General features: G+C 54.2%; 51 protein-coding genes (1 of these 51 cut by a window edge). 23 read left to right on the forward strand and 28 right to left on the reverse strand.

Features of this window, described 5'->3' with window-relative positions:
* Window positions 1–741 precede the first annotated feature (741 nt).
* Together F454_RS14670 and alaS are read left to right on the forward strand one after the other, a co-directional pair.
* Window positions 742–1,287, forward strand: a complete 546-nt coding sequence (locus tag F454_RS14670) for a hypothetical protein (RefSeq protein WP_205619007.1) — start codon at window positions 742–744, stop codon at window positions 1,285–1,287.
* A gap of 155 nt (window positions 1,288–1,442) precedes the next feature.
* Window positions 1,443–4,448, forward strand: coding sequence for an alanine--tRNA ligase (gene alaS / locus F454_RS0108220; RefSeq protein ID WP_018970168.1), 3,006 nt, complete (start codon window positions 1,443–1,445; stop codon window positions 4,446–4,448).
* 115 nt (window positions 4,449–4,563) lie between these two features.
* Here alaS and F454_RS0108225 read toward each other — a convergent pair whose 3' ends face one another.
* Window positions 4,564–5,631, reverse strand: coding sequence for a DUF21 domain-containing protein (locus tag F454_RS0108225; RefSeq protein ID WP_018970169.1), 1,068 nt, complete (start codon window positions 5,629–5,631; stop codon window positions 4,564–4,566).
* Window positions 5,632–5,965: 334 nt separating this feature from the next.
* Here F454_RS0108225 and fbaA point away from each other — a divergent pair, with 334 nt between their 5' ends.
* The 5 genes from fbaA to F454_RS0108250 all read left to right on the forward strand — a co-directional run bounded on the left by fbaA (window position 5,966) and on the right by F454_RS0108250 (window position 11,398).
* Entirely contained in the window at window positions 5,966–6,994 is a 1,029-nt protein-coding gene (gene fbaA, locus F454_RS0108230; protein ID WP_018970170.1) for a class II fructose-bisphosphate aldolase, read from the forward strand.
* Between the two features lie 337 nt (window positions 6,995–7,331).
* On the forward strand, window positions 7,332–9,722 hold the full coding sequence (locus F454_RS0108235; protein ID WP_018970171.1) for a type IV pili methyl-accepting chemotaxis transducer N-terminal domain-containing protein: 2,391 nt from the start codon (window positions 7,332–7,334) through the stop codon (window positions 9,720–9,722).
* A 4-nt stretch (window positions 9,723–9,726) separates the two neighbouring features.
* Window positions 9,727–10,326, forward strand: a complete 600-nt coding sequence (locus F454_RS16110) for a response regulator transcription factor (protein ID WP_018970172.1) — start codon at window positions 9,727–9,729, stop codon at window positions 10,324–10,326.
* Between the two features lie 5 nt (window positions 10,327–10,331).
* Window positions 10,332–10,874, forward strand: a complete 543-nt coding sequence (locus tag F454_RS14680; protein WP_018970173.1) for a chemotaxis protein CheX — start codon at window positions 10,332–10,334, stop codon at window positions 10,872–10,874.
* An 11-nt stretch (window positions 10,875–10,885) separates the two neighbouring features.
* Entirely contained in the window at window positions 10,886–11,398 is a 513-nt protein-coding gene (locus F454_RS0108250; protein WP_156817207.1) for a hypothetical protein, read from the forward strand.
* Window positions 11,399–11,465: 67 nt separating this feature from the next.
* Here the strand turns inward: F454_RS0108250 and folP are convergent, their stop codons facing one another.
* Window positions 11,466–12,308 (reverse strand): dihydropteroate synthase, encoded by an 843-nt coding sequence (folP, locus tag F454_RS0108255; protein WP_018970175.1) that lies wholly within the window; start codon window positions 12,306–12,308, stop codon window positions 11,466–11,468.
* 123 nt (window positions 12,309–12,431) lie between these two features.
* Here folP and F454_RS0108260 point away from each other — a divergent pair, with 123 nt between their 5' ends.
* From F454_RS0108260 to F454_RS0108280, 5 genes are all read left to right on the forward strand, one after another.
* Window positions 12,432–12,989, forward strand: a complete 558-nt coding sequence (locus F454_RS0108260) for a hypothetical protein (protein ID WP_018970176.1) — start codon at window positions 12,432–12,434, stop codon at window positions 12,987–12,989.
* 15 nt (window positions 12,990–13,004) lie between these two features.
* Window positions 13,005–14,168, forward strand: coding sequence for a hypothetical protein (locus F454_RS0108265; RefSeq protein ID WP_018970177.1), 1,164 nt, complete (start codon window positions 13,005–13,007; stop codon window positions 14,166–14,168).
* 66 nt (window positions 14,169–14,234) lie between these two features.
* A complete protein-coding gene (locus F454_RS0108270) occupies window positions 14,235–15,197 on the forward strand; it encodes a glycosyltransferase (RefSeq protein WP_169334349.1) in 963 nt (320 codons plus the stop codon).
* A gap of 51 nt (window positions 15,198–15,248) precedes the next feature.
* The gene (locus F454_RS0108275) at window positions 15,249–15,632 is read left to right on the forward strand and encodes a DUF3127 domain-containing protein (protein ID WP_018970179.1); all 384 of its coding nucleotides are present in this window, start codon (window positions 15,249–15,251) and stop codon (window positions 15,630–15,632) included.
* Between the two features lie 42 nt (window positions 15,633–15,674).
* Entirely contained in the window at window positions 15,675–16,883 is a 1,209-nt protein-coding gene (locus F454_RS0108280) for a BaiN/RdsA family NAD(P)/FAD-dependent oxidoreductase (RefSeq protein WP_018970180.1), read from the forward strand.
* A gap of 193 nt (window positions 16,884–17,076) precedes the next feature.
* On the opposite strand, the gene F454_RS0108285 is transcribed toward F454_RS0108280, so the two are convergent.
* Both F454_RS0108285 and F454_RS0108290 read right to left on the reverse strand, forming a co-directional pair.
* The gene (locus F454_RS0108285; RefSeq protein ID WP_018970181.1) at window positions 17,077–17,979 is read right to left on the reverse strand and encodes a YybH family protein; all 903 of its coding nucleotides are present in this window, start codon (window positions 17,977–17,979) and stop codon (window positions 17,077–17,079) included.
* A 20-nt stretch (window positions 17,980–17,999) separates the two neighbouring features.
* Window positions 18,000–18,587 (reverse strand): DUF4202 domain-containing protein, encoded by a 588-nt coding sequence (locus F454_RS0108290; protein WP_018970182.1) that lies wholly within the window; start codon window positions 18,585–18,587, stop codon window positions 18,000–18,002.
* Window positions 18,588–18,673: 86 nt separating this feature from the next.
* On the opposite strand from F454_RS0108290, the gene F454_RS0108295 reads away from it, so the two are divergent.
* The gene (locus F454_RS0108295) at window positions 18,674–19,351 is read left to right on the forward strand and encodes an RluA family pseudouridine synthase (RefSeq protein ID WP_018970183.1); all 678 of its coding nucleotides are present in this window, start codon (window positions 18,674–18,676) and stop codon (window positions 19,349–19,351) included.
* Between the two features lie 9 nt (window positions 19,352–19,360).
* On the opposite strand, the gene F454_RS0108300 is transcribed toward F454_RS0108295, so the two are convergent.
* The 3 genes from F454_RS0108300 to F454_RS0108310 all read right to left on the reverse strand — a co-directional run bounded on the left by F454_RS0108300 (window position 19,361) and on the right by F454_RS0108310 (window position 22,498).
* The gene (locus F454_RS0108300) at window positions 19,361–20,923 is read right to left on the reverse strand and encodes an MGH1-like glycoside hydrolase domain-containing protein (RefSeq protein WP_018970184.1); all 1,563 of its coding nucleotides are present in this window, start codon (window positions 20,921–20,923) and stop codon (window positions 19,361–19,363) included.
* Window positions 20,924–21,005: 82 nt separating this feature from the next.
* Window positions 21,006–21,398: a hypothetical protein gene (locus F454_RS0108305; protein WP_018970185.1), complete on the reverse strand. Its 393-nt coding sequence runs from the start codon at window positions 21,396–21,398 to the stop codon at window positions 21,006–21,008.
* A gap of 20 nt (window positions 21,399–21,418) precedes the next feature.
* A complete protein-coding gene (locus tag F454_RS0108310) occupies window positions 21,419–22,498 on the reverse strand; it encodes a M42 family metallopeptidase (RefSeq protein WP_018970186.1) in 1,080 nt (359 codons plus the stop codon).
* 67 nt (window positions 22,499–22,565) lie between these two features.
* Here F454_RS0108310 and F454_RS0108315 point away from each other — a divergent pair, with 67 nt between their 5' ends.
* Window positions 22,566–23,606, forward strand: a complete 1,041-nt coding sequence (locus tag F454_RS0108315; RefSeq protein WP_018970187.1) for a 3-deoxy-7-phosphoheptulonate synthase — start codon at window positions 22,566–22,568, stop codon at window positions 23,604–23,606.
* Window positions 23,607–23,897: 291 nt separating this feature from the next.
* Here F454_RS0108315 and F454_RS0108320 read toward each other — a convergent pair whose 3' ends face one another.
* The gene (locus tag F454_RS0108320) at window positions 23,898–24,311 is read right to left on the reverse strand and encodes a hypothetical protein (RefSeq protein WP_156817209.1); all 414 of its coding nucleotides are present in this window, start codon (window positions 24,309–24,311) and stop codon (window positions 23,898–23,900) included.
* A 441-nt stretch (window positions 24,312–24,752) separates the two neighbouring features.
* Here F454_RS0108320 and F454_RS16115 point away from each other — a divergent pair, with 441 nt between their 5' ends.
* Window positions 24,753–24,902, forward strand: coding sequence for a hypothetical protein (locus F454_RS16115; protein WP_018970189.1), 150 nt, complete (start codon window positions 24,753–24,755; stop codon window positions 24,900–24,902).
* Between the two features lie 10 nt (window positions 24,903–24,912).
* Here F454_RS16115 and F454_RS0108330 read toward each other — a convergent pair whose 3' ends face one another.
* Window positions 24,913–26,433, reverse strand: coding sequence for an arylsulfatase (locus F454_RS0108330; protein WP_018970190.1), 1,521 nt, complete (start codon window positions 26,431–26,433; stop codon window positions 24,913–24,915).
* 115 nt (window positions 26,434–26,548) lie between these two features.
* On the reverse strand, window positions 26,549–29,770 hold the full coding sequence (locus F454_RS14685; protein ID WP_018970191.1) for a DUF7133 domain-containing protein: 3,222 nt from the start codon (window positions 29,768–29,770) through the stop codon (window positions 26,549–26,551).
* A 186-nt stretch (window positions 29,771–29,956) separates the two neighbouring features.
* Between F454_RS14685 and F454_RS0108340 the strand changes: the two genes are divergently transcribed.
* Entirely contained in the window at window positions 29,957–31,570 is a 1,614-nt protein-coding gene (locus tag F454_RS0108340; RefSeq protein ID WP_156817210.1) for an FtsX-like permease family protein, read from the forward strand.
* Between the two features lie 3 nt (window positions 31,571–31,573).
* Window positions 31,574–32,401: an RDD family protein gene (locus F454_RS0108345; protein WP_018970193.1), complete on the forward strand. Its 828-nt coding sequence runs from the start codon at window positions 31,574–31,576 to the stop codon at window positions 32,399–32,401.
* A gap of 13 nt (window positions 32,402–32,414) precedes the next feature.
* Here F454_RS0108345 and F454_RS0108350 read toward each other — a convergent pair whose 3' ends face one another.
* Window positions 32,415–33,026, reverse strand: coding sequence for a DOMON domain-containing protein (locus tag F454_RS0108350; protein ID WP_156817211.1), 612 nt, complete (start codon window positions 33,024–33,026; stop codon window positions 32,415–32,417).
* A gap of 57 nt (window positions 33,027–33,083) precedes the next feature.
* On the opposite strand from F454_RS0108350, the gene F454_RS0108355 reads away from it, so the two are divergent.
* Entirely contained in the window at window positions 33,084–34,253 is a 1,170-nt protein-coding gene (locus F454_RS0108355; RefSeq protein WP_018970195.1) for an SHD1 domain-containing protein, read from the forward strand.
* A 21-nt stretch (window positions 34,254–34,274) separates the two neighbouring features.
* Here the strand turns inward: F454_RS0108355 and F454_RS0108360 are convergent, their stop codons facing one another.
* From F454_RS0108360 to F454_RS0108385, 6 genes are all read right to left on the reverse strand, one after another.
* The gene (locus F454_RS0108360; protein ID WP_018970196.1) at window positions 34,275–35,261 is read right to left on the reverse strand and encodes an MDR family NADPH-dependent oxidoreductase; all 987 of its coding nucleotides are present in this window, start codon (window positions 35,259–35,261) and stop codon (window positions 34,275–34,277) included.
* Entirely contained in the window at window positions 35,258–36,520 is a 1,263-nt protein-coding gene (locus F454_RS0108365; RefSeq protein WP_033367714.1) for a Glu/Leu/Phe/Val family dehydrogenase, read from the reverse strand. Before F454_RS0108365 ends, F454_RS0108360 begins: the two co-directional genes overlap by 4 nt.
* Window positions 36,521–36,635: 115 nt before the next feature.
* Complete coding sequence (locus F454_RS0108370; RefSeq protein WP_018970198.1) at window positions 36,636–37,043, reverse strand: DUF4259 domain-containing protein; 408 nt, start codon at window positions 37,041–37,043, stop codon at window positions 36,636–36,638.
* Between the two features lie 178 nt (window positions 37,044–37,221).
* Window positions 37,222–38,244: a lipoprotein N-acyltransferase Lnb domain-containing protein gene (locus F454_RS14690; protein ID WP_018970199.1), complete on the reverse strand. Its 1,023-nt coding sequence runs from the start codon at window positions 38,242–38,244 to the stop codon at window positions 37,222–37,224.
* Complete coding sequence (locus F454_RS0108380) at window positions 38,241–39,950, reverse strand: esterase/lipase family protein (protein WP_018970200.1); 1,710 nt, start codon at window positions 39,948–39,950, stop codon at window positions 38,241–38,243. Before F454_RS0108380 ends, F454_RS14690 begins: the two co-directional genes overlap by 4 nt.
* 74 nt (window positions 39,951–40,024) lie before the next feature.
* Entirely contained in the window at window positions 40,025–41,302 is a 1,278-nt protein-coding gene (locus F454_RS0108385) for an O-acetylhomoserine aminocarboxypropyltransferase/cysteine synthase family protein (protein WP_018970201.1), read from the reverse strand.
* A gap of 56 nt (window positions 41,303–41,358) precedes the next feature.
* On the opposite strand from F454_RS0108385, the gene F454_RS0108390 reads away from it, so the two are divergent.
* On the forward strand, window positions 41,359–42,876 hold the full coding sequence (locus F454_RS0108390; RefSeq protein ID WP_018970202.1) for a cryptochrome/photolyase family protein: 1,518 nt from the start codon (window positions 41,359–41,361) through the stop codon (window positions 42,874–42,876).
* A gap of 34 nt (window positions 42,877–42,910) precedes the next feature.
* On the opposite strand, the gene F454_RS0108395 is transcribed toward F454_RS0108390, so the two are convergent.
* From F454_RS0108395 to clpS, 10 genes are all read right to left on the reverse strand, one after another.
* On the reverse strand, window positions 42,911–43,153 hold the full coding sequence (locus tag F454_RS0108395) for a lipopolysaccharide assembly protein LapA domain-containing protein (RefSeq protein WP_018970203.1): 243 nt from the start codon (window positions 43,151–43,153) through the stop codon (window positions 42,911–42,913).
* Window positions 43,154–43,156: 3 nt separating this feature from the next.
* Window positions 43,157–44,071, reverse strand: coding sequence for an oxygen-dependent coproporphyrinogen oxidase (gene hemF / locus F454_RS0108400; protein WP_026292798.1), 915 nt, complete (start codon window positions 44,069–44,071; stop codon window positions 43,157–43,159).
* Window positions 44,072–44,122: 51 nt separating this feature from the next.
* A complete protein-coding gene (locus F454_RS0108405; RefSeq protein ID WP_018970205.1) occupies window positions 44,123–45,250 on the reverse strand; it encodes a GYF domain-containing protein in 1,128 nt (375 codons plus the stop codon).
* A 128-nt stretch (window positions 45,251–45,378) separates the two neighbouring features.
* Window positions 45,379–46,758: a dihydrolipoyl dehydrogenase gene (gene lpdA / locus F454_RS0108410; RefSeq protein WP_018970206.1), complete on the reverse strand. Its 1,380-nt coding sequence runs from the start codon at window positions 46,756–46,758 to the stop codon at window positions 45,379–45,381.
* Window positions 46,759–46,971: 213 nt separating this feature from the next.
* On the reverse strand, window positions 46,972–48,411 hold the full coding sequence (locus F454_RS0108415; protein WP_343123145.1) for a sugar porter family MFS transporter: 1,440 nt from the start codon (window positions 48,409–48,411) through the stop codon (window positions 46,972–46,974).
* Window positions 48,412–48,560: 149 nt separating this feature from the next.
* The gene (locus F454_RS0108420) at window positions 48,561–50,054 is read right to left on the reverse strand and encodes a DUF1214 domain-containing protein (protein WP_018970208.1); all 1,494 of its coding nucleotides are present in this window, start codon (window positions 50,052–50,054) and stop codon (window positions 48,561–48,563) included.
* A 50-nt stretch (window positions 50,055–50,104) separates the two neighbouring features.
* Entirely contained in the window at window positions 50,105–50,902 is a 798-nt protein-coding gene (locus F454_RS0108425; RefSeq protein ID WP_018970209.1) for a hypothetical protein, read from the reverse strand.
* 140 nt (window positions 50,903–51,042) lie between these two features.
* Window positions 51,043–52,158, reverse strand: a complete 1,116-nt coding sequence (holA, locus tag F454_RS0108430; protein ID WP_018970210.1) for a DNA polymerase III subunit delta — start codon at window positions 52,156–52,158, stop codon at window positions 51,043–51,045.
* A gap of 1 nt (window position 52,159) precedes the next feature.
* A complete protein-coding gene (locus F454_RS0108435) occupies window positions 52,160–52,642 on the reverse strand; it encodes a DUF2017 family protein (protein ID WP_018970211.1) in 483 nt (160 codons plus the stop codon).
* Window positions 52,639–52,941, reverse strand: coding sequence for an ATP-dependent Clp protease adapter ClpS (gene clpS / locus F454_RS0108440; RefSeq protein WP_205619009.1), 303 nt, complete (start codon window positions 52,939–52,941; stop codon window positions 52,639–52,641). The genes F454_RS0108435 and clpS overlap by 4 nt, the downstream gene beginning before the upstream one ends.
* Window positions 52,942–53,088: 147 nt before the next feature.
* Between clpS and F454_RS0108445 the strand changes: the two genes are divergently transcribed.
* From F454_RS0108445 to F454_RS0108460, 4 genes are all read left to right on the forward strand, one after another.
* Entirely contained in the window at window positions 53,089–53,661 is a 573-nt protein-coding gene (locus tag F454_RS0108445) for a hypothetical protein (RefSeq protein WP_018970213.1), read from the forward strand.
* A 61-nt stretch (window positions 53,662–53,722) separates the two neighbouring features.
* Window positions 53,723–54,352, forward strand: a complete 630-nt coding sequence (locus F454_RS0108450; RefSeq protein ID WP_018970214.1) for a class I SAM-dependent methyltransferase — start codon at window positions 53,723–53,725, stop codon at window positions 54,350–54,352.
* Entirely contained in the window at window positions 54,349–55,368 is a 1,020-nt protein-coding gene (locus F454_RS0108455) for an NAD(P)/FAD-dependent oxidoreductase (protein ID WP_018970215.1), read from the forward strand. Before F454_RS0108450 ends, F454_RS0108455 begins: the two co-directional genes overlap by 4 nt.
* A complete protein-coding gene (locus F454_RS0108460; RefSeq protein WP_018970216.1) occupies window positions 55,365–56,387 on the forward strand; it encodes a type III polyketide synthase in 1,023 nt (340 codons plus the stop codon). The genes F454_RS0108455 and F454_RS0108460 overlap by 4 nt, the downstream gene beginning before the upstream one ends.
* 57 nt (window positions 56,388–56,444) lie before the next feature.
* On the opposite strand, the gene F454_RS0108465 is transcribed toward F454_RS0108460, so the two are convergent.
* On the reverse strand, window positions 56,445–56,953 hold the 3' portion of the coding sequence (locus tag F454_RS0108465; protein ID WP_018970217.1) for a DUF2071 domain-containing protein. Its footprint extends 208 nt past the window's final position; the window shows 509 of its 717 coding nt (coding positions 209–717); its start codon lies beyond the right edge, outside the window; it ends in the stop codon at window positions 56,445–56,447.

The following is a 56,953-nucleotide window of genomic DNA, read 5'->3' on the forward strand; positions in this document are numbered from 1 at the left end:
AGATGGCTTAAAATTCAATAATTTCCACACATCTGATATCACCCTTCACGATATCGGATTATCACTAATTGTGCATTATCGTCCCTTCTTAAGCTCACGGAATGATCTTGCTTGAGGTTACCAATGTCATGTGAGCCTAGCACCATGTATCATGGGGGCGCTTACGTAAATGGATCACTTTCCCTTCGACTTATGTGCTTCCCCTTCAGGGAAGGTGTATTTAATGAAGGGGCCTAGGGTTGCGGCTCATGCTTCGCCTTACCCTAGGCTGGTATGGGATTCGCCTTTGGCGAATGGGTAATTCCTAAGGGTCTTGTCTAGGTAGGGAGGTCAAAAACCTCTAAAGTCTAGGTAGAGTAATGAAAAGTCAGACAGACTAATTTAGAGGGATCCTAGGATTTATATACGTTGTAGCGTCATAGATCAGGCTATGGAGTTTAGGATATGTTGAGTAGTGAGTTTTTTGTGTAGTGTTGGGTGTTTGCTAGACGCTGTTTGGTTTATGTGAGGAATGCAGCCAAATGAACCTTGTCCGTCACGGTGGGGCCTTTTATGAACTAGGGCATGCTTGTTCTGCAATCGTATCGAGATCATCAAGTTCCAGCCTGGCTGGAGGCTTGTATGGGGTCGGTGCGGGACTGGGCGGCGTCGGCGGGCTATGCCTACCATTGCGCGGGGGACGACGAATTGTTGGGCTCCTTGCCGAGTGGGTTTCGGGCGAAGCTGGAGGGTCGCTGGCCGATGTTGGCAGATTTGGGGCGGCTGAAGCTGGCGCAGGCTGCGCTGGACTCTGGAGCGCAGCGGGTGCTGTGGCTGGATGCGGATGTTCTGATTCATGCGCCTGAGCGGATGTTGCTGCCGAGCCGGCTGGAGCATGGCTATGCCTTTGGGCGCGAGCTCTGGGTGGACGAGCGCGGCCGGTGCCATCACGGGGTGCACAATGCGCTTTGCTTGTTTGAGGCGGGCAATCCGATCTTGCCGTTTTACATTCACGCTTGTGAGCGCCTTGTGGAGCGCCATGTTGGTGGGCATTGGGCGCCACAGTTGTTGGGTCCAAAATTCTTGAAAATGCAGCACAACCTACTGGGTTTTGAGCTCTTGGAGCATGTGGCGATGCTGAGCCCCGAGGTGCTTGAGCAATGGGTAGCTGGTGGCGGTGTGTTGTGGGAGAAGCAACGAAGGGCGATGAGCCTGGGCGTGGCGGCGGTGAATTTATGTTCGTCGTTGGTGGAGGACCGTCTGGCTGAGCGTGCTGTGGAGCGCTTGCTGTGTGACGGCTTTTCGTGATTCGCAATGGGTGATTTGTGTGGCGGCTGTGCTTGGCCAAAAAACCCTTGTAAATCAGCGCCTGAGGACGTACCCACTGATGCACCAAATCGGGTTGCCGAGCATTCGTTGATCCGTATCCCAAGCTATCACTCACTACCAACGGCTACCGATCCATGACCGCCAACGAAATTCGCCAATCCTTCTTCGACTTCTTCAAGGAACAAAAGCACACGATCGTGCCCTCCGCTTCCTTGCTTCCTCAGTCACCTGGTCTGCTTTTCACCAATGCGGGGATGAACCAGTTTGTGCCATACTTCCTAGGTACTGAGAAGGCTCCGTACGATCCACCACGTGCGGCCGATACCCAGAAGTGTATCCGCGCTGGAGGGAAGCACAACGACCTCGACGATGTGGGTTATGACACCTACCACCACACGATGTTCGAGATGCTTGGGAACTGGTCCTTTGGTGATTATTTCAAGCCTGAGGCAATCCAATGGGGCTGGGATCTCATTGTCGAACGCTGGGGCTTCCCAGCTGAGCGACTGTACGCCACCGTCTATCGCCCAGATAAATCACTCGGCGATCCATCAGAATTTGACCAAGAAGCCTACGAGCTCTGGGCCAAGCTTTTCGAATCCAAGGGGCTCGACCCAAAGAAGCATGTGGTGGACGGCAACAAGGCTGACAACTTCTGGATGATGGGCGACACCGGCCCATGTGGACCGTGTTCTGAGCTGCACGTGGATCTCACCCCGAATGGTGATACTGATGGCAAGTTGGTGAACATGGACTCCGATCTCTGTATTGAGATCTGGAACTTGGTATTCATCCAGTACAATGCCGAGGCTGATGGCTCATTCCGCGACCTTCCATCCAAGCATGTTGACACGGGCATGGGCTTCGAGCGTGCTTGCTCGATCTACCAAGGCACCAATGGCTTTAAGGACTTTTCGAAGAAGCCAACAAACTACGCCACCGACATTTTCACCCCTATTTTTGCCAAGCTCGAAGCGATCTCAGGCAAGCAGTACAATGACATCTATCCTGAGTCGGTGGACGTGGACAAATCGACTCTCACCGCAGAGATGAAGGAGGCAGTGGCCTTCCGCGTGATTGCCGACCACATTCGTACGCTTTCCTTCTCGATTGCCGACGGCATCCTACCGGGCAACACGGGGCGCAACTACGTGCTCCGCCGCATCCTGCGCCGCGCGGTTCGCTACGGCCGCACTTTGGGCTTCACCGGTGCGCAGCCATTCTTACCTCAGCTGGTCGATGTCCTGGTAGACCAAATGCAGGCGGTCTTCCCAGAGATGGGCAGTCGCCGCGAGGCGATCAAAGAAACACTCACTCGCGAGGAGGAAAGCTTCAACCGCACACTCGATCGCGGACTTCAGCTCTTTGAAAACCGCGGCCAGTTCCTCGCCATCCAGGACGCTCTCAACCGTGTCGGTCGGAGCTTTGATAAAGCGGGTATTAGCGAGTCTGAAGAGGCCCTCGCTAGCTACATCCTAGGCAAGGATGGTGAAGAATCGGTGACATTGAGTCTCGAAGAGCTCAACGCAGGAGCTTGGCAGCGTTACACCAAGGAGCCAGCAGTGCTCTCTGGAGACTTTGCCTTCGAGCTCTATGACACCTATGGATTCCCGATCGATCTCACTGAGCTGCTCTGTCAGGAGCGCAAGTTAGAGATCGATATGGATTGCTTTGAGCGCCGCATGAACGAGGCGCGCACACTTTCTCAAGCATCACAAAAGAAGACCATTGTGCGTGCGCTCGACATCTCATCTGAGGTGCTCACGGCGTTCACTGGCTACGATGAAGATTCTAGCGAGGCCAAGGTGCTGGAGTTGCACGAGAGCGAAGACGCGCTTTTGCTCATCACCGACCGCTCACCATTCTACGTGGAGATGGGCGGACAGCTCGGAGATACCGGCTTTGTCACTGTCTACCAGGATGGTGAATTTGGTGATGCCATCGAAGTGACTACGGTGCAGAAGATTGGGCAGGCGGTGGCACATGAGGTGCCCGCTGGCTCGGCTATCGCCGTGGGTGACACGGTGGCACTCACTGTGGATGCCAAACGCCGCCGCCGCATCGAAACTCACCACACCGCCACGCATTTACTCCACTGGGCATTGCATGAAGTGGTCTCTCAGGATGCTACTCAGCAAGGTTCACTCGTCACTACCGACCGCCTTCGTTTTGACTTCACCTCCAGCGCGCTCAGCCCAGAGCAGATTGCAGAAATCGAATTGAAGGTGAACGAGAAGATCGTTGAGAATGCAGGCGTCTTTTACAATGAAGTGGCACACGCTTCGGTCAAAGACCGCAAGGATATCATGCAGTTCTTTGGTGACAAATATGGTGACACGGTGCGCGTGGTACAGATTGGTGGTAGTGAGCTGGGTCTCGATGGCTATGCGATGGAGCTCTGCGGCGGCACCCACCTCGACAATACCCGTGACATCGGCATCTTTAAGATCAAATCTGAAAGCGCGATTGCTTCTGGCGTGCGCCGGATTGAAGCTGCCTGTGGCGTTGCGGTGTACGATTGGGCGCGTGAGATCATGGAGAAGAATGGCCAGGAAGAGGAAGAACTCCGAGTCAAGCTTGAGAAAATCAATGCAGGCCTCAAAGCCGTTGCTGCTGAGGAGGTGCACTACCCGCTAGAGGCGCACATCATGTCAGGAATGCTCACCCAAGCTGGTGACTTCGAGTTACTCAACAAGACCTTCAATAGCTCGCTCAAGTACACTCAAGGACTCCGCGATGCGGTCACGGCCGCCGATAAAAAGTTGAAGAAAGCCCAAGCTGGTGCAGCAGCAGCAATGGCAGATGCCGCGCTTGTCGAGCTTCTCGAAAAGGGTGGGAACATCGTGGCCCAGTTCGACGGGCCAGCCAACATGCTCCAGGAACTCCTAAATGGACTCAAGAAGAAGCAGTTCAATGGAGCTGGCTTCTTTATCGTCAATGACGGCAATCGCTTGCATCTGGGTGCCTTCTGCGGTGCAGATGCCCTAGCGGCTGGCCTGCAGGCGGGCAAGCTCATCCAAGAGCTTGGCCCAATCGCTGGCGGCAAAGGAGGCGGTAAGCCAGACCAAGCACGCGGTGCTGCTCCAGAGTTAGAGAAATCTAACGAACTTCAAGCAGCGGCCCTTGCAAAGCTTGGTTAGTAAAGTGCAACATTTATAGATCAAAAGGGCTGATAGATTAATCTATCAGCCCTTTTCTATACTTTGGTGAATTGGCTCTTTACCGATCAGTACCGCTGCGCCACGCGAGTGGTGCTTATACTTGTGGGCGTAGGCCACTCTCTTCGGCGCGGTCCATGGGATCCATTGGTACCCTCTGAGCAATCCCGCGCAGTAGGTGGCCGAAGATATCGGCGCCAGTGATGATGCGGCGTTCTTCGTCAGTCCAATAGAGCACGACGTCTTGGTCGACCACGTGGTCATTGCGGTCGTCTGCTTCCACCACGAATTTGCCGAGTACCGAGTCGAGGGTGGATTGGTCATTGTCGATGAGGATCGGGCGGTGGCAAAAGCGATAAATGTCTACTGAGCCGTCGTAAGCGAGGTAGCGAGCGAGGAACTCTGGGGTGTCCAAGACGATGCGAGGCACGAAGCTTTCATCGGTAATCACGCGCCATTTGGCTGGGTTTATCTTGAGGTTGGCAAGGAATGCTTGGCCTTCATCGGTATTGAAGTCAGGAAATTCTGGGAGATCCATCTTCGTGGGAAGTTGGATGATGGTGCTGGGTTTGATGATGGAGCCTTCCCCGGAAATGCGTCGATCATCGAGTGCTAGAAAGTTGAGTGCCCCTCGGCCTTCGTTTTTACTGATCTCGCTTTCATCTTCGACAATGTGTCGTTCGAGGATGACCTCGATATCGCGTTCGCGGTAGAAGGACGGACCCTCAGGGCCGATCCAGCCATCAAGAATCATGGCGCAGGGCTTTGCCACCGGGTAGAGTAGCAACTTGTAAAAACGGATGACTGGGCTGAGCTTAGCACCCACGGAAAGTGCATTCCGTGAAAAGTAGGCTTGTGGCAAGATTTCACCAAAAAAGGTGATGCCAACGGTGGAGAAGATGAAGCCGGCAATGCCTGCGAGAGCAGATTCACTCAGGAGCGCGAGAAGGACGTTTACAGAAACATTGCCCCAGAGGATGGTGCAGAGCAAAAGGTTCGAATCGTTGCGTAGCTTGAGGATTTGTTTGGCCGCATTGCTGCCTCGGTCAGCCTCTGCTTCTAGGCCGATACGGCCCAAAGAAAATAAGGCTAAGTTTAAGCCTGAGAACATTGCTGATTGCGTCAAACAAAACGCAATTCCTACCCAAATCCAGATCTGATCCATTGATGTTTCTATGTGTATAGTGGCTGTTTGGGGAGACTGATCGATGCCACTGCGGATTCAAGATAGTGATAAGATCGTTACAGTGCGAGCAAAAGTATCTAAAACTTCATGTAACAGATTATGTTACATTTTGACCACAGAGCGTTAGAAATTGGTAGGTTGTGTGAAACTAACAATATCAAGCAGAATGATGGCATCTATCGGCAATTCAAGGATATATGACAATGCGTGAAATGGTTTTTGACAAGAATGTGTGGGTGTTGGGTCGGCGTCATGTCTAGAGAGCGGTTCCTAATCACTTGCACATTCATGTGGATTCAAGTAAAGCCTGAGTATGCCAGTTGCAACACCACAACAATACGCCGAGATGTTGGACGCTGCCCAGAAGGGTGGCTATGCGTATCCAGCAATCAATGTTACATCCCTTACTACTGCCAGTGGTGCGCTCAAAGCATTTGCTGAAGCCAAATCTGACGGGATCATCCAAGTCTCTACCGGCGGTGGCGCATTTGCCTCCGGTACAGCAGTAAAAGACGAAGCTTTTGGCGCGATTGTGCTTGCTGAAGCGATTCATCGCCTCGCTGAAAAGTACGACGTACTTATCGCGCTTCACACAGACCACTGTCACCCAGAGAAGGTAGATTCATTTCTCCGTCCACTCCTCGAAGCCTCACGCCAACGCATTGCTGAGGGTAAAGGACCATTGTACCAGTCTCACATGTTTGATGGTTCGGTTGTCGACCTTGCTGAGAACCTCGAGATCTCTAAAGGCCTTCTCAAGGAATGTGCCGAGCTCGACATCATCCTAGAAATTGAAGCTGGCTGTGTGGGTGGTGAAGAAGATGGTCACGACACATCTGGTCTTCCTGCTGAGAAACTTTACACTTCACCAGAAGAAATGCTTCAGGTTTACGAAGAGCTCAATGGCCTCGGCCGCTACATGTTTGCCGCTACATTCGGCAACGTGCATGGAGCATACAAGCCAGGTGCGGTTCAGCTCAAGCCAACCATCCTCCGTGATGGTCAGAAGGTGGTGACGGACAAGTACGGGGCAGAAGCCGAGATGGATCTTGTGTTCCACGGTGGCTCCGGTTCTTCACTTGAAGAAATCCGCGAAACTCTCGAATATGGTGTGGTCAAGATGAACATCGATACTGACACCCAGTACGCCTTCACACGTTCCATTGTGAAGCATGTCTGCGAGAATATCGAAGGAGTCCTGAAGATTGACGGAGAAGTCGGTAACAAGAAGACTTACGACCCGCGTTCGTACCTCAAGCTTGCTGAGCAAGGCCTTTGTGATCGCATGAAGGTGGCGTGTGACGACCTCCTCTCTACTGGGAAATCGATCTACAATAAGTAAGTTAGATACCTGATTTAGATCAGTTAATCTCACACACAACCCGCAAGGCTACATGGCTTTGTGGGTTTTTTATTGGGCATACCCAATGCCCTTACTTGGTCAGCGTGCGTGCTATCTCATGCAATGTCACAATCTTGTTACAAGTTGATAATGAGTGGATAGCAATGTTGTTCATCTTATCTTCTAGTATGAATTATGCTAGGTTAGTTGGTTGAATTTGGATCATCATCTGGATGAGTACGCTTGAGGGATGAGGGCATTGGACTTGCTTGATGAGTGGGTGTGTTGGCTTTAAAATTTAGCCAATTTCACTCCAAAACATAACTGATAGAGTAGAATGAAAAATACTAGTCCACAGACGGCGAAGGCGGCAGCAACGCAATCGCTAGATAATAAAAGCTACAAAGGGATTCAGCTTTCGGGTGTGCTCTTCGTTATTCTCATGGCGGGGATGTTGATCGCCAACATCATGGTGTCTGACTCCCTGAAAGATGACTCATCAGGGATCAACCTTGCAGGTCGTCAGCGGATGCTTTCGCAGCGTATGACCAAGTCCATGGCTGCTGTTCAGGCATCGATAGCAGCAGGGGATTTTGCATCTGCTAGTAAGTTTCAGAAGGAGCTGAAGCTCTCCTCAGGATTGTTTGATGAGACATTGAAAGCATTCCGTGACGGTGGGGTGACTACTGGTGCTACGGGTGATGATGTGAGGCTTGTGCAAGTGCTGGATCCAGAACTTGCAGGCTATGTGGCGAAGGCAGATACGATCTGGCAGGATCTTTCAAGCGGGGTCGAGTACATGGCTCACCAAGACATCACGAGTATTGATAAGGCGAAGTCTGAGGCGATCATGATTGCGCTTGTGGCCAATAACTTGGAGCTATTGAAGCTGATGAACCAGCTGACTGTTGGGCTGGAAGCAAAAGCGGAGTCGAAGTCCAGTACCCTGCAGTGGGTGCTTGCTGGCGCGCTTGCATTGGTGGTAGCGAACTTCGCCTACGTGATCATTTACTCTGTGGGCTTGTTGAAGAAGCGTGATGGGAAGTTGGAGGAATTCTCAAGCAACCTGATCGACAAGAACTCACAGCTCTCCGACACGAACTTGGCGCTTGAGAGTGCGCAGTCAGAGATTTCTGAAGCGAACAATTCCCTAGAGAGTGCACTAGATTCCTTGAGAGTGTCTAATAGTGAGGCGCAGAAGCGTGCGGGTGAGCTCGAGCAACTCACCGTTGACTTGAATCGCCTGAAGGAGGAATCCGACACCATCTTCAACTCGGTGGATCACGGGCTCTGTCTGATCGATAAGAACTTCAAGATTGGTCGCCGCGTGTCGATGGCAACCTACGATATTTTCGAAACCAAGCATCTGAGTAATTTATCCTTCCTGGACTTAATGCGTCCGCTCATTACAGAGAAGGATCTCAAGACATTGGAGAGTTTCCTTAAACTGCAATTCCAGAAGAAGACGATGTCTTCACAGTTAGAGAAGTACAACCCGTTAAAGAAAATTGAAATCACACTCAACTGGGATGGCTCACAGTTTGTGAACAAGCACCTTGGTTTCTCTTTCGAACGGATCATGGAAGGGGATGATATCGCAGCGGTGCTGATCACCATCACCGATGTGACTGAGACACTCGCACTCGAAAACGAATTGAAGCGTGCGAATGAAGATCAAGAGCGCAAGACAAACATTTTGCTCGAAGTGGTGCAGAGTGATTCGAAGGAACTCGACATCTTCTTAGCGCAAACTGAGAAGGCATTGGATTCGATCAATGACCTCTTGCGAGATCAAGGTGTTAGCTCGGATGCAGACCTTTCTGACCGCGTCGAAAACCTGGTAGAAAGCGTGTTCCGTATGGTGCACAACATCAAGGGTAACGCCTCCATGCTAGGGCTTGAGAGTATCACAGAGATCACCCATGCGGTGGAAGAGAAGCTTGCAGTCCTGCGCAAGCGCAAGGATGTGAAAGGGGATGAATTCCTCAGTGCCTTGGTGCAGTTGGCAAGTTTGCGCGAGCGCCTTACCGACTACCAAGAAATCACCGATACAATTCTTAAGGATTTTGCCATTGGTAAGAAGGCATCTGAAGAGAAGAAGCCAGCCACTGCTTCAGAGCGGTTTGCTACTGAGCTGTCTGGCTTTGCCACGAAGGTTGCTAGGGAGCTGAAGAAGGAAGTCTTCCTCAAGGCGAATCTTGAAATGGACGTGATGACTGAAACCGGGCAGCAAGCGATCAAAGATATCTGTGTGCAGCTCACGCGCAATTCGATTGTGCACGGTATCGAGGCTCCGCATGTGCGTAAGGCACAGAACAAGATGAGCGAGGGGATCATCCGCGTCAATTGCGCGAAAGATGAAACGAGTGACAACCGATTGGGCGTCCCGTGTTACGAGCTCAAATTCCGCGACGACGGAGCGGGTCTCGACCTGACAGCGATCAAGCAACGTGCGGTGAACATGGGCATGGTGACGGCAGAGCAGGCCGCAACACTCTCAAACTCCGCCGCTGTCGCACTCATCTTTGAACCAAAATTCTCCACACAAGAAACCGCAGATGAGCATGCCGGCCGCGGCACAGGCATGAGCATCGTCAAAGAAATCACCACCCAGCAGTTGGGCGGCAAGCTTTCCGTGAGCTACTCACTAGGGCAATACGCGCAGCTGAGCTTCCTGATCCCAGCAAGTAGCGTGGAACAATCATCAGAACTCACTGTAGATCTATAATCTCATGAAACTACTAATTGTAGACGATTCGGCGATGATTCGCCGTTCTATCAATACGGCTTACAAGGGTAGCCTATTCACTCAAATCGAGACTGCCGCGGATGGTTTGTTGGCGGTCACGATTTTCAAGCAACTCCTCCCGGATGTGGTGACGCTGGATATCACGATGCCACACATGGATGGGCTAGCAGCCATGTCGCAGATGTTGGAGATCAAGCCTGACACCGCGATCCTGGTGATCTCGGCGCTTGCGGACCATCACACGGCGATCGAGTCCCTAGCGCGTGGCGCCCACCAGTTCATCTGCAAGCCATTCACCGCTGAGGAGCTGCGTGAAGCACTCGATGATATCATCAAAAACCGCGTTCCTGCGACCGTGGAAAAGCAGGATACGGAGGTGGATGCTGAGTTAAAAAAGACCATGGCGCAGCTCACCACTGCGAGTACCCAAGTGACCCAGAAGGTGCCGAGTCCTGAAGAATATCCATCCGGCTATGTGCAACCACCAGCCGTTCCGGAGGCCGCGAAGGCAGCATTTGACGCCGTCAAATCACAGCGCCCGCTCACTGAACTCCACTCACTCAGCCCAAAACCAAAAGCGTAACGACTATGTCAGAAAACGAGAATAAATCCGCCACTGGAATCGATGAAGACACCATCCGATTCTTTGTTTGGTCGGTATGGAATTTTTTCCAATCAAGTACCGGGATCGAGCCGGAGGTAGGCACCCCCTACCTTTTTGATAGCTTTGATCACGACGACTATACTGGGATCATTGGAGTTTCTGGGAACCAACGCGGTGCCGTGTATTTTACCATGTGCCGTGAGTTGCTCGATTCGATCATTTCGAAGAACTTTCCAGAGTTGGAAAAGGAGGAATGCAGCGAGGAGCAATACGAAGAAATGCGCAACGACTATGCTGGTGAGATGACAAACATCGTTTCCGGAAATGTACGCAACTACCTCGGTGAGCAATTCTTGATTTCTGTGCCTGTGGTCGTCACTGCGAAGGATACCGCGATGCGCATGACGCAGTCGACACATGGGATCATCTTCCCAGTGACTTGGAATGGTTTCCGCTGCCACCTGATCCTCAGTTTGGAGAACAATGCTCAGACCAACGAGCATGACATCCTAGAAAGGGTGTTGTGATGGAGGGAGACATGATCCAACTGCCGACTTCACTGAAGAAGTACCAGGCACTCAGCACCGAGGAGCACTCGGAAGTGATGATCCCGCGGGTACTTTGTCCGCTGTTTCAGCGCTTGCAGGATGAACAGCTTACCTTGGCTGAAATTGCCTGTTTTCTAGATCTCCAGCATGAGGATGCTCAGGGATTGGTAGACCAATTGATTGGGTGTCGCTTGATTGCGGAGGCTCCGGATGTGGTCGACTTTGCCCAGTGGCTTGAGGAACTGAGGGCTGAGCCGGAACATGCTGCTGCGCTCATTGAGCCGCAGCAGGCACCTGAGGCTGAGCTCGAGATCGATGTGACTGACGAAAGTCACGAGGAGGCTAGCGATGTCACCGACATCAACATTGAGGCGCTCACGGTCGAGCTAGATGACTGTTCTGAGGGGTTCCTCGCGGAGGAACCAAGCCCAGCTGCTAGCGAGGAAGCGTTTTGCGAAGTGGACAACGCGGAATCAGAAATTTTTAGCTGCGATATCTGCTAGCTACATGAGTAAGAGACCCTGGGCTCGCAAGAGCTCAGGGTTTTTTGTTGTCTCAAGCGTCGAGCGATTACTCCCCGATGTTGAGTACCGCCTCAGCCATGCGCATGGCTTCATAGTTTGCGCGGATTTCGTGCACGCGGTGGATTTGAGCTCCCGCCATGCGGCCCGTGGCCGTGAGGGCGGCCGTGCCGGCATCGCGGCTCTGTGCGTCTTCTAGTCCAAGGATCGCACCGATCATGGATTTGCGTGAGACTCCCAGCATGATTGGGCGGTTGTTGACGATCAGGCCAGAGAGCCGGTGGAGTAGCTCGAGGTTGTGTTCTAGGGTCTTGCCAAAGCCGATCCCTGGATCAAAGCAAAGCGATTGTGGATTGACTCCAAGACGCGTGAGGGTGCGGTAGCGTTCTTCAAAAAACTTCCGGATCTCGCGCACGACATCTTGGTACTCAGGGTTGACTTGCATTGTGTCGGGCGTGCCTTGGCGGTGCATCACGATGACTCCGACACCCGTTTCGGCGCAGACTCGCGGCATGTTGACGTCTTGAGTGAGACCAGACACGTCATTGACGATGTCGGCACCTGCTTCGATCGCTTGGCGTGCGACTTCCGCCTTGCTGGTGTCGATCGAGATGAGGCAGTTGCTGGCTTCGCGTAGCGCTTGGATGACGGGTACGACGCGCTTGATTTCCTCGTCGGCGCTGACTGGTAGTGAGCCTGGTCGGGTGGATTCACCTCCGATGTCAATGATTTCGGCGCCGTCCTGAAGCATGCCGATCGCGTGCTGCACCGCTTGAGAGACATTGATGAACTTCCCTCCATCGGAAAAGGAATCTGGAGTGACGTTGAGAATTCCGGCAATCATGCCGGTCTCAGTGAGGTCAACCACTCGGCTTTTAAGTTTCCAGCGCATGATGTTAGTAATACAACGATTGGGGGTCTGGCAAACTGAAAACTTGTAAGGTGCCAAAATTGTCGCTTAGCTGTCCCCATGTTCATGTCTCCTCGAGTTATTCTATGCGTTTTGGGCCTAACGATGGGCGCAAGTGACTTATTGCCAGCGCAGTCGAAGTCGGTGAGTGAGTCCAAGCATTTGGCTCGCATCACTCGTAATCGTGATGGATCGACGACCGAGTTCAAGCGCGATCCCGGGAACACCACCTTGGTGAAACGCACCTACGTAGAGAAAGACAATGGGGAGCAAGTGACGCGCTCGAAGACGATCTACCGGCGCGATAAATACGGCAATCTACGTAGCGGTTTCGTCTACGATGGGCGCAATCAAAAACTCTTCCGCATCGTATACGGCTACCATGCCGACACTGGGCGATTGATCGCCGAAAATATGTACGATGCGCGAGTGAAGCGTACCTCACCGATTGATCCAAGTAAGGAGGAACCGGTGCGTGCGACGCGTTATTATTACAATGCTCAAGGCGAGCGCAGCGCCCCGATCACCTTCACGTCGCAGGCGGGCAAGACTTCTGAAGAATTGATGGATTGGTTGGATCGCAACAAGCCAGCGAGCGACGTCGATCGCGATCCATTCCGCAACACTCCGGTGAATCCCAATTCCAGACCGCTGTCGCGCTAAGCGATTTCTTTGGGTATGGCTCCTTCTTCGTTGCTGACGCTGTTGCTCTGTGGAGCTGCCGTCCTTGGAGGGGTGCTATACAGTCAGAAGCATGGCGAGGTGGGTGCTGGGTCGCGGCTCAGTGAGTTGAAGCGCGAGCTGGAGCTGGCTGAGGCGCAGATTGCAGAGCTCCGAGATCACAATGCCCGGCTCAAGGCTTTGGTGCTGGCGGATGCGCCGGTAGATTTGCCTGAGGGCGTGGTGCAATTTGTCGCGTCCAGACCGGGCGCTTCGGTGGCGCAACAAGCTCAGGCGTTCATTCGGAGCCGAGAGATCTTAGAAGAGGCCGCAAGCCAGTATTGGCTGTTAGGATTGAGCCTCGATGCCTTGTTGGCTAGAAATTATGCCATGGAGGCATTGGGCGTCCTTCCTGAGATGAGTGACTGGCAGGGGATTTTAACGGCACTGACTTACCGGGGGGCGATGGTGGTCTTTGACCCAAGTGCCGGTGAGCTATTACTAGATGAACGCTTTGATGATGGTAATGTGCACCACCTTGCGCAGCTGGTGCATGCGCTTGCTGTGGCCGCCTTGTGGGATACGGTGGAGCTCAGCGACCGAGACGACACGCGCATGGTGCAAGTGGGGATGGTATTCGCTAGAGCAAGCCAGCTTAGCCAACAATTTTACACGGAGAAGTCGCGAGCATTGGCGGTGCCGCTGCAGGCGGCTGGGGCCTCGCAGGTGGAGTTAGGGCAGCAGGGGGAAGGCGCTAAGCTCCCTGTGATGCTGGAGCGGTTTTTCCGAGACGACTGCGGGAAGTGGCTGCTGGCGAACCCTACGCTAGAGAGCTGGCCTTTGTCGACGCAGGCGGTGTTAGCTGGAACCTCGCATGAGGAGACTGGCGCAGAGATAGAGCCGCTGCCAGACGCTGAGCTGACCTGTGAGCTCGGTGTGATGGCCGCAATGGCATGTGTGCCTGAGGGGCAGGAAGCATGGGTCCTGGAAGCCTTCCAAGGGGATCAGCTGAGTATTGCGGTGGATGTCGATGAACAGCTTTTTATCCAATGGAGCACGCGTTGGCGTGACCCTTCCTCTGCTGCTCGCTTTGTTGAGCAGTTGGCAGTCCGTGAGCATGCCGTCCGTGAGGGTGGCATGGTGATCGTGCGGCTACAACACAGTGCCTCTGGCGAGAACTAAGGGGAGCTTGAATGCATGAGGGGAAGCGCCTGTTGACGCCAGATTGAAGAGATGTACTCTACTGATATGAAAGTGGCCGTATTTAGCCCATATGCCTTGGATAGCCCTAAAGGCAATAGTGTCACGGCCAAACGGCTGGAGCAGTTGCTGGCTACTGTAGGCCACAGCGCAAGGGCTGTGGATCGGATTGAGGCTATCGGCTTGCCAGATGCTTTGATCGCTTTGCACGCGATTCACAGTCTCGATGCAAGCCGGCACTACAAACAACAGAGGCCCGAGGGGCGGCTCTTGATCTATCTCACAGGAACGGACATCTACGAGGTAGATCGGGCTAGCTTGCTGGACGAGTCTTTGGAGATGGCAGATGCCTTGATTGTGTCTCAGGCGGCTTCGTTAGAAAGCATCCCCGAGAGGCACCGCCCTAAAGCAGTGTTGGTTCCGGCCAGTGTTGTGCGCCCCAAGCAGTCCGAGCTCCCAACCGAGTCAGATGCGGCAGGGATGGCTGGCACTCGCTTTTGCTTTGTGGGGCACCTGCGCGAGGTGAAAAACCCGTTTTTGGTGAACCGAGCGCTTGCGGGGCTAGAGGATCCGGTGGCTGTGCTGGCGATGGGGACGGAGCTGGAGTCTGGCTACACCCAGCGGGCCCGAGCTTATGAAGCGGCAGACCGGCGTTATCGCTACCTTGGCAATGTGCCTCATGCTGAGGCGATGGCTTGGATGCGCGCGGCTGACTTCACCCTGAATACTTCCTTCAGTGAGGGTGGGGCAAATGCGGTGGCGGAGTCGATCGTGCTGGGGACACCTGTGTTGGCTAGCCGCATTGAGGGTAATGTGGGGATGTTGGGCGCCGAGTATATGGGGTATTTTGAGCCGGGCTCAGCGCAGTCCTTGGAGGGTTTGATGCGGCGCGTGATTCGAGATCAGAGCTTTGCCGAGGCCTTGAGGCAGCAAGCGAGAGAGCTAGCTCAGTGCTTCAGGCCAGAAGCCGAGATTGCGGCCTTGGATGCTTTGCTTTCGTCTGGCGAATAATTTAGGGTCTGAGGTTTGACATTCCTGCGTATATCGAGGATGACTTGTGGCATGTTCGAGCTAAGCGGAAAAATCAAACTCATCGACCAGACACAGACCTTCAATAGCGGTTTTACCAAACGTGAATTTGTGATCACTACGAGTGATTCAAAGTACCCACAAGACATCAAGTTTGAAGTGGTGAAAGATCGTTGTGAGCAGCTCGATCAGTACGCACTAGGCCAGGAAGTACTGGTCAACTTTGATGTCCGCGGTAATGAATACAATGGCCGCCACTACGTGAATTTAAATTGTTGGAAAATCCAGGCGGCGGGCAATGCTGGTGCAGCGCCTGCGCAGGAACCAAGTGCTGGCTTCCCCGCGAATGAGCCTGAGCCAAGTCCATCAGACTTGCGTAGCCCAAACTACGAAGACTCTGACGATATTCCATTTTAAGTGATTACTTTTGCAAGCGTTAGAGCTTGCTAGAGATAAGTGATGGAAAGCGTTAGGCGTAAAGTCGCAGTCGTAGGAGGAGGGCCTGCTGGCCTTCGTGCGGCTGAAGTTGCCGCGCTTTCTGGAGCTGAGGTGGTGCTCTATGATGCCATGCGATCGACTGGTCGCAAGTTTTTGGTGGCGGGCAAGAGCGGGCTCAATCTGAGCAATGCGACGCCATTTCCAGAGTTTATGGAGGTGTATGCGGGGTCGGCCCAGGTGCCGCTTCCCGCCTTTTTTTATGAGGCCTTGAGCGCCTTTGACAATGTGGCGTTGCGCGAGTGGGCTGGCGGCCTTGGTATCGAGACCTACGCGGCGAGCTCGAACAAAGTTTTCCCTGTGGGGATGAAGGCGGCGCCATTACTGAGGCGCTGGGTCGAGCGTTTACGCCAGTTGGGAGTGACGATTCGGGTGCGACATCGACTGTTAGATTTTCGAGTGGACGAGCAAGTCTTGGTGTTTGAGCACGATGGGGAGAGCTGCGAGTATCCATGTGATGCTGCGGTGCTGGCGCTTGGAGGGGGATCATGGCCCAGCACGGGCTCTGACGGTACTTGGCAGGCATTGATGAAGGCTAAAGGGATCTCTGTGACTCCCTTGAGCTCTGCCAATTCAGGCTGGGAGTGTGCCTGGCCTCGTGTGGTGCTCGAAGCGGCAGAAGGCCTGCCTCTGAAGAATTTGGTGGTGCATGCTGGGGCGGCATCGCAGCATGGCGAATTGGTGATCACGCGCTATGGGCTTGAAGGTGGTCCGGTGTATCGGTTAGGGCCAGCGATCCGCGCTCAGGACAGCCCGCATGTTTTGATCGATTTCAAACCGACCTTCACGGAGCAGGCATTGGCTCGGAAAATGGAGTCCGTGAAGCGCGACTTTCTAGCAGCCGCTAAAGAACGTTGGAAGTTGAGCGATGCTGCTATTGCGGTGATTCGAGGGCTCTATGGGGAAGTGGATGATGCTCTCTCGCTTGCCGCCTGCGTGAAGCGATGCAAGGTGCCGCTGACTCAGCCGCGCCCGATGGATGAAGCGATTTCATCGGCTGGCGGGGTGCGATGGTCTGAGCTAGCCGCAGATTTCAGCGTGAAGCAGGTACCGTGGATGCATCTAGCGGGTGAGATGCTCGACTGGGAAGCTCCTACTGGGGGCTACTTGTTGCAGGCGGCTTTTGCCACCGGCACTGTGGCTGGGAATGCCGCCGCTGTGCTGGGCGAATAGAGCGTTCGTCTAGAAACATTCAGAGGCTCGCACTGTGTGGTAGCACGAGCCTCTGTGGGGTTTATGATTGGGGGGACTTGAGCTGATGAAGCAAGGGGGGACTAATCAACTGCAATAAAAAAACTAGCTTTCGTGAATAATCAGGTCAACAGAAATGATTAAGATTCATCCTATCTGACGAAATCGTCACTATTTAAAATGGTTTTGGCTCGGTTTTTATAAGTTTCACGGCTTCATCGTCTTTCATGGATTTACCGATGAGTCTCTCGGTGAAGCCCCAGAGGATGGAGCTTTGATCGATGGCTTCGACGCGTTGGGTCGAAGAGATGGGTTTACCCAGAGCATTGATGCCGGTTGAAGAGATTTCCCAATGGTGGTCGATGTGTTTCCAGCTAGCCTGTGAGTGGCTACCATTGGAATCGAAGCTCCATGAGATGATGCGTTCCTTGATGGGGTCCCAGCCGATGCGCATGGTGAGCAAGGTGGGATCGTCATCGCCCATGCTGTATTGGCCGCGGCCCATGAGCCATGAGCCAGAGGGGTCCCAGCGGAAGTTGATGGTGAGCTTGCCGTGTTCGGAGAGCGGGGCAACCCAGTCGCCGACGAGGCCTTCGATTTGCTGGAGCGCTTCGAAGGCGGGTTTTGCGGAGACGTCGTGGTTGCGCGATTGGACGATTTTCCATTCACCGTCTGCTTGTTGCTGTGAGATTAACTGGTAGAGGTAGGCGCTGTTATTTTCTTCGTGAGAATTGAAGCGGATGGAACCTTCTTCGAGCACCAGCTGGGGGGTGATGAAGCGGATCGAGGCTCGCGTCAGGTTGACCACGGCGTTTGGTTCGCTATCGAAGATCATCATGTAATGTTGTTCGATGGCGTCGTGGCCGGCGAGTTTGACATTTTCTTGTAAGAGAATCTCGCCTTGATCGGCATAGAGTGCGGTGAGGGCGCTGGAGTTTTTTTGGTTGAACGCCTCGACGTAGCGTTCTGCAATGGTCTGATACTTGGCCCAGTTGGCATCGTGTCCGTGGTCGTCTGCCTGTGCTAGTGTGCTGGTGGCCAGAACTGCTGCGAAGCTGAGGGTTTTAGGAAGTCGCATCGTGTGTGTGGTGTGAGTGCTTAGCTAAGTGCTTTGGTGACGATGCTCTTGGCGGCGTCTGAGAGGTCGAGATTGAATGCCGCTGTGTGACCTGCTTCGCTCATTTTCCCCCAGGTTTTCTGGACGATTTTGATCATTTTGTCTTCTTCGGTGTCGGCAATGAGGTCATCGAACTGCGCCTCCATGAAGGTGAGGCAAAGTGCGTCTTCGAGGCATTGGCATTCTGCGTCTTTGCGGAGGTTTTTTTTGAGGTTGAGTTCGCCGACGCGATCGATGGTGGCTTGGTCGTAGCCGACTTCAGCGAGGATTTCGGCGGCGCGCTTGGCGTGGAAGAATTTCAGGTCGCTACGCCACTTGAGGTAGCCTGGTCGGTCCATCGGGTAGTCGCTACGTGGGCTTTCCCAGCGGCAGATGTGTTGGCTGCGGGCTGCGAGTAAGAGAGCGGATGAGGCGTTTGGCTGGAGCTTGAGCACCCAATCGTAGTGGCGCTTGGAGAACCAAAGTTCGCGTGGATGCGATTCGCCGGCGTGTTCCCACTGACGTGGGTCGGCAGCATTGGCGTCGTCGATAGCGTCGATGGCTTGGTCAAAAAGTGCGTCCTCAGTCATAGATTTGGACTATAGAGCTTCATCGTATTTGCTCAATAGCAATTGCCATAGAATCCTAGAGTGGCTATGGGTAGGCGGAAATTGGCATGATTGATGAGCTGGAAATTGTCTATGAAGACGCGCATTTGCTGGTAGTGAATAAACCGAGTGGGTTGACTTCGGTGCCGGGTAAGGGGGTGCATGCTAAGGACTCGTTGACGACGCGGGTGCTGCAGCGCTACCCGATGGCGCCGATGTATCCTGCGGTGCATCGTTTGGATATGGATACCTCAGGTCTGATGTTATTTGCGCTGCATGCCGAGGCGCTCAAAGGGGCTTCTAAGTTGTTTGAACAACGTCGCGTGCACAAGCGTTACATTGCGGTGCTGGATGGTCGACTGGTGGCCGATGGGGGGACGATTGAGCTGCCCTTTAGGCTCGATCCAGATGATCGCCCTAGGCAGATCTATGACACCGAGCATGGCAAGATGGGGACGAGCCACTGGCGGGTCTTGGAGCGAGATGTGGTGGTGGATGCTGCCTTGCTCGGCAAGGATGAGGATGGGATTGGCACTCGCGTGGAGTTTGAGCCTGTGACCGGGAGGACCCATCAGCTGCGCTTGCACGCTTCGCATGCGCTCGGCTTGGGCGCGCCGATTGTGGGTGATTGCCTTTATGGCACTGGTCAGCGGCATGGCGAGTTGCGTCTGCATGCGAGCCATTTGAGCTTCGAGCATCCGATTCACGGCGAGCCCATGGAGTGGCATTCCGCGCCTAGCTGGTAGAACTTGCTGTTATTCGAGCTCGGCTGTGAGCTTTTGCAGGCTGGGTGCCTGGGCGGCGAGTGTGCCATCGACGTAGAGGAAGAGTCCTTTGCCTTTGCCATACGTTTCGCCGCTGGCATCCCAGGTGATGGTGAGAAGTTTCCCCTTGTACGGCAGCTTGTTGATGCTGAAGTACGACCATTGAGTCTCGGGTAGGAGTGGCTGGATTGTGAAGCTGTTGTCGAGACTCGGGCGGAGTCCAATGAGCCCAGTGATGAGGAGGTCATTGTAGGTGGAATGGTTGTAGTCTTTGCCGCGCTCTTTGCCACCTTTTTGAGCGCTCCATGTGCCATTTTTCCATTGTTTGAGGCGTGTGCGGGAGATCCAATCACCATTGAATGGATGGAGGTTTTCATCGATCCAGGGCACGACTTTGCCATCCTCGCGGGTGCGCGTGTGTGACTTGGTGTAGATGTCGAGCAGGGTGTAGTAATCGGCCCGGTTGACGGCGTTCTGTTGGTAGTTGTTGAGCAGGTTCGCCATGCCGGTGAGGGTGATGGAGGTGGCGAAGGGCCAGGAGGGGCCATTCCACTGGCATTCGTGGCCATGGTAGGAGAGTGAGAATTGTGGGTGGCGTTGCTCGGCGGAGGTCGGGCCAAAGGGGGCGAAGAAGCCCTCGGGGTCCATCACTTGTTTCCACGCTGCGGAGAACTCGGGTTTGTCTTCTGGGATGTTGAAGTACCATGGTGTGAGGCCGTGAAGCTCGCGCACATTCACGAGCTGTTGCTCGCCCTGGCGCAGGACTTTAAAGAACTGAGCCTCGGGGTCCCAGAGCTGTTCTAACATCGATTGTTTGATGGTCTTTGCTTTGCCGCGGAATCCCTTGGCGAGCTCCACCTCACCGGCCATGTCGGCGATCTCTGCGATCGCCATCGCATCACCGATCATGTAGGAATTGATGGTGGGGCGGTAGCCATCGCCGCCGATCGCGCATTCCATGCCGTCGCGGTCGGCACGTTGGAAGAACAAGGGGCCATGCTTGCGGTGGCTGCGCTCCCAGGCGGCGTAGTTTTGCTGCAGATCGGGCAGTAGCTCCTTGAGTAGAGCGGGGTTCGGGTGCACCATGTGCTGCTGCAGGATTGAGTCGGCGATCCAGAAGCTATAGCTGCGCGGCGAGCCGCCCTTGCGTAGCCAGAAAATCGAATAGTCGTCTAGGTACTGGGGATTGCGCAGCCAGCGGCCTTCGCGGTACAGGTGGGCGCCGGGGCAGCTGATGGTGTTGTGCTTTCCAGCCCAGCTGACATCGGGCAAGAACTCGGTGATGACATAGCCATCGGGCGTCTGCCGCACATGCTTGCGGTAGGTCCACCAGCGGAAGTAGTAGGTCTTTTCAAAGGCTTTATCGGAGCACTCGAAAAGCGGGATATTCTTTTCCAGAAAGTCGTAGGCCTGCGCATTGGGGATGTGCGCGTAGAGTTCTTCGTCGTCGGCATTGAAGCCCTCCACGTAGCTCTTGAGCAATGCGGGATCGGGGCTGGCACTTAGGTAGTTTGTGAGCGCGGCGGCGAGGAAAAAGCGATAGATACATTTCATCTAGATGTCGTTCTACGCAAGCGTTCGAGATGAACTTTCTGTATCCTCAATTTTATAAGTAGCGGGTCAGTCCATCGACGGTTTATGGCTCAGCGACGAACTCCAAGTCTGGGCTGTCTGGGTGGTGCCTTAAGGTGATGGTTTGGAAAGTCTCTCCAGAGTCGCGGTAGATGAAGTCAACGCTCACGGTTTTTTCATCCACCCACTCGGCTTTGGCATTGAATTGCTTTTCCTCGAATGCTTGCTGGTATGACGCTTCATGGCCATCGACTTTGAGCGTGATGTAGCATTGGTTTTTCCCTAGATGCCTTGGTTCCCATACGTCAATTAGACATGTTCTGTTCGATTCTTGGATCTCAGCTTGAGTATCATAGGGAAAGATCCAGAATCTTGTGATTCCAGATGAAAATCTCGAGCAAGTCCACACCCCGAGAATCGCGATACCGAGGATGTACCATTTTAGGTGTTTCTTCATGTGACTGGACATCAGAAAGCTTACAAATACTTCGTCAGCCCATCCACAGTCTCTTGATCTAGAGCCTTCACTAATGCGGTGCTGAGCTGGACCATGGCGAGGTAGTCGTTGAGGTTGATCATGGCATTGTGGGAGTGGATGTAGCGGGCGGGGGTGCCGAGCACGACACTGGGAATGCCTAGGTTTTCTTTGTGGATGTTGCCGGCGTCGGTGCCGCCGCTGTCGCGCACGGTGATCTGGTAAGGGATTTGGTTTTCCTGGGCCACGCGTTCGACGAGGGCGACGAGGCGCGGGTTCATCAGGGCGGTCGGGTCCTGGATGCGGATCTGCACGCCTGCACCGAGGGCGCCTTGGCTTTCGGCGGGGTTGAACCCGGGTGAGTCGTCTGCGGGTGGGCCTTCGAGGATGATGGCGACATCTGGCTGCACCTTGCGCGCGGCGACGCTGGCGCCACGGAGACCCACTTCTTCTTGCACGGTGCCCACTCCGGTGAGTTGGTTGGGAAGTGCCGTCTGAGCGAGTTCTTGAAGGCTTTGGATGACGCAGGCCATGCCGACGCGGTTGTCGAAGGCCTTGGCGAGGTAGTGGTCGGGCTTGCCAAGGGCGCTGAAGGGGACGGCAGGGGCGATCGGGTCGCCGAGGCTGATGCCGAAGTTCTGGATCGTATCGGCTTGGCTGCTGGCGCCGATGTCGATGAAGAGGTGCGCGATGTCGAGCACCTTGCTGCGTTCGGCTGGGCTTAGGTGGTGTGGTGAGACGCTAGAGATGACACCGAGCACCTTGTTGCCACTCTGGGTTTTCACCTCGACCCGTTGGCTGAGTAGGGTGTGCGTCCACCAGCCTCCTACAGCTACGATCTTGAGAAAGCCGCCAGGGGTGATGTGTTTGACGCGGAAGCCGACTTCATCCATGTGGCCCGCGAGCATGATGCTTGGTCCATCACTACCGGTTTCGCAGTAGACGCCTCCCATCTTATCGGCACTGAGTTCGCCTATGCCTGTGAGTTCATTTACGAAGATTTCACGCACTTCTTCTTCGTAGCCAGAAACGGCGTGTGCTTCGGTCAATTCTTGCAACAGACTTTGTGCCTTTTTTTTCATAGAAAAAAGCTTACCTCGGAGCGCCGATCAGTGTAAACCCCCGAAGCAACGAAGCGATCAATTCATCATGCAACAGACTAAGGACATCCACATCACTAAAAACACGCCTTTGCCATCACCTCAAAGCCTGATCGAGGAGATCAAGCCCAGCGAGGAGCAAAGCAATTTTATCGCGGAATCGCGTCAGGTGATTCAGGACATCCTCCAAGGCAAGGACTCACGCTTTCTCTTGATCGTCGGACCATGTTCGATCCACGACACGAAGGCGGGCCTCGAGTACGCGCAGAAGCTGGCGAAGCTTGCTGAAGAAGTGAAAGACAAGGTCTACATTGTGATGCGTGTGTACTTTGAAAAGCCACGTACGACGGTCGGCTGGAAGGGCCTGATCATGGATCCACACCTCGATGGTTCCGATGACATCGTTGCGGGACTGAGCCTTGCGCGTCAGTTCCTCCGTGAAGTGGTCGACTTGCAATTGCCTACAGCGACTGAGCTTCTCGATCCAATCACCCCGCAATACATTGCTGATCTCATTTCTTGGTCCGCCATTGGTGCGCGCACGACTGAGTCACAGACTCACCGCCAGATGGCTTCAGGTCTCTCCATGCCACTTGGTTTCAAGAACAGCACGGCGGGCGATCTCGTGGCGGCGGTCAATGCCATCAAGGCAGCAGTCCAGCCTCAGACATTTCTCGGCGTCTCACCAGAAGGCGTGGCCTCCGTGGTCACCACTTCCGGCAATCCAGACTGCCATATCATCCTCCGCGGCGGCGAAAGCGGCCCGAACCACACCGCGCCATTCGTGGCGGAGGCGATGGAAAAGCTGGAGAAATCGGGTGTTAGCAATGCCATCATGATCGATGCCTCACACGCCAACTGTGGCAAGAAGCAGGAGCGTATGCCAGGCGTTTACCGTGAGATTCTCGCTCAGCGAGCTGCGGGTAATGCACGCGTCGTTGGTGCGATGCTAGAGTCTCACCTTGTTGAAGGGAACCAATCGTTCCCCCAGCCGCTGGAGAATCTCACCTATGGCAAGTCGATCACCGATCAGTGCATCAATTGGGCCACCACTGAAGAATTGGTGAGAGAGACAGTCGCGGCGCTGTAGTCGCCTAGCTTCTATTCAACCTCGCCACAGCATGGCAGGCTGAGGCGGCTACGTGTTTTTCTTAGCGTTCCGAAACATCCTGTAACTTGGCGTATTCTAGTTCTCACACGCAACGCTTAGCTCTATCCCTGAACCGCTGGCCGGCCCCAACCTTCGCTAGAGCTACGACGGACACGGTCGGAGAACCAGCCCTGCCTAGTACAGATATCTAGACAGACTAAAATAGATTTACGAAGTGCCGTTGCGGCGGGGCATCGAAATTCGAAGCACCATCAATTTGCTTGCTGCTGACTAGCTGCGTGTGAGCTTCTGTGACCAGGCTCGAGCACTTAGAATGCTGACAACGCCACAGCCGAAGGAAAGTGTGGGCAGAATGAGCATGTCCTTAGTGTAGTGACTCTGTTGGAATACGCGTGCAGTGGTCGCCTCCATCCCTGCGCCTGCGAGGTGTTCTTCGATAGTGATTAATAGATAGAAACCATGGATCATGTCAGGCAGTGCACTTAAGGCGAAATAGATGCCGAGAGCGATAAAGGCTGTGGAGTAGAGCTGTGTATCGGTTACTCCTGAAAGGTTAATTTCTTGATCGTTGCCCTTACTGGTAAATTTGGCGATTTTGGGTGCTAAACACCACAAGAGCACACCAAAGAAGACGCGCAGTAAGGCGGTGTAGAGTACCATGCCATTCCCTAAATCCGCGCTCATTGCGAAAAATTGACTGACGAGTGATAAGGAGCCGAATACCGCCCAAAAGAGAGCGAAGATTCGGATTAGAATTTGAGCAATGCTAGAAATTGGCATGCACACAACCTAACAATCAAATGTTAGGAAGGAAGCTAAATCGGATAGTACAGATATCTAGACAGACTAAAATAGAGAGAGTCTAGTATCCATAGGAGTTAGAGCGCATGGGCTTGGGATAGCGTGGTTTTACTATCAGATTCAGCTAAAATAGTTTATGGCTATAGTCTAGCTACTGTTTCTAACATTTTCCAAGTTCGACTACCTAGTGGTAGTGGAGTTCTTAGTGTTAGAAACGAAGCAACACGACGATTGATCGATGACTAAACTATTTTCTCTTACTGCCGCAGCAGCCTGTATGGCCTCGCCATTGTTGATGTCTACTACGCGCCGAGCCTAGATCAGTTGCCAGAGGGCTACGAAGCAAACTGGGTCACCACCGAGAGCGCGACAAATGCCAGCGATTGGTTCTTCCTTTTCCGCCTCTACCGTCCAGCCAGCAAAGATTGGTTCAAGTCGTGGATGCTGAATGACGTCGAGAATATCTCGAAGTGAGCACGCTGGGCTACTCAAGCGCCTTTGGAGCCCATTCAGGGAAGCCCTTGGCGGTTTTTTGCTCTTTGGCTAGTTCCTGGAATGGATGAGGGATCGGGTCCGGGAGTGGGATGTTGTCATTCACAAGGTAGGGATCGAGGCTATCCCACCAGGTGTTGTATTGTTCGTGGAGTGAGGCGACGACCTCTGGGAATTGGCTAGCGAGATTGATAGATTCGCCTGGATCTTGGCTGATGTCGGTGAGGTGTTGGTGTACCTTGCCTTTGTGTTCGTACATGACGAGTCTCCATTTGTCAGAGCGTACGGAAGCGTGGCTGTATTTGTGGTCTTCGCGTGGTTGTGGGTGCCATTTGTCGTTCCAGCGGCCACGGTGGGTGAAGAGGGTGCGGGTGGGCCACTCGGCATCGGCGGATTCTAGCAATGGCACGAGGGATCGGCCTGCGGGAGCGAGCTTTGACTCAGGCACCTCGGTGCCAGCGAGGTCACAGAATGTTTTGTAGAGGTCGATGTGGGCCGTGAGTGCGTGGATATCTTTGCCGGCAGGGAGGGTGCCTTTCCAGTACCAGAACGCGGGCACGTGGGTGCCGCCTTCCCAGGCGCTATTCTTGCGGCCGCGCATTCCGGCATTGAAGGGGGTGATGTCATTCTCTTGGCCCGCTACTTTGATTGGCGCCATGCTCATGCCATTGTCAGTCATGAAGATGACGATGGTGTCCTCGAGTGCCTTCCATTGCTCAAGTTTCTGCATCAGGGTGCCGACATTGTCATCGATGTTTTCGATCATGCCATACCTGGCAGCGGACTTGTCGTCCCAGCCCATGTCGAGAAAGCGTTGCTTGTCTTCTTCGCGGGCGATGTAGGGGCCGTGTGGCGCATTGAGTGAGATGTAGGCGAAGTAGGGGGCATCTGTTTGTTCCTGCTCATGGATCCAGGAGAGTGCTGCATCGAAGAAGAGGTCAGTGCAAAAGCCTTTGGTCTGCACCACCGTGTCATTGTGCAGCAGGACATTATCGAAGTATTCGTTCTCTTCATTTTCGAGGAAATCACCGTATTGTCCCTGCCCGATGCCGCCGGATCCGTGCATCAATACTTCGTGGAATCCACGATTTTGAGGAAGGTATGCGGGCTCGTCACCGAGGTGCCATTTGCCAAAAAGGCCAGTTTGGTAGCCGGCTTGTTGGAGCGCTTGCGGGAAGGTGACGACTTCTGGGGAGAGGCGCTCGCGCAGCAGGATGGTGTGGGAGACGCCTACTTCTAGGGCGTGTCTTCCGGACATCATGGCAGCACGGGTGGGGGCGCAGGTGGGGCTCACTTGGTAGTCGGTGAAGCGGGTGGATTGCGCATAGAGATTGTCGATGTGTGGGGTCTTGAGGTGGGGGTTACCCATGCACGCGAGGTCTCCCATTCCTTGGTCATCGGTGAGGATGAAGATGATGTTGGGCTTGCTCCCTTTTAGAGGGGCGGCAGTGGTGAGTGGGGCGGCGAGGGCGCAGGCGGCGAGGGCTTGAGCGAGAGCGATCTTAAGTTTCATGCTAGTTGGTGGCGGTGTGCTTGTCACAGGTACGCAACGCGGTGTGCATTTCAATCAACAAGGCGAGTGAAATCACACTCGCCTTGTGGATGATGCTATGGGCTGAAGCGATTCCTCAGTGGGATAGCGCGATTTTTTCTAGGTAGTCGAGCAAGCTGGCGAACTCGTGGACTGATGAGGCATTCATGAGGCCTGGGGGCATGAGTGAGTTTGGCAGAGTGCTGCGCTCTTTGATCTGATCTTTGGCGAAGGTGTGCTCTTTGCTAGTGATGTCTCTGAGGCTGACGGAATCGCTGGATTCATCAGTGACAAAGCCCATGAGTGAGCTGCCATCGTTGAGGGTGATGTAGTTGGTCTTGAACCCCTGAGCGATGGTTTTATTGGGCTGGATGATGGCTTCTGCCAGTTGCTCGCGGGTGAGGATGCTGGCGATGGACCCTAAGTACGGGCCTTTGGGAGCTTCATCTGCACGTGAGGTGTGGCAGGAATTGCAGCTTGCTCGGTTGAACACCGCCTCACCCAATGCGATGTTACCTTGTTTGTAGGCTATCGCCTGAGCGATGGCTTCCTCGGCGCTGATGCTGCCAATTTTGGGTGTTTTATCAGCACCAAGCGGCTGGATGCGGAGGCGGCGCATGGCTCCCTTTGCGGCTCCAGCGATCTGTTGATCTGGGTCTTGAGCTGCAAGACGGACACGTTCATTGATGTAGGGAACACGCGCCCAGAAGGCTGCATTGAGGAGGGTGATTTTGTGTGCTTTATTTGGCCAATATTTGTCGATGAGGTTGCGGCTTTGCACCACGGCCTCGGGGCCGACACCTTTGCCTTCAGCCATTTTCAGCAAGGCTTTAGCAGCCCAGATGCCTTCATTGGTGTTGGGTTTGTTGATGAATGTGTTTTCAAAGTCTTGGACGAAGTTTTCGAGTTGGTTCCAATTGACGAATGCGTCGCGTATTTTGCTCGTTTCGATGCTGTTGGGTGCTTGCTGCATGTTGGAGAGTGCGGCGAGCAAGTTCGGGTACACTTCTGGGTCTTTGGTTTTGAAGAGTATTTCGACCGTTGGTTTGAGGTCGTAGCGCGTGGTTTTAGGGTTTTGCGCAGCCTTGTAGATCATGGGGATTGCCTTTTCGGGGATGTCTTTGGCTTCAGCAAGCTGGTTGATCACTGTGGGGATGAGTGCTTGGTTTTGCTCTGCGAGCACAAGGATACGATCGAGTGCGGCATCGTTTTTGATGCGATTTTTCCCGATCAGCGCAATCACGTGTGCGCTCTCGCTGGCGGGGGTGGCATCGTTGTGAATGATTGCGTTGAGGGTCTTGAGGATTGGATCTGATTGCTCCCAAGTTGTGGGCTCGTAGTAGGGGCCACGCGTGTCCGGCCGGGTGCCCCAGGAGTCGCCTTTCCAAGTGGCATCTTGGTGGTAAAGGCGCGCTAGCGAGGAGAGGATGCTCTGGCGGATGTTGAGGTCTTTTTGTTGAGTGAGCATGGCGCTGAGAGCTTCCACATTTTCTTTGGTGTGGATGCGCATGAGTGCCCAGCTGGCGTGGGTGCGGGTGCTGAGGTCTGTGGAGTTGAGGTGCGCGAGCGCGGCTTCGGAAGCCTGCATTTGTGCGAGTGCACGGTAGGCGGTGTGTGCGATGATGGGGTCGCTGTGGCCGAGCTGCTTGGCGATCTCTGGGCTCAGGGAGCGTTGCTGCTGGCGGGTGGCAGCGATGATGGCTTCGAGCACATTGCGCGATTGAGCAGAGGAAAACTGCGCCTTGAGGAAGTCTACAGGTGCGCTACCTGGGAGGCCGGAGGTGATGCGGTCGAGTCCCATGTCGCCCATGGCGCGGGTGATGAAGGGGGTGAGTGGGTCCTCGGGGGAGGCTAGACCGATGACGGTATCGATGACGGATTGGCTGTTCTTGCTATCAATCCCGTGTTGGGTGATGGCGTAGAGTGCGAGGACGCGGTGGCCGAGCTCGAGGCTCTGGTCTTGGCACAGTTGTGTCAGCGCGGCGGTGGTTGCAGGCTGCATCTTGCGGCTGACGAGGTGACGCTGAGCGGTCAAGCGGCGGGTGTGGCTGGGAGAAGATTTGATCAGTTCTACCAAGGCGAGGTCATCGAGCTCGGCGAAATTAGGTAGTGGTTCGGGAGTGAATCCAGTCGGAACGACCTTGGCGATGTAGCCATGGTTGACACCTTTGTAGCCGTAGGAGGCAGGGCCTTTCCACGAGGCTTGATAAATGCCGCTGAGGCCATCGATAGTCGCCTCGGTGGGGCGGGTCATTTTGATGAAGATCTCAGGATCTTTTGCTTCTTTGAATGTGGCACCTTGCGCTTCGACGGTGTGTTTGAACGAGCCTTGGCGTCCCCAGTCGAGTGTGTATGGGAATTTGTTCCAAGCTGCTGGCACTCCGGGTTCATCGAGATAAAACGCACCGACGCCGGAACCGCCACCGTAGTCAGCGAGTGGGGCGACGATTTCGTCGGGGAAGTTGATGTAGTGGCGTGGGTAGCCGTGGTCTTCCAATCCTGTGTGGTGGTGGAAGCGCACGTTCCAGCCGCCGCCGTCGTTGGTGTTGTCGCGTGAGAAGAGGTCGAGCGTTGGAGTGATGGCCACACCGTAGATGTTGCGTGTGTTGTAGGAGAAGACCTCGATACCGGATCCATCTGGGCGAAAGCGTACCACGCCGCCGCCACGCAGTTGGATCTTTCTGCCATCGGTGCCGCTAGCTTCCATGAAGCCGAAGTCGCCGACGGAGATGTAAATCCAGCCATCGGCACCGATGTCTAGGCCATTGGTCGTGTGATCTGCCGATCGGTCTTTGAAGCCGAAGGCAATGTTGGAAATGAGTCGTTTGGATTCGTCTGCCACGCCATCGCCAGTGGTGTCCTTGTAGGCAGTGATGTGTGGCGGGTGGAGGACATAGAGGGTGTCGAGGTCCCAGAGAACGCCGCGGGGTGAGTCGATGTTGTCGACAAATTTGGTGACTTTGTCGGCGCGGCCGTCCTGATCTTCGTCGACGAGTTTGATGATTCTGCCGCGTTCTGCGTCTCGGCCGATTGAGGCGTTGCCGTCTGAAGAGACGTAGAGGTCACCCTCTGGGCTCGCAGAAATGTAGGCTGGGTAGTTGGCCATTTGCCAGGGTGAGAATAAGGTGGGGGTGAATCCTTCCGGGACGCTGATGTCTTTGAGTAGTTCGGTCTCATCCGCTGGACTTAGGCGGTGTGGCTCTGGGTCGATGTTGCCACTTTTTTTGTAGGGATCTTCATCTGCAAATAGAGAAGATACAGCCAGTCCGGTAAAGAAGAGGCTAGCGAGCGGTGTGTACTTGTGGTGATTTGTAGCCATAGAGTCTTATTGATACGTGAAATTAGTGTAAGCTTTTCAGATTTATCCTAATTTTTGAGGATGAGGGGCTGAATAAAGTTGGACAAGGCAATAAAAAATGTGAATTTTCACCCTAACCACTAACCCACTCGCCGTATTTACAAGAAGAGCTTCAGTTTATTGTTGGCATTGCGCTATCTCAACCCTTTGCGCACGCATGTCTCAGTCATTACCCTCATCTCTTTGGTGGGGGTGGCACTGGGGGTGATGGTGTTGGTGGTGGTGATGTCGGTGATGGCCGGCTTTGAGTCGATGGTGAAGGAGCGGGTGCTGGGCGAATCGCCGCACATCACGATGCTGCGCACCGATGTGTGGAATCTGCCTGAAGAGGATGGTGAGGTGCTCTCAGCTGAGTCGCAGTGGCGCGCGTTAAAGGATGAGGTGGAGGAACTCCCCAGCGTGGTGAGTGCCTACCCTTTGGTTAGAGATTTTGTGATCGTCGATATGTATGGTCGCGTGGTTCCGGTATTGATGCGCGGCATTGATACCGAGGATCCAGCGACCATGGAGGGTCTGAAAGAACTGGAGGTGGCTGGTGATGTGGGGATCGGGATGAGCTACGTGGCTGACCAAGGTGCCGCGTCGAGCACGAGTGAGGTGGCGGTGATTTCTTCGATTTTTGCCGAGGAGAACCAGCTGCGCGTGGGCGATGTGCTTGAAGTGGTTTCCAACCGCAACATCAAGCAATTGAAGCCGTTGCTCGACCGCAAAGGCACCCCAACGGTGTATGAGGCGAACCGCGAAAGTTTTGAACAGGTGCTGCAGCATGCCCCTGGGGTTTGGACGGCTGAGGGTGAGCGTGAAAAGATGCTCTACAATGAGGTGCTGGCCGTGCGCAATTTCCTCGAGTCCTTGATGGTGGGGAATATCCGTGCCGGTGAGCGCCGGGCGCTTGAGGCGCTGGTGGAGTCGACGATGACAGAAGAATTTGATGAGGATTATAACTATTATGCTCAGGGATCTTTGCAGGAATTTTTAGATGGTATTGCGGCGATGAAGGCGCTGGATGCAGCAGCCTTGGATCGCGAAGAGGAATTGCAGCTCAACGAGCTAGCGCTGCCCAAGGCTGTGTTGATTCAGGGGATTTACCGCGCGGATCGTTTTGCGCCAGGGTCACCACTTCTGGTGCCCTTGCACCTTGCGCAGGAATTGGCTGGTGTCGGTACGACGGGAGCGGTGAATGGTGTGGCTTTACGTCTCAAAGATCCCTATCAAGCTGCAGAAGTGATGATCGATGAAGTGCTGGAGATGGAAGCTCCGGGGTGGACTCCGGTGACTTGGATGGAGCAATATGAACAACAATTTGCGCTGATCAGCATGCAGAAGTTGATGATGACCTTGGCTTTATCCTTCATTGTCTTGATTGCGGTGTTTTCGATTGGTGCGGTGATGTTCACCGTGACGATCCAGAAGAAGCGTGAGATTGGTGTGATGAAGGCGCTCGGGGCTACGCCACAGCAAGTGACCAATGTGTTTGCGCTGCAGGGGGTGATTGTCGGGCTCTTGGGCGCGCTTATCGGCTCGTTGCTCAGCCTGTTGGTTCTGCACAACCTGGAGGGGATTCAAGATGCTTTCAGGGCCTTTGGTTTTGATCCTTTCTCACGCTCGTTCTACGGAATGGACGCGTTGCCATATGAGATCCATTACGGTGAGATGGCGGTGATAGGAGTGTCAGCATTTGTGCTTTGCTCCCTGGCGGCATACCTGCCAGCATGGAAAGCAGCAAGGGCGGACGCAGCGCGATCGTTGAGGAATTTATAGGATATGAAGTTTTGGTTGATTGAGAACGGTGAGAAGAGCGGGCCACACGAAAGCTTTGCGGTGCGTGAGCGCATTGAGCAAGGTGAGTTGAAGGCTGAGGATTTATGTTGGCACCAGAATGCGACGAGCTGGATGCCTCTCAAGGAGGTGGAGACATTTGAGTCATACTTCCGTGAGGAAGTAGCCGAAGAAGAGGATCAACCGCCAATGATTCCTGAGTCTGCGAAATTGCAGGCTGAGCAAATCCGTAGTGAAGTGGAACGTCAGAAGGCGAAGGCGCCTGCATTGCACATGGTGCGTCGTTACTTCGCGCGTGCTCATGATCTGACGCTGTACATGGCGTTTATTTTCATCGTATTTCAGGAAAAGACGCTCGATACCTTGCTGGGGGAATCGATCTGGCCATACTTGGGGATGGGGCTCGCTTATGTGATTTTGGATGGCATGATGACGCATTTTTGGGGGGCATCGCCGGGGAAATGGTTGCTGGGCTTGAGGGTGACCAATAGCAGCGGGCAATGCATACCACTCACGCCATCATTGGTGCGCTCGATGCGGGTGTGGATCCTGGGCTTTGGGATGTGGGCGATGTGGCTTTTGGCGTTGCCATTGTCTTGGTTTTTAGCGCGTCGGTTTGGTTATTTTTTATGGGATTTACCGCAGCGCTACCGTGTGGTGGTGAAGCCATTTTCAGGTCTCAATGTTGTGGGCTACATGGTGAGTTTGTTCATCATCTCAGCGGCGATGAATGCGTTTATCGATCCGGCGGTGATCGAGCGCATGCACGAGCAATCGGGCTTCAATGAGATGCTGGAAAAGCTCGATCAGTGAGCTTGTTTGTTGCCTATTGGATCTGGAGCTTTTGGAAGTGCTTCGGTTGGTGAAAGTCTGGTGTGTCACCAGGGAGTGGTGTTGCTGTTGCCAATTGCTGGTCTGGGCTAGAGGTGATGGAGCAGACACAAGCATGGGCGTTTTCCGGAAAGCCAAGTGTCGCTTTCAGCTCGGCGAGTGGGATGGCCATGGCGGCAGCCCAGCCGCTATTTGGGATTTCTTTGTGGTAGGTTTGGATGCCGGGGATCGGGGTGTCGCAGCGGCCGTTGAGCTGCCGAGCTGAGGCAAATTCTGCCGACCACCATGCTCCATTGGCGGCGAGGTTGAGTTCGAGGTAGGCATTGCGCTCAGGGTTCGACAAGAACAGCTCAGCGAGGTCGTACTTCCAGAGTTCGGGTGTGAATGTTGATTCTACCGCGTCGGGATGTGTGTATGGGGCACTCTGGTGGATTGCGGCAAACCAGAGATGGCTGTTATCGATGCAAAGCTTGTAATGCAATGGTCTAGAGATTGGAGCGCCATGCCAATCATGCTGGAGTGGCTCGAGTTTGTCCCATGATAATGAAGCCCAATCGAGTGGGCGTCGGCTGATGTGCACGCGCATGACATATGCTGGCCACTGCATGGGTAGCCTGTCTAGTAGATTGACAATGTCTGCTAGATTTTCCAAGTTAGCGCCCTGATGCATGGCACGTTTAAATCATTGTTCTTGATCGCTCTGAGTCTAGCTTTTGTGTGCGAGCTGAGCGCGCGCACATGGACTAACCGGAAAGGGAAGTTGATTGAGGCGGAGATGCTTGGCGTCGAGGGGGATAAGGTGAAGTTGTTGATGAAGGGCAAGACGTTTAAGGTGCCGATCAAGAGTCTTTCCCCGGAAGATCAATCCTTTATTGATAGCTGGGAGCCGGAGGAGGAGGCTCAGTCATCCGGAGCGGCTGAGGTCGAAGCTTCATTTGCTCAAACTTGGCCGAAGTTGGTGACCTTAGATTTGGAGGTGGTGATTGAGGAAAAGGTGCAGGATGATGGTAGCTACATTTACACCAGCCCGAACTATGCATTCTATGCCAATACCAAGTTAGGAAAATCTGTGGTGAAGCGCTTCGCTGTGTTGTTTGAAGCAACGCGCCAGTATGTGCAGCGCTTGCCGCTTGCTAGCATGAAGGCAAGCAAGCAAGGAGAGAAGTACAAGATCTATCTTTTCGACACTGAGAGCGATTATTTTAAAGCTGGTGGGCCGCAGGGATCTGCTGGCGTCTACATCGGTAGTAAGGGGATCATTTTGGTGCAATGTGAGAGCCTCGGGCTGGTGCGCAGGAGCAATAGCTGGGCGGTCGATTATGGCCGTACTAACAAGACCTTGCCGCACGAGATCACCCACCAGTTGATGGATGAAGAGTACTACGCAAAAGGTTCTATGGGCTGGTTCACTGAAGGGATTGCCGAGTATGTGGCAGTCACGCCGTATCGTAGTGGCAAGTTTGTGGTGTCGCGACAACAGCGCAACATCGAGCAGTACGTTACCTCGTTTTCCAAGCAAGACAATCGTGGTAGGAATATTGGGACCGACATCCTGATGCCTGATCTGTTGGAGTATATGATGTTGCCCTACGAAGATTTTGTGAGTACCCCGCAGAAGAACTATGGAGTGGCCGCTTTGTTGGTGACGTATTTTTGCCACTTCGATGGCGAGGGTGATGCCGCTAACCTTAAGAACTTTCTCCGTGCCTTGAAAGCAGGGAAGACCGGAGAGGATGCGATTCAAGCCTTGTTAGCAGGTCGCAGCATGGATGCGTTAGAAGCGGATATCCTACGCGAGTGGAAGAAGCGAGGTGTTACCATCCGCTTCCAGTAAGGCCGATCGCCCGGAGGAGGACTAGCCGATCGTCCAATCGATGAGAATCTTGCCGTCGCGTTGGTTTTCTTGTGCGCGTTTGAGCGCATCGAAGTGGTCTTGAGGGGCATAGCACTTTTCAATTTTCTGGTTCAGCTTTCCGTCTAGCACCATAGTTGCTAGATTTTGATAGACTGCGGCTATTTCATCACGTTTGGCACTACCCAGCCACTTGGTGATCCACAATCCGTAGAGCTGAATGCCTTTAAAGATGAGGAATTTGTTGGGGACCTTGAGGCTACGCATGCTCATGGCACCGAAGGTGACCTGTCCTCCGAATTCGCCTAATGCATCCATTTGGCGCAGAGCGCTATCGCCACCCACCGCATTGGAGGCGAGCACTGGGGCTGCGTCGCCACAGATTCCTCGGACCTTGCTGACAAGCTCAGTATCATCGAGCAGGACATGCTTTGCTCCGAGAGCTTCTAGGTCCGGGATCAACTCCTCGCGACGCACGGTATTGATGGTATGGATGCCGAGCTCATTAGCAATTTGGATGAGGCATTGGCCGACACCGGAATTGGCGGCGTTTTGGATGACCCAATCACCGGGCTGGACTTGTTTGAACTGGTGCAGGACCTGCCAGGCTGTGGCAGGGTTGACCTTGAGCATGGCCGCCTGGCGGTAATCGATTTCCTTTGGGATTTTCAGTACTTGAGCCTCTTGGCAGACGAGGTGGCTGCGCCAGGTGCCGACGCGCTGGATGAAGATGACCTTGTCGCCTTCCGCGAACTTGGGATTGTTTGATTGAAGAACCTCGGCACAACCTTCGATGCCGGGAGTCGCTGGTAGCTCAGGTTTGACCCCATAGGTGCCCTGCGCGAAGTTGATATCGGCAGGGTTGATCGGTGTGGCCAACATACGCACGAGGATGTCGTCCTGGCCGAGGGTGGGCACTTCGAGTGCCTCGAGATGGCAGACATCTTCTGGCTGGCCAAAGGTATGGAGTTGGAGGGTGTTGCTGATCATGGGAATAGTCCGCGTTGTTGTTTCACCTCGGCGACTTCTTGGATACCGAGTGAGAGAGCCGCGAGTCGATGTGGGATTTTTTTGTAGCGAGCGAATGCGAGTACGCGATCGAAGGCCTTGGCCATCATCGTGTCTAACTTACTGAGAACCTCTTGCTCTGACCACTGGAAGCGTTGGATGTTTTGAACCCACTCAAAGTAGGAGACGGTAACACCACCAGCATTGCATAAAATGTCTGGGATGAGGAAGATGTCATCGCGCTTCTCAATGATGGCATCGGCTTCCGGTGTGGTGGGGCCATTGGCAGCTTCGGCGAGGATCTTGCACTTGAGATCGGCGGCATTGTGCTCGGTGATCACGCGGTCGACGGCTGCGGGTACGAGGATGTCGCATTCTTGAACGAGCATGGCATCGGGGTCGATCGTGTCGGCGTCTGGGTAGCTTTTGATGTCTCCTGTGCTGTCGAGGTGTCTTTTTAAGGCTGCTAGATCGATACCCTCGGGGTGATAGAGCGCACCAGTCACATCTGAGATGCCAATGATTTTGATGCCAAAGCGGCTGAGCGTGAGCGCGGCGTAGTAGCCGACGTTACCGAATCCTTGGACAATGGCTGTGGCTTTGTCTGGGTCTAATTGACACTTTGAGAGTGCGCGTGTGGCGAGGAAGGCAACGCCATGGCCAGTTGCTGCTTCACGGCCTTCCGATCCTTGTAGGTTGACTGGCTTGCCGGTGACAACTCCTGGCACAAGGTGCCCTGCGTGGGCGGAGTAAACGTCGAGCATCCAGGCCATGACTTGCGCATTGGTGCCCATGTCTGGAGCCATGACGTCGGTTTCTGGGCCGATGAAAGGAAGCATCTCTGAGGTGTAGCGTCTTGTGAGGTTTTCCAATTCCTTTACACTCATCGTGCGGGGGTCACAAGCGACGCCACCTTTGCCGCCACCGAAGGGAAGCCCCATGAGCGCGCATTTCCAGTTCATCCACATGGCCAAGGCGGCCACTTCCCCGAGGTCGGTGTTGGGGTGGAATCGAAGGCCTCCTTTCACAGGTCCTCGCGAGAGCTGGTGTTGAACGCGGTAGCCAAAGAGCACATGGGTCTCGCCTGAATCTAACTTAATTGGGATGCTCACGGTGAGCAGGCGCTTGGGCCATTTACAGCGTTCGCGGACGTCGTTGGATAGACCAAGGAAGTCGGCGGTGCGGTCAAATTGTTCCGCCGCCATATGAAATACAGGATTGTTCAGAAGTTCCTCTCTCATGAACTAACATTAGATACCAAATTTTAGAATCTCACAAAGAAAATGCTGAAAATAAATAAAGCTCACCATTGGGTGAGCTTTGCGATTCTTGGGTAGATTTGGGTGTACTGGCTGCCTAGAGCTGGCTGAGCTGGACGAGGATTTCGCGCATGGACTCAACGTTTTCTTGCCATTCGGCGTAGTCTTCGGATTCGGCCCAGATGTTGTTGAGTTCGCAGTCTTCGCTGAGGACCTTATCGATGGATGAGAGTACCGTTTCTGGGAGGTCGCTGACGTCGTCACATTCATTGTCACCGCACCAGTCGACAAGTTCGTTGGGCACGCCCACACGAGGTTCATCGAGGAGTGCAATCAGCGTTTCACCTGCGGCGAGGATGACGGATGCTTGTTCTGCTTCTAAAAATCCAGAATCGATACTGATAGAATCGATTAGAAATTCGCGAGCGTCTTCGGAATCAATGAGTTCCTGAATCCAATCATTCGCGGTATCTTCTTCAAATGTCTTTGTGCCCCAAGCTGCCATGGTATTCGATGCGGTTGTGTTCCGTTAATTCGGATTTAGAGGATGGATTTCCTGTGGTCAACCCCCCATGCTCTCTTTTTTTGCATGCGTGGGGAATCTATCAGGCTAGGTGAGTGGTGGTTGCTGATTTTTATAACTGTTGATTATTCGAGATGAAAGACTTATGGGCAAGTTGAATCTACTCGTTGTTGGTGATTTGGCCGGGTCTGCCATTGCGGATGATGGCTGAAAAGTTCTCGGCTTTGTGGTTTTTTTGAGCGACATCGTTGATAAAGCACCTTTCACGGAGCTCTTCGAAGCTGAGATTATCGGTGACGATCGACCCTTCTTCGTAGAGCAATTGGTCGAGGAGGCCATTGATGAGAATGCGTATGTCGAAGACTGAGCGTTGTTCTTCGGGGATCTGGTTGCGGATGCTTGTGGTGCAATTGGCGTTGAGAATGTTGTAGAATTCTGGATCGGTTGCGAGTTTGTTTTGTACTTCGACGGAGCTAAGGAAGAGGTATTCGACCATGGCTTGGTTGGCAGTCGATTTGTAGAGGTAGACTGGTTCGTTGCGTACGTTGGTGCGTAAGCGCACCACATCTTTTTCGTCGGAGAAGATGTATTGGAGTTCGTATTTTTTGTATAGGCCAGCGAGTGGGTTGAAGTATTCGCCCTTCTCGCGTCGGGTTTCGATACTCAGGCAAATGTGGCCTTGTTCACCGAAGTCGAAGGAGAGCATCGGGTGCGCCATGAAGTTGCCTAGGAAGCGATCATGGAAGATGTCTAGCCCTTGAAGCTTGCTGAGCTGCACCGTGCGCGTCGTCCAGCGCGGGATCGACTCACCTGCATCGGTGTAATCGTAGTTGCGGAAGTTGTGGAAGGTGAAGGTGTCGCCATCGATCGTGACGTGGCCGGTTTCTTCAAACCCTTCAGACCAGTCGAGATCATTTGAGGCATCGATGTTGAGCCATGGGATTGCGACAATGAGTACGAAGATGCCGGTGAGGGCGGCGCGTTGCCACCAGTGGCGGAGTCGGTACATTCCCATGGCAAAGAGGATGAGCCAGATCACGGAGGCGATGCTGTTGATGCGTGCATGGCCGCCGTAGGGTTCGTCAAAGAAGAATGCTCCCCACCAATAAATGATGATCAGCCAAAGTGGGAGATTGGCGAGCCAACGGAGGAGTGTTGGGCTTTGTGTGGGTTCTTTGCTCACGGAGTTTGATGGAGGTTGAGGTGCTTGCGGAGGATGCGATTCATTTCTTTGACTGCCGCTGGGTCGCGGTGCGCACCGTGTCCGGAGGGGACGATGAGTTCTGATTCCGCGCCATCGAGGTGCGAGCTAGAATATGGCACGATGCCGTCGGAGCTATTGACGCCTCCTCCTTTTCCCCGATCACCCATGATGGAATGGTAGGGAATACTATCTGGTATGGGGCGGTCGGCGATGAAGCGTAGCGCAGGGTTGCCCTCTTTGAGTGTGCTCATGCTGTTCACTGGGCTTTCGCGGTTGAACATGCTTTTGCCAAGGTCTGTCATCGATTGGGCTGCGCCTGTGATGTTGAATCGGACAATTTCTTTGGGGATTCGGATGAGGGTGGCGACGAAGCTCCCGTACCATGTATTTGCTTTGTTGCTCCCTCGATGTGGGGTTGCGATGAAGATCGCGCGGGTGAGTTCTGATGGCTGCGGGGTATTGAAGAGAGTGACGAGGTCGGCCTTGATGTATGGGGAGGCTTTGAGTTCTTCGATTGGCGTGTGAGAGAGCTTGCTCCAAGCGCTTTCATCGAGATCACGCACCATCATTGAGGTGAGTAGTCCTCCCATGCTGTGGCCAATGATGACCATGTTTTCTGAGCGTCCTGGGGCAGAATGTTCGCGTGTGTATTTGTGGAGGGTGCGCAGGTCTTCTTTGAGCTTGGCTCCGGTCATGCGGACTGGGAAGCCTGTGGGATAGTAGAACATGTAGGGTTGGAATTGGTGGCGGATCTCGGGGTCTGCCATCAACTCATTCACAGGGTCTGCCCAGGTGTCTGGGCTTGATACGAGCCCATGTACGAGGATGAGAGGGGTTTTGTTGGGGTCAAATGGTGCCTCGAGATGGAGTCCCATCCGGCCGGAATAGCGCATTGGTCGGAAGACTCCCATGATGCGGGATGCATCGGCGGTGGCGGTTTTTGTCTCCAATGCGATGTAGGTGCTCGCTGTGAGGTTTACTTTGAGTGGGTGGCGTTTGCCCCAGACCTCGACATGATCGTGGCGTGAGGCATCGTAGAAGTGCACGACGGCTTCTCCGTCGTCTTTGAAGTCAATGAGGGCGCTGAGGTTGAATGAGCCGCCTAGGGTATTGACGAATGGGTTTTGTTTCTCCTGAAAGCGCCCGTGTGTGGCGACCATTGGGGCGCCGATACCGTCTTGGCTGACCTCTGATCGTAGGCCACGGCGGTAGGTGCAGTCGACTGGGATGAGGTCGTCCATGTGGTCGACGTCTTTGAGTGGGGTCTGGCTTGTGTCAAAACTGACGTGGAAGGACTGGAATTCGGTTTGGTACTCAGTGGGGCTAGTCCAGCGGTGCTCGAGCATGAGGTCGAGTGCTTGGCCTACTGCTTGGTTGTAGATCGGAATGAAGTATGGGTTTTGGCTATCCCAGACGTACTTTGCGACCTGCAGGTAGATGGCCGTGGCGTAGGCGGGTTTTTTGGTTTCCCATTGTTCTGCGACGTCCACCTGGCGCACTAATCGTTTGTAGGTGTCGTGGTAGCGCTCGTTTTGCTGCTCTGGCTCCAGTTTCATCAATGGAACAAAGGCGCTCTCCTTCTCGTAGACTTTTAGCTTGCCGCATTGAGTGAGCAGGAGGCAGGAGCTAAATCCGAGGAAGAGCTGCAGCAGCTTAGTTGGCCGTACGGGGAGAGTGTGCTTCATGGGTGTGCGCAAGTGAATCAGCCACCACCTTGCCTAACAATCCGTTAAATTGCAAGGTGATAGCATGATGGGGGCTACTGAAGGGCGGTTTCGAGATCGGCAATGATGTCGTCGATGTGCTCGATCCCGACTGACAGTCTGACCATGCCTGGGGTGATGCCGCCCTTGGTTTGTTGTTCTTCACTCATCTGTGAGTGCGTCGTGGATGAGGGATGGATGGCTAGTGATTTCGCATCTCCAACATTTGCTAGATGTGAGAAGAGTTGTAGTTTATCGATGAAGTTTTGACCGGCTTCGCGTCCACCCTTGATCTCGAAGACGAGGACTGATCCGCCCATACCATTGAGGTACTTCTTACTTTTGGCGTGTTGTGAGTCGCTTTCGAGGCCCGGGTATTTCACCCATTCTACGGCGTCGTGATCTTGCAGGTATTTTGCCACGGCTAGAGTGTTTTCACAGTGTCTGTCCATGCGCAGTGGCAGGGTTTCGATCCCTTGCATGGCCATCCAGGAGTTGTCAGGTGCGATGCAGGCTCCGAGGTTGCGCAGTGGGACGGTGCGCATGCGTAGGATGAAGGCGAGTGGGGCGAGTGGCTCGGGGAGGTCGTGACCCCAGCGGAGTCCGTGGTAGGAGGTGTCTGGCTTGTCGTAGAGTGGGTGCTTGCCAGCGGCCCAATTGAATGTGCCTGAGTCGATGACAATTCCGCCGATGCCTGTGCCGTGGCCGCCGAGCCATTTGGTGAGTGAGTGGATCACAATGTCGGCACCATGATCAAGGGGGCGGCAAAGGTGCGGTGTGGTGAATGTGGAATCCGCGATGAGCGGAAGTCCTGCAGCATGGGCGATTTCGGCAATTGCTTCGATGTCGGTGACTTCGGAGGCTGGGTTGGAAATGGTTTCGATGAATACGCCTCGGGTGTTGTCGTCGATGGCGGCAGCAATTTCATCTGGCTTGTTTGGGTCAACAAATTTCACCTCGATTCCGAGGCTGGGGAGGATGTCGTTGAACTGGGTGTAGGTGCCACCGTAGAGGCTGTTGGCGGAGACGATGTTGTCTCCAGCTTGGGCGATGTTGATGATGGTGTAGAAAATCGCTGATGTGCCAGAGGCGAGGGCGAGGCCACCCATCTCTGGGGCGCCTTCTAGCAGAGCGACACGCTTTTCTAGCACATCGGTGGTTGGGTTTTGAAGGCGGGTGTAGATGTATCCTAGTTCTTTGAGCGCAAATAGGTTTGCGGCATGCTCGGAGGAATTGAATACGTAGGAAGAGGTGCGGTAGAGTGGTACGGCGCGGGAGTTGGTGGTTGGGTCGATGGATTGGCCCCCATGAAGGCAGAGAGTTTCAAGTTTCATAAGCATCTAAGCTATACACAGCTATTGCTTTGCTGCTAAGTGAAAAATGTAGCAAAATGTTCAATTTTCTAAGTGGATGGATTGCTCGTACTCGCATCGAATCTTCTTGGAGAATGTGGTGGCTGATGAGACTCTGTGCGGTGTCGATGAATGAGCAAGTGAGTAAGCGATGTGTGATATGGTTCAGGAGAGATCTGCGTCTGATGGATCAAGCCGCGGTAGCGGCAGCGGTGGCGGAGGGTTACGAGCTGGTGCCGGTGTTTTTGTGGGAGACTGGGCAGGCTTGGGAGATGGGGGCAGCGCAGCAATGGTGGCTGCATCACGCACTCGATGAATTGTCGCAAATGGTGGAGTCTCTTGGGGGAAAGCTTCACTTGGCTCATGCGCACAAGGCGAGCCAGGCCACCATCATCAGTCTGCTGAAAGCATCTGGAGCTGATGCGATTTATTGGGGGCGTCGTTACGCACCTCAAGAGGTCGCTCATGATGCGGCATTGAAGCAGGCGCTTCAGTCAGAGGGCTTCGAGGTGAAGAGTTTCAATACCATGTTGCTGCACGAGCCGATGCAGATGTTCAACAAGTCGGGGAATCCTTATCAGGTATTCACGCCCTATTATAAAAATTGTCTAAACTACGAAGTGGCGGCATGCCACGCGCTTGAGTTAGCGACGAGCCGATGGGCATCGGTGGATTGGGGGGTCTCACTGGAGTGCTTGAGCTTGATCCCAGAGATTCCTTGGTATGGGGGCTTTGAGTCGAAGTGGTGCCCGAGGCGCGATGCGGCACTGGTGATGCTTGAGCAATGGGCTGGAGGGGCTGTGGATCGCTATGATGCTAGCCGCAACATGATGGCCTCTGAGGTAACTTCGAGGCTGAGCCCCTATCTTGCCTTTGGTCAGCTGAGCCCGCGTGAGATTTGGCATGCATGTGCTGCAAATGGAGCTCCTTATCAACGGCAATTGGTTTGGAGGGAGTTCTCCTATTACTTGATGTACCATTTCCCGCACTCGGTGGATCAGTCGCTGAAGTTAGAGTGGCAACTCTTCCCGTGGCAGCGCGATACCGAGACGGTGGAGCGTTGGCAACAAGGGAAGACTGGCATTCCGGTGGTGGATGCGGCGATGCGGCAGCTGTGGCAAACTGGGTGGATGCACAACCGCGCACGCATGGTCGTGGCCTCGGTGTTGGTGAAGTATCTACAGCAGGACTGGATGCTCGGAGCCCAGTGGTTTTGGGATACCTTGCTCGATGCTGATTTGGCGAACAATTCGATGGGGTGGCAATGGTCTGCGGGTTGTGGAGCGGATGCAGCTCCATACTTTCGGGTGATGAACCCGGTGCTCCAGTCGCAGAAGTTTGATCCTACGGGCGAGTACATTCGTCGGTTTGTGCCGGAGCTCACGGAGGTGCCAGACAAGTACATCCACGCGCCTTGGGAGATGCCTGAATTGTTGGCCACGCAGTACCTGAAGCCAAACTCGATCTATCTGCATCCGATCGTGGAGCCGAAAGAAGGACGCCAGCGTGCGCTCGAAGCGCTGGAGAAGTTTAAGCAGGCCAAGGAAGCCCAGTGACCATGAGCTAAGGTGTGGCGCTGTAGGAATGCGCTTAAGGCTTCTTTTTTCCGCGTGGCCAGAGGGCAGCGATGATGCCACAGAGTGCGCCAATGATAAAGGTGAGAGCGAGGAGTAGCGCGAGTGAGAGGTTGAGCTCAGCCCAGAAGGCACGCAGGGTAACGGTGGCGGTATTCTGAGCAATGATGATGGCGACGGCGAGTGTGAGTGTCACGCCGACACCGAGTTTGAACTTCTTGTACCAGTTGCTTTTATTGGGAGTTTGTTCTTGGTTCATGATCTATTGTGCCCAGTCCTGGGCTTTGAGGTAGTGGTCGTAGAGCTTTGCCTCTGGGGTGTTCGGCTCTGGGTGGTAGTCATACTCCCAGCGCACGAGTGGCGGGAGTGACATGAGAATGGATTCGGTGCGGCCTCCAGACTGGAGTCCGAAGAGTGTGCCGCGGTCGAACACGAGGTTGAACTCGACGTAGCGCCCGCGTCGGTAGAGCTGGAATTGGCGTTCTCGGTCACCAAATGCTTGGTCCTTGCGTGCTTCAACGATGGGGACGTAGGCATCGCAGTAGCTATCACCAACTGAGCGCATGAAGGCGAAAGAATCATCGAAGCCTAGCTCATTGAGGTCGTCAAAGAATAGGCCGCCGACTCCGCGTGGTTCATTGCGATGCTTGAGGAAAAAGTAGTCGTCGCACCATTGCTTGTAGCGCGGGTAGATGGCCTCGCCAAATGGATCGCAGGCTGCCTTGGCGGTGCGGTGCCAATGGCGGCAGTCGTCATCATTGCCATAGTATGGGGTGAGGTCGTAGCCGCCACCAAACCACCAAATCGGGTCGGAGCCTTCTTTGCTGGCACAGAAGAAGCGTACGTTGGCGTGGCTGGTGGGGACGTGTGGGTTGTTTGGATGCATCACTAGGGAGACTCCCATCGCTTCAAAGCTGCGACCCGCTAGTTCTGGGCGGTGTGCTGTGGCGGATCCGGGCATGGATGCGCCGTGGACATGAGAGAAGTTGACGCCCCCTTTTTCGAAGATGGCTCCATTGGTCATCACTCGTGAGCGTCCGCCGCCACCTTCTTTGCGGGTCCATGAATCTTCCTCGAAGCTTGCCGATCCATCTGTGGCCTCAAGGGTTTTGCAAATACTGTCCTGAAGCCCCAATAAATAGGACTTTACCGCTTCCATGTCGACTGCACCATTCATGATGTCATCCAACATAGGAGGCAATTGAAATACCGCAAGATCAGATAAAGGCTAGTCGGCGTGAGCCTGGCTTTCGATCATTCGGAGACGCAGGTTTTCATAGGCGAGGAACCATGAGACCATGGATAGTGGCAGTGCCCAGATGAGGCCAAGAAATAGCAAGATACAGCCTGCGATGATGGCGAGCAAATTGAGCATGCCGAGCCCGAAGAGGCTGAGGGTTTTTCCTTTGGTGATGTCCATGCTGTATTGCAGCGATTCGATGATTCCGAGGTTCTTGTCGGCAATTGCAGTCGAGTAGAACATGAGGCGCAGGCTGAGGTAGATGCCGGGGATGATGAAGCAGAGAATACCGATAAAGATAAGGATGCCGTAGACGATGGAGGTGATAAACAGCCTTGCTGCTCTGCCGAGCGGTTGCTTGAACATGGTGGTGATGTCAAGTTTGCCGCCGCGGAGAACGGCCAGTACCGCCACGGTGAATCCAATCAGTAGGTAAGAGCTCAGCATTTGGTTGAGAATCCATCCTAGAATGCTGGCGAATGGTGAGTGGATTTGCTCGCTTTCAATCCAACCTTCTTCGAGCATCTTGCGCAGTGACTCTGGGTCTGAGAGCTTGGGAGTTGGATTGCTTTCCTGGGCGGGTTGTGGAGCTTGGTAGTCGAGTGCTTCTTCGATGGAGAGGTCTTCGGTGGCCTCGAGAATGGACTCTGAGGTGCTGGGCTTGGCAATGGTCAGTGGTTCGCGATTTTCCGAGATGGTCACAGAATTTTTGAAGGAAGCATCGATGCTAAACTGGGCGGCGGTGATGATGCTGGAGCCGATGAGGGTGGCAATGCAGTAGATGATGAGTGCCAGAAAAATATCGCCGAAGCGTTTACTCAAGATTTTCCATGAACGGCTGAAGCAATCAACGGCACTGAATGGCTGGGTGCCGATGGCCATGTCTTGGGTATGTGTTTGGTGGCTTGCCTGAGTGGTGGGGGCGGCTGGGCTCGGTGTTGTGGCTGCGAGGGTTCCAAGATCGCGAAAGGCTTCGACCTCTAGGAATGGGCACCATTCGGACATTCCTTTTTGCCATACAAGCGTGTTGCTTGGTAGTTGGCTCTGCAGCATTTCTTTGAGCTCTGCTTCAGAGACTGGGCCAGCTTGTTCCCCATTCAGCGTGTAATACCACATGCAGCACATGTTGCGGCTTCCAATCAGCGCTGTGAAGCGTGAAGTGACGAGATCACGATTTTCTAAGCTAAAAAAAGACGGCACCCGTTGAGGTGCCGCCTGGAAAATGTGGGTCGTGCTTCCTTCTCTTAGAAGTGGATCGCGTGGCCGTCTGCGTCGAGCGTGGCCTCGTGGATTGCTTCTGCGAGTGTCGGGTGAGCGTGGATGGTGCTGTGGATCTCGTCCGTGGTGCATTCCATCTCGAGGGCGAGTCCCATTTCAGCGATGAGCTCAGTGGCGTTGTCGCCAATGATGTGTGCGCCGAGGAGTTCGCCGTGTTCCTTACCGTAGAGGAGTTTGACGAAGCCTTCGGTGTCTGCCGCTGCTTGTGCCTTACCGATGGCTGCGAATGGGAATTTACCCACTTTGTATTCTACGCCATCTTCCTTGAGTGCGCGCTCGGTCTTGCCGACGGAGGCTACTTGTGGGTGGGCATAGGTACAACCTGGGAAGTTGCCTACTTTGCGTGGTACTTTACCTTCAACGAACATTCCTTCTACTGCCTGAACGGCTTCGAATGAGGCGGTGTGTGCGAGCCACGGTGGGCCAGAGATGTCACCGCATGCGTAGACGTTCGGGATGGATGTTTCGTAACGATCGCCAACCTTGATGAAGCCGCGGTCGAGCTCAGGCTCGAGACCGCCAGGGAGTACTGGGGCCACACCGATTGCCACGAGGCAGACATCAGCAGTGATTTGCTGCGTGCCCTTTGCGTTTTCGACCGTGAGGGTCACGGAGTCGCCATTGTCTAGGGTGCCGGTTACCTTGGTGTCGGTAAGGACGTTGATGCCTTGCTTTTTGAATGATTTACCGATTTCAGCACCGATTTCATCGTCTTCAACAGGAAGGATGTTCGGCATCATTTCGATGAGTGTGACTTCGGTGCCGAATGCGTTGTAAATGTATGCAAACTCCACGCCAATCGCGCCAGCGCCGATGATGGCGAGTGACTTTGGTTGCTCTTCGAGCACCATGGCTTCCTTGGAGGAAATCACGGACTTGCCGTTGAATGGGAGTGGTGGAAGTTCGCGAGACTTACAGCCAGTGGCTACAAGGATGTTTGTGCCTTGGAGTGTTTGTTTGCTGCCGTCAGCAGCGGTGACCTCTACGGTGTTTTCGCCAGTGACTGCGCCAAAACCTTTGATGTGGTCTACCTTGTTCTTCTTGAAGAGGAACTCGATACCACCTGCGAGGCGGCCTGAGACTTTGCGGGAACGTGATACAACGGTGGACCAGTCGTACTCAAGGTTGTCGAAGGAGAGACCGAACTCTTTCGCCTTCTTTGTGAGGGTTTGATAGAGTTCCGCGTTTTTGAGGAGCGCCTTGGTCGGGATACAACCCCAGTTCAGACAGGTGCCGCCTGCTTTATCTACTTCTACACAGGCTACCTTTTTACCGAGTTGTGCAGCGCGGATTGCGCCGACGTAACCAGCAGGGCCACCACCGATAACAATGAGATCGTATGACATAATATGCGTCTTTGGTTTGGATGATCGTTCGAGCCAGAATCTAAGCCAGCTTTCGAGTGCTGGTTAGGTTACGCTTGGACTCGCGTTTAGCAACACTAAACCCGAAGAATGACTCTTATTCATGTAGGCCTTACAGGCGGGGTGGAATGTTTCCACAAATCGTAAGCGTTGATTTGATGGGAGATGCTGGCGGTTGGCCGCTGATCCTGCTGCTTAACCCTGCATATTTTCGAGCTCGATGCCCTTGGTTTCATGGACGAAGCGTTTGACGAAGAAGATGGAAACGATGGCGCAGATCGCATAGAAGCCGTAGGCGCCCCCTAGTCCAACCCCTGTGAGCATGATCGGGAAGGTCATGGTGATGCCGAAGTTGGCGAGCCATTGGGCAAGGCCGCTGACTGCGAGTCCCGAGCCGCGCATCTGGTTTGGGAACATCTCGCCTAGCATGACCCACATGACTGGTCCCCAGGAGAAGTTGAAGAACATGACAAAGAGGTTCGCTGCGACTAGTGCGATGGGACCGCTGATGCCTTCAAGTTGAAGATGGCCAGCTTCGCCTTTGGCTGTCATGAAGATGATTGCCATGACGCTCAGGGTGACGCCCATTCCGATGGAGCCGATCATGAGCATGGGCTTGCGGCCGAGCTTATCGACGCACATGAGAGATACCGAACACGCTGCGATGCTTAGCCCGCCGCTGATGACATTGATGAGCAGGGCTTTGCTTTCATCAAACCCTACTGATTGCCAGAGTACTGAGCCGTAGTAAAAGACGACGTTGATGCCTACCAATTGTTGGAAGACTGCGAGTCCGATACCTACCCAGACGAGTGGTTTTATGCCCATGGCGGTGCCGGCAATGTCTTTCATGCTCGGACGGTGGTCGGAAGCGAGGGATTCCTTGATTTCTTGGTACTTTTCTTCTGCGCCGTTACCGATGAGACTGGTTAGTACCTTGATGGCGCGATCCTTGCGCCCTTTTGCGGCGAGGAAGCGTGGGCTCTCGGGGATGAAGAATAGACCAAAGAAAAAGGTCACAGCGGGGATGATTTCGATCCAGAACATCCAGCGCCATGCGTCGTAACCCCAAGCGAATTCGTTGAGTGCTGAGCCGTCGGCCATGCGCACGATGACATAGTTGCTCAAGAAGGCGCAAAATAGGCCACTGATGATGGCCATTTGCTGGATGGTGGTGAGGCGCCCACGAATCTCTGCCGGGGCGATTTCGCTAATGTATGCTGGGGTGAGGACGGATGCCGCACCCACAGCGATCCCACCAATGACGCGGTACACGATGAATTCCGCTGAGGCGGTAGAAATCCCCGAACCCCAGGCACTGAGGGTGAAAAATGCTGCTGAAACGATGAGGATAGTACGGCGGCCAAATGTGTCAGCTAGGTTGGCAGCAAAGAAGGCCCCTACAGCGCAACCTATGAGCATGGAGGCGACATTAAATCCAGACCCCACGTTGTCGGTTTGAAAGGCTTCCTTCATGCCATCGACGGTGCCATTGATGACGCCGCTGTCGAAGCCGAAGAGGAAGCCGCCGATGGTGGCCACCACTGAGATGAGAATGATGCGGGCGAGGTTGGTCTGCGAGTCCATAGAATTTGTAGAGTGGGGTTTTTTGGGGTGATCAGTCTGCGTAAATATGCGTAGCAATCACCTGATTTGAACAAGTTAGAAAATCGGCTTGTACCCACAAGTCTACAGGACTTGTTAGTCGGGGTAAATGTCTTTCTGGATCAGTTGTTTAAGTGGGGGGTGGTTCACTTAGGGGCTGAGAGTCAGGGCGTCGTAGCTTAGCGGACACGTTTGAAGTTTGGCAGCTGGATCTTCCCATCCACAAATTCTTTGGTGGGTGAGTAGGCGCGGAAGTAGACGAACCAATTTTCGTTTGGCTTGGTCTGCACCCAATTGGCGTCTGCCAGGCCATCGGGTTTCTCTGGTGAGAAATGGAACTCGAAGTTACCTCGTTCGTTTTTCTTGGTGCCTTCGATATTGGAGCCGACATCGGCGCGGTTCTGTTGGTTGTCGACGATGGCGCGGTTGTTCACGTTGTAGACCGTGATGGTCCAGAAGAAGTCTGCGATCTTGATATCACCGGGGATTTCGATGGTATAATGGAAGCTACCATTGAGGCCCTTGTGCTCATCATCCCGGTAGTTGTCGAGGTAGACTTGTCCCCAGCCTTCATCTTTACCACTGGGGTTCGCAGCGTGGTTGCTGAGACCGTGCATGGCGATGTCGTTGGTGACTGCCTCGTAGAACCAGGCAGCTCGGCCGTCTAAGTCCATGCCATGATCGCGGTCCTGATTGGGGCTGGATGCTGTGGCGACCTCCCAGGTGGATGATTCGGGTCCGAACTCCGCGTGCGGAAGGCGTCCCGTTTTGTTGAAGTCGATATTCTTGGTCATCGCTTCGCCCACGAATACGGCTTCTTTGAGGATTTTTGCTTGGGCGGGATTCGGTACGAAGTCCTTACCGATCTCGACCCCGAGTGGTCTCAGGAAGTCGACGATGATGCGATCTTGTTCACGCACTGGGGTTAGGTTGATCGCTTTGTGAAGTGATTTCCAAAATGCCATGCCGCGCTTCTGCATCAGATCTAGCCCTTTTTCTTGGAACAAAGGCTCGCGCTCTGAGCTAGGCTTGCCGGTGGTGAAGTTGGTGAGCTTGATTTTCTTCATGTCCTCCATGCGTTTCTCGTGGGTGTCGTTGGTGAGACGCACCCCAAAGAAGACGTGGTTGGTGTCGGACTTGAAGACCTGGATGTCTGCAGGAATGTCTTTAGGGGGGGCGCATTCGGGCCCTACGAACAAGTATTTCCCCGGCTTGGTCATCTGGGCGAGCCCAACTTGCCACATCGTGTGGGTCGCACCGCGCACTGGCGCGTCTGGCATCTCAATGAGGAGCGGGTCCTCGGTGAGGTCTGCAAAGGTGACGACGTAAGGAGTGGATGTGTTGAAGGTGAGGCCACCGAGCTTGGATTGGTAACTTTCGTGGTAGACGATCTGGCCGCGCTCCACTCCGAGCTCGTCATGCACGAACATCCATTCGTAAAAGCCCATGAATGGCACGGACCAGATGTAGGCTTGGCAGGCGCGCTGGAAGTCGATCTCGCTGAAGAGTTGCTGCGACGACTCCTGCGTTGGAATACCATTTTCGAAGTTGTTTTCGAAGTTCAGTGTGCCGATGCGCGTTTCGTAGGCTTTGATCGGGGTCTCTTCAGCGCTGAGGGTGGATATAGAGCTGAGAGCGGCAAGGAGGAATGGGCGGACGGTTTTATGATGCATTATGGGAGTTGGTTGCAATTGAGTGGCCTGTTTGATCAGTAATGTGATGATTACTTCGGAAAGAGCATGATGAAGTTGAGGCGCAGTCCCCAGCCGCTAGGGCCTTGGTCTGGGGCATCGAGCCAGTAGCGGGCACCGATTCCGACTTGGAGCGGATGTCCTGCTATGTTGAGCATTTGGTTGGCTCCAAGGTTGATGGGGGCGCTCCATTGTTCGGACTGCCAATCGTAGGTGGACTCCGTGTTGAGGTAAATGGAGGTCTTGGTGGGGGTGATGTAGTTGATGAATGGCTGGATGAAGGTGGCATTGACCGAGCTGCGGTCGTCGTCTCCGGCAAAGGAAGCGATATGGTTGGTGAGTCCACCGATCGTCCATGGGCCGGTTTGTTTGAGCGCTACCGCGGTCGGGCCGACACCCCATTTGCCTGAACCTAAGTAGTCGTTGCTGGCCGTGGGGAGCATGAAGACTGGTCCAGCCCCTAGTACCCAATCGCCTACCTTGTCTTTGGGTGAGAAAAATAAGCTTTGTACGGTGTCTCCTGTGCCTGAGCGGTTTCGAGCCTCGTTGGCGAAGCCGGATTGGTCGATGACTGGCAAGATGGTGCGGGAGATCACGTTCCAATTTTCATTGATGCTGATTGGGATGACTGGCTGGATGTTGATGCGCCAGACTTCTCCATTGCCATTGGCACCGTAGCCGCTGTCGTAGTTGGCTTGGATGGGAAAGCTGATCAGGTCCGCAATGGGGTTGGCCAACTTCTTAGCGAGCTCATCCACTTCTTGCGCCACAGCAGAGGTGATAGAAGCAGCTATACAGAGAAGAGGAGCGAGGGCTTTTGTTTTATACATAAATATTTTGTTAGTACAGGTGGCGATCATAGCTGTATAAGGCTAGGTGTGTCACGCAAAATAGGGCTGTGACGGTGCGATGACATCACAGTTCGAGCTCCTGACTAACAGTGGGGAGGATGTTGGGGGGGTAGGAGTTGTTAGCCTCGACGTGGAATCGGGCTACTCACGAGCTCCACCACCAAGCGATGTAGCAGCATGCGGTGGTCGAGGCTGGTGGTGACCAGCGATTTGTCCGTGTTGAGACAGGACTCCATTGCTTGCTTGAGGGAAGGGAAGGTGAAGTTGCGCGCGAAGCGAGAGGCTAGAAACAAGGGGTAGGCATTGACGCCGCCGGCTTTCTTTTGTGGTAGCCAGGCTTTTTCTAGGTCGGGGAGGCGATCTAGCGCGGCATTGAAGCTGTTGTAGTTGTTGCTTGGTAAGGAGGTTTGCTCTCCGGCTGCTTTTGCCATGAACAGGTTGCGGATGGTGGGGATGAGCGAGGCGCGGAGGATGGCAATGGCTGACTCGCCTCGCTCGAGTTGTTGGTCGATGAGTTCGAGGGCTCTTGCTCCATCGCGCTTCTGCAGCGCCTGACCGACTTCGAAGACGATCCCGGCACGTGAGAGTGGCACCATCTTTTGGATGTCAGATAGTACGACGGTGCGGCGTTCGGTACCGAGGTAGAGGTCGAGCTTGTTGAGCTCACCATTGAGCTGGCGGGTGTCTTCGCCTGCGAGCATGATGAAGAGCTCGAGTGCGTCGCGCTCGAATACGAGGCCGAGCGGGTCTGAGAGCTTTTGCACCATCAAGGCAACTTGTTCTTCCCAGCCTTCTTTGCTGGTGTCGAGTTTGTTGTGTTCGACGATGCTTGCGTTTTCCTTGAGCCATTTGTAGAAGGCGCGGCGCTTGTCGATGCTGGTGGCAGAGAGGATGAAGGTGACCGTGGAGTCGAAGCCTTGTTCAAGGCAGGCCTTCAGTGCTTCGACGCCGAGTTTTGATTGTTCGGCATCGCCGGTGCGGTCGGAGCCCATGAAGTTGGCGCCTTTGAGCCACACGGTCTTGCTGCCTCCGAAGAATGGTAGTGTGTTGAGTGCCTGGACAACTTCGTGGCAGATGCGGTTGGCGTCTGCGGAGTCGGTTGCGTCACCGTGGATGACTTCGTCGGCAAAGTCGTCACCATTATCCGGCTTCAAGGAGTTGAACTTCTTTGATGAGGCTTCGGCGCAGGCGCCTTCATCGGTGCCGCAGAAGACTATGATGTTGTCGGCTGGCATGCTAATCGAGGATGTAGTCTAACATGATTGTTTGAATCCGTGAGTAAAAGTCATAGCGGATCACCGCGGCGAGGAGTGCGGGGTCATCAATGTTTTCGGGATCGATGCCATCTTCAAATTCTTCTTCGAGTTGGCTGAGGTGAAAGCGTTCTTCGAGTGCGATGCGGGCCTGGTTGATGGCGCCAAACCAGATGTCGGCATCTTCGCGAGAGATTGAGACGGATCCGGTGAGGTCGTTTTCTTTTTTCGCTGAGCTGATGGTCTTGGAGACGTGGGCGACTTGAGCATTGAATTGGTCGTCGAGCTCGGGGGTCATCAGTTCAGCCCAGTCTTCATCGTCTTCCATGAAGCCGCCGAGTGATTCGGCGAGCGAGGAACCCGCTTTGAGGCTGGCGTCGGTGCAGATCATGTCGAGCACCTGCCAATCGGTGGCGGAGTCAACATCGATACGGAGGCCTTTATCAAGTGTGGGTGCGACAGTCATTTTGCTTGCTGAATGGAAGCTTTAAGTTGGTAGCCATGAAGCTGCTGGACGAAGAGTTCGGCGCGTTCTTTATTGCCACTCCAGACGTGCGATAGGCCGTTATTGTGCACTTCCATCATGAGCTTTTCGGCCATGCTTTTGTTGTAGCCAAAGACGCGCTGCAGGACGAGGGTGACATAGTTCTGAAGATTCACTGGGTCGTCGAAGACCACGACCGACCAAGGTGGTGCTTTTTGGGTCTTGGTTTGGCTACTCGTTTTGGTTTCTGAAGATCCCGAACTCATGTGTGTGGTCATCATGCCCACAGATGCGTCGCGCTTCAATCTCGAATGTTTCGTGTGTTCAAGATTTGAGGTTGTTTGGTGGTGTATTGCCTGACTAGTGTGGCAATCACGTTTATGGATGTTCAGCAAAACCGTTCTCTCAGATGTGCCTATTTCTGTATCATGGCGCCCTTTTTGGGCATTCTGTTGTCGGCGTTGGTTGGGGATCGTTGGTTTCATTCAGCTGCTGAGGTCTCGGCGATGTTAGCGATTCTGGCGGGTTTTTTGTCGGCGCTTTATGTGTTGTTGCAGAAGCGAGTGGCGGGCTATCGGAGTATTGCATTGGTGGCATTGATTGGTTTGGTGATCAATGGGTTGTGTTTGATTGTGCTGCCGATCGCCGCGTACGTCATGCCGGAGGTGCAACGCAAGCAGCATCGAGAGCAACTCGATAAGGATCTCCTTGCGATGAATGGCTTTCTGCCGCAACAGGTGGATGAATTCACCCGCTTTGATAGGGTGAACTTGGTCGATGGTGAGGTGATTGAGGTCAAACTTACCTTGTCGGACGCTGTGCTGGCGCAGATTGATCCCGAGCTCTGGCTGAGTCAAACGGTGCCGGCGATCCAACAAGCCATGAGAACTTTTCCTTTCTACGCCTACACGGATCAGGGCTATCAATTGAAGTATTCTTACTATTCAAGCTCCGAGGAATTGATCTCGGAAATTTATCTCACTGGCAATGAGCGGCAATAAAGTGTTAGCTCAGTCAATGAATGGAGCAGCTTGGCCTTCCGCCTGCTGTGGTTCTTAAGGTATGGAGCGCATCATCGAACCTGAATTATTGGATCACATCGATCCTCAGAGCTCTGAGGCGCGGCGCAGTCGCTTTGACTTGAGGCTGATCAATTTCTTGATGGGTGGTGAGCGTTGGATTTTGGATGAGATTGGACAGCATCCGGAGATTCGTCGAGTGCTTGAGCTTGGTGCTGGTGAAGGGTGGCTGGCGCAGCGGATCGCCCATCGCTATCCTCAGCTCGAAGTATTGGCATTGGATCAGGTGCCAGCACCGCCAGATCTGGGCTCGGGTGTGGAGTGGATTCAGGGGGATGTGATGGAGCAATCGACCCATTGTGGTGCTGAGACTTTGGTGGTGGCGAACATGTTTTTGCACCATTTTGATGAGGAACAGCTCGGTAGGATTGGTGCTGCGTATGGTGGTGCTGGAGTTTGGCTGTGCCACGAGCCCCTGCGCACCCGTGCCACCTTAAATTTAGCGCGCTGCATGTTGCCGTTTGTGGGGGCAGTGACGCGCCACGATATGTTGGTAAGTATTCGCGCTGGTTTTGTGGAGTGTGCACTGGGCGAGCAGTTGGCTGAGTCATGCCAATGGGATGAGCAGCGCTCGGTGTTTGGTGGGCTGAGGAGCAAGGCGGTGCGCAGATGAGAGAAATCACGATTGTCGGGGGGGGACTTGCGGGGCTCTCGTTGGGGCTCTATTTGCGGCGGCATGAGGTGCCTGTGGTTTTGCACGAGGCAGGCCAGTACCCACAGCACAAGGTCTGTGGTGAATTCATTTGTGGCGCCAGCGATGAGGTGCTCGGCGAGCTGGGGGTGATGGAGTCGATGGGGGATGCGATCATCCACCAATCGATGCGTTGGAGCGTGGGGCAGAGGCAAGTGCTGGAACGTGCGATGCCCAGTCCAGCGCGCGGGATCTCACGGCACACGTTGGATCAACGGCTCGCGCTGAGGCTCGAGGAGGCTGGTGCCACCGTACTCACCGGCTCAAAATTTCGAGGCGCACGCGATGCCGAAGGGTGCATTTGGGCCAGCGGTAAGGTAAAATCGGCTGGGAAGCAATGGATCGGCCTGAAGGCGCACTTTCGGGTCGAGGATATCGAGGGCCTTGAAATGCACGTCGGTGATGCTGGCTACATTGGCCTATGCCGGGTTGACGTCACGGCTGTCAATGTTTGCGGTTTATTCGCAGTGCAGCCGCAGATCAAAGGCAAGGGCGCGGAGCTGCTGCTGCGCTACATCGAGGCCAACGGCTTGTTGGATCTTGCTCAGCGGCTGCGATGTTCCAGCTACTGTGAAGGTTCCTTCACCGCTACGGCGGGCTTCCAGCTAGGGCGCCAAGCTCGCGATGCTGGAGTGGGCATTGGCGACTCACTCAATTTGATCCCGCCCTTCACTGGCAATGGCATGAGCATGGCTCTGGAAACCAGCTATTTGATTGCCCCCTTGGTGCGCGATTACGCACGCGGCAGCCTCAACTGGGGCGAACTCGAGCAGGCCTACGCGGCGAAGTGCCGCAGCCTATTCAGCACCCGCATGCGCCTCGCCTCCAGCCTGCACCCTCTTTTATTCAAGCGCTTTAGCCGTCAATTGATGGGCCAGCTGCTGCGCTTTAATCTTCTACCTATCGACCCACTCTTCACCCAACTCCGCAATCCATGATTCTTCAATCCATCGCCAGCGCCTTCCCCGATCCTTCCTTTTCACAAACGACCTGTCTGGAGGCGATGCAGAATGCCGAATTTTGGACTGACCTACATCCGCGTTCGCAGATGGTTTTAGAGAAGGTGCTGAGTGGTGATAGCGGGATCGATAAGCGTCATTTCGCTTTGGAGAATCTAGAAGATGCTTGGGTGCGTGATGCCGAGCAACTCAACAATGCCTACGAAAAAGAAGCGCCCGCGCTCGCGAGTCAAGCGGTGGAGAAGGCATTGCAGAAGGCCGGGCTGGAGCCCAGCGAGGTCGATGCTTTATTTATTTGTTCCTGCACTGGCTACCTATGCCCAGGTCTTAGCTCCCATGTGGCGGAGCAGATGGGGCTGCGCCGCGACCTCTTCATGCAGGACCTCACTGGCTTCGGCTGTGGTGCCTCTGTGCCGATGCTGCGCGCCGCCGATGGCTTCATTGGACAGAATCCGGATGCCGTCATCGTCACCGTCGCGGTGGAAATTTGCTCCGCAGCCTTCTATGTGGAAGACGACTTTGGCGTGCTGATTAGCACCTGCCTCTTTGGCGATGGAGCCTCAGCCTCGGTCTGGAGCGGCCGTGGTTCAGGCCTCAGTGTGCGCAATTTCCAATCCGTGCACCTTCCGGAGCAACGCGAGCTCATCCGCTTCACCAATGCGGGGGGCAAGTTGCGGAACCAACTGGATCGCAAGGTGCCAGAACTCGCTGGCAAGGCGGTGGAGGAGCTCTACCAAAAGCGTGAGCTCAAGCAACCGCAACATTGGGTGACCCATGGCGGCGGCCGCGATGTGATCGAGCAACTCGAGCAAGTCCTCCCAGTCGATGCTCTTCCACTCGCCCGCGAGGTCATGCGCCAGTACGGCAACCTCAGCAGCCCTTCCTGCATGATCGCGCTCGAAACTCTCCTCAATGCCGAGCCTGAGGCCGACGAGCTCTGGCTCTGTGGCTTCGGCGCCGGCTTCTCAGCGCATAGCTGCGAGCTGGTCAGGGTGTGAAGCGGCGATAAACCGCCGCACTCCGAGAGGAGGGGTGTTAGCTCGTAGGGTGATTGATTATCCGCAAACGTCACACAGTCTGTCTCGTGCTATCCAGCTATGCTTTAAATTACGCATGATCATGCCACTATCAAACTCTACAGAACCACTTGGAAATTTGTTTGTATCCGAGAAATAGGATGAGAAGCTTTCTTCCAAATGGAGTGGCTCCATATCCCATTCTTTTGTCTGTAGCTCGATAGTATCAAAATCTGAGTCGTTTCCTCTGGGTGACCAACCGATATTACCAGTCTTGAAGAAGTCGGAGACTTCTTGAGTCGAATGGAAAATAGACCCATTTGGGAGTTCTCGTGCGACTTCTCCGCGAATGGACATGATTGGATCGTTATTGCTATCAGTGATCTTTACCGAGTAGTGGCCATTAGCCTGAGCAATATCAAAATGTGCCTTAGAATGGATGCCAGGAAACAATCGCCCCCCAGCTACGGTGTTTAGCCATGAACTGGTATCACGTCTGAGAACGTAGACACCTTCCCCTTGTGACGTTTCAACTGCAATACGGTGTG

This window comes from Rubritalea marina DSM 17716, assembly GCF_000378105.1.
GTDB classification, from domain to species: Bacteria; Verrucomicrobiota; Verrucomicrobiia; order Verrucomicrobiales; family Akkermansiaceae; genus Rubritalea; species Rubritalea marina.

What these genes read in the sequence shown, in the direction of transcription:
- F454_RS14670 (WP_205619007.1), top strand. Translation starts at nt 742, where the DNA reads ATGTTGGCAGATTTGGGGCGGCTGAAGCTGGCGCAGGCTGCGCTGGAC.
- alaS (WP_018970168.1), top strand. Translation starts at nt 1,443, where the DNA reads ATGACCGCCAACGAAATTCGCCAATCCTTCTTCGACTTCTTCAAGGAA.
- F454_RS0108225 (WP_018970169.1), bottom strand. Translation starts at nt 5,631, where the DNA reads ATGGATCAGATCTGGATTTGGGTAGGAATTGCGTTTTGTTTGACGCAA.
- fbaA (WP_018970170.1), top strand. Translation starts at nt 5,966, where the DNA reads ATGCCAGTTGCAACACCACAACAATACGCCGAGATGTTGGACGCTGCC.
- F454_RS0108235 (WP_018970171.1), top strand. Translation starts at nt 7,332, where the DNA reads ATGAAAAATACTAGTCCACAGACGGCGAAGGCGGCAGCAACGCAATCG.
- F454_RS16110 (WP_018970172.1), top strand. Translation starts at nt 9,727, where the DNA reads ATGAAACTACTAATTGTAGACGATTCGGCGATGATTCGCCGTTCTATC.
- F454_RS14680 (WP_018970173.1), top strand. Translation starts at nt 10,332, where the DNA reads ATGTCAGAAAACGAGAATAAATCCGCCACTGGAATCGATGAAGACACC.
- F454_RS0108250 (WP_156817207.1), top strand. Translation starts at nt 10,886, where the DNA reads ATGATCCAACTGCCGACTTCACTGAAGAAGTACCAGGCACTCAGCACC.
- folP (WP_018970175.1), bottom strand. Translation starts at nt 12,308, where the DNA reads ATGCGCTGGAAACTTAAAAGCCGAGTGGTTGACCTCACTGAGACCGGC.
- F454_RS0108260 (WP_018970176.1), top strand. Translation starts at nt 12,432, where the DNA reads ATGGGCGCAAGTGACTTATTGCCAGCGCAGTCGAAGTCGGTGAGTGAG.
- F454_RS0108265 (WP_018970177.1), top strand. Translation starts at nt 13,005, where the DNA reads ATGGCTCCTTCTTCGTTGCTGACGCTGTTGCTCTGTGGAGCTGCCGTC.
- F454_RS0108270 (WP_169334349.1), top strand. Translation starts at nt 14,235, where the DNA reads ATGAAAGTGGCCGTATTTAGCCCATATGCCTTGGATAGCCCTAAAGGC.
- F454_RS0108275 (WP_018970179.1), top strand. Translation starts at nt 15,249, where the DNA reads ATGTTCGAGCTAAGCGGAAAAATCAAACTCATCGACCAGACACAGACC.
- F454_RS0108280 (WP_018970180.1), top strand. Translation starts at nt 15,675, where the DNA reads ATGGAAAGCGTTAGGCGTAAAGTCGCAGTCGTAGGAGGAGGGCCTGCT.
- F454_RS0108285 (WP_018970181.1), bottom strand. Translation starts at nt 17,979, where the DNA reads ATGCGACTTCCTAAAACCCTCAGCTTCGCAGCAGTTCTGGCCACCAGC.
- F454_RS0108290 (WP_018970182.1), bottom strand. Translation starts at nt 18,587, where the DNA reads ATGACTGAGGACGCACTTTTTGACCAAGCCATCGACGCTATCGACGAC.
- F454_RS0108295 (WP_018970183.1), top strand. Translation starts at nt 18,674, where the DNA reads ATGATTGATGAGCTGGAAATTGTCTATGAAGACGCGCATTTGCTGGTA.
- F454_RS0108300 (WP_018970184.1), bottom strand. Translation starts at nt 20,923, where the DNA reads ATGAAATGTATCTATCGCTTTTTCCTCGCCGCCGCGCTCACAAACTAC.
- F454_RS0108305 (WP_018970185.1), bottom strand. Translation starts at nt 21,398, where the DNA reads ATGAAGAAACACCTAAAATGGTACATCCTCGGTATCGCGATTCTCGGG.
- F454_RS0108310 (WP_018970186.1), bottom strand. Translation starts at nt 22,498, where the DNA reads ATGAAAAAAAAGGCACAAAGTCTGTTGCAAGAATTGACCGAAGCACAC.
- F454_RS0108315 (WP_018970187.1), top strand. Translation starts at nt 22,566, where the DNA reads ATGCAACAGACTAAGGACATCCACATCACTAAAAACACGCCTTTGCCA.
- F454_RS0108320 (WP_156817209.1), bottom strand. Translation starts at nt 24,311, where the DNA reads ATGAGCGCGGATTTAGGGAATGGCATGGTACTCTACACCGCCTTACTG.
- F454_RS0108330 (WP_018970190.1), bottom strand. Translation starts at nt 26,433, where the DNA reads ATGAAACTTAAGATCGCTCTCGCTCAAGCCCTCGCCGCCTGCGCCCTC.
- F454_RS14685 (WP_018970191.1), bottom strand. Translation starts at nt 29,770, where the DNA reads ATGGCTACAAATCACCACAAGTACACACCGCTCGCTAGCCTCTTCTTT.
- F454_RS0108345 (WP_018970193.1), top strand. Translation starts at nt 31,574, where the DNA reads ATGAAGTTTTGGTTGATTGAGAACGGTGAGAAGAGCGGGCCACACGAA.
- F454_RS0108350 (WP_156817211.1), bottom strand. Translation starts at nt 33,026, where the DNA reads ATGCAGTGGCCAGCATATGTCATGCGCGTGCACATCAGCCGACGCCCA.
- F454_RS0108355 (WP_018970195.1), top strand. Translation starts at nt 33,084, where the DNA reads ATGCATGGCACGTTTAAATCATTGTTCTTGATCGCTCTGAGTCTAGCT.
- F454_RS0108360 (WP_018970196.1), bottom strand. Translation starts at nt 35,261, where the DNA reads ATGATCAGCAACACCCTCCAACTCCATACCTTTGGCCAGCCAGAAGAT.
- F454_RS0108365 (WP_033367714.1), bottom strand. Translation starts at nt 36,520, where the DNA reads ATGAGAGAGGAACTTCTGAACAATCCTGTATTTCATATGGCGGCGGAA.
- F454_RS0108370 (WP_018970198.1), bottom strand. Translation starts at nt 37,043, where the DNA reads ATGGCAGCTTGGGGCACAAAGACATTTGAAGAAGATACCGCGAATGAT.
- F454_RS0108380 (WP_018970200.1), bottom strand. Translation starts at nt 39,950, where the DNA reads ATGAAGCACACTCTCCCCGTACGGCCAACTAAGCTGCTGCAGCTCTTC.
- F454_RS0108385 (WP_018970201.1), bottom strand. Translation starts at nt 41,302, where the DNA reads ATGAAACTTGAAACTCTCTGCCTTCATGGGGGCCAATCCATCGACCCA.
- F454_RS0108390 (WP_018970202.1), top strand. Translation starts at nt 41,359, where the DNA reads ATGTTCAATTTTCTAAGTGGATGGATTGCTCGTACTCGCATCGAATCT.
- F454_RS0108395 (WP_018970203.1), bottom strand. Translation starts at nt 43,153, where the DNA reads ATGAACCAAGAACAAACTCCCAATAAAAGCAACTGGTACAAGAAGTTC.
- hemF (WP_026292798.1), bottom strand. Translation starts at nt 44,071, where the DNA reads ATGAATGGTGCAGTCGACATGGAAGCGGTAAAGTCCTATTTATTGGGG.
- F454_RS0108405 (WP_018970205.1), bottom strand. Translation starts at nt 45,250, where the DNA reads ATGTGGTATTACACGCTGAATGGGGAACAAGCTGGCCCAGTCTCTGAA.
- lpdA (WP_018970206.1), bottom strand. Translation starts at nt 46,758, where the DNA reads ATGTCATACGATCTCATTGTTATCGGTGGTGGCCCTGCTGGTTACGTC.
- F454_RS0108420 (WP_018970208.1), bottom strand. Translation starts at nt 50,054, where the DNA reads ATGCATCATAAAACCGTCCGCCCATTCCTCCTTGCCGCTCTCAGCTCT.
- F454_RS0108425 (WP_018970209.1), bottom strand. Translation starts at nt 50,902, where the DNA reads ATGTATAAAACAAAAGCCCTCGCTCCTCTTCTCTGTATAGCTGCTTCT.
- holA (WP_018970210.1), bottom strand. Translation starts at nt 52,158, where the DNA reads ATGCCAGCCGACAACATCATAGTCTTCTGCGGCACCGATGAAGGCGCC.
- F454_RS0108435 (WP_018970211.1), bottom strand. Translation starts at nt 52,642, where the DNA reads ATGACTGTCGCACCCACACTTGATAAAGGCCTCCGTATCGATGTTGAC.
- clpS (WP_205619009.1), bottom strand. Translation starts at nt 52,941, where the DNA reads ATGATGACCACACACATGAGTTCGGGATCTTCAGAAACCAAAACGAGT.
- F454_RS0108445 (WP_018970213.1), top strand. Translation starts at nt 53,089, where the DNA reads ATGGCGCCCTTTTTGGGCATTCTGTTGTCGGCGTTGGTTGGGGATCGT.
- F454_RS0108450 (WP_018970214.1), top strand. Translation starts at nt 53,723, where the DNA reads ATGGAGCGCATCATCGAACCTGAATTATTGGATCACATCGATCCTCAG.
- F454_RS0108455 (WP_018970215.1), top strand. Translation starts at nt 54,349, where the DNA reads ATGAGAGAAATCACGATTGTCGGGGGGGGACTTGCGGGGCTCTCGTTG.
- F454_RS0108460 (WP_018970216.1), top strand. Translation starts at nt 55,365, where the DNA reads ATGATTCTTCAATCCATCGCCAGCGCCTTCCCCGATCCTTCCTTTTCA.